57 protein-coding genes and 1 tRNA gene (1 of these 58 cut by a window edge) are annotated in these 56029 nt (G+C 56.9%); 24 read left to right on the top strand and 34 right to left on the bottom strand.

The window, feature by feature from the left end:
- A protein-coding gene (rlmKL, locus tag AC13DD_RS07725; RefSeq protein WP_273073072.1) for a bifunctional 23S rRNA (guanine(2069)-N(7))-methyltransferase RlmK/23S rRNA (guanine(2445)-N(2))-methyltransferase RlmL crosses the window boundary here: on the top strand, positions 1-1922 show its 3' portion. Its footprint begins 253 nt before the window's first position; 1922 of the gene's 2175 nt are visible here — the last part of the coding sequence; the start codon falls outside the window, past its left edge; the stop codon is at positions 1920-1922.
- Positions 1923-1972: 50 nt separating this feature from the next.
- On the opposite strand, the gene AC13DD_RS07720 is transcribed toward rlmKL, so the two are convergent.
- The gene (locus AC13DD_RS07720; RefSeq protein ID WP_482931042.1) at positions 1973-2581 is read right to left on the bottom strand and encodes an outer membrane beta-barrel protein; all 609 of its coding nucleotides are present in this window, start codon (positions 2579-2581) and stop codon (positions 1973-1975) included.
- Between the two features lie 107 nt (positions 2582-2688).
- On the bottom strand, positions 2689-3174 hold the full coding sequence (locus AC13DD_RS07715; protein ID WP_273017899.1) for a hypothetical protein: 486 nt from the start codon (positions 3172-3174) through the stop codon (positions 2689-2691).
- Positions 3175-3295: 121 nt separating this feature from the next.
- Between AC13DD_RS07715 and AC13DD_RS07710 the strand changes: the two genes are divergently transcribed.
- Positions 3296-4585: a M18 family aminopeptidase gene (locus tag AC13DD_RS07710; protein ID WP_273017898.1), complete on the top strand. Its 1290-nt coding sequence runs from the start codon at positions 3296-3298 to the stop codon at positions 4583-4585.
- Between the two features lie 56 nt (positions 4586-4641).
- Here AC13DD_RS07710 and AC13DD_RS07705 read toward each other — a convergent pair.
- Positions 4642-4717: transfer RNA gene (locus tag AC13DD_RS07705), tRNA-Asn, on the bottom strand.
- A 189-nt stretch (positions 4718-4906) separates the two neighbouring features.
- On the opposite strand from AC13DD_RS07705, the gene AC13DD_RS07700 reads away from it, so the two are divergent.
- Positions 4907-5755, top strand: a complete 849-nt coding sequence (locus AC13DD_RS07700) for a YheT family hydrolase (RefSeq protein ID WP_273017897.1) — start codon at positions 4907-4909, stop codon at positions 5753-5755.
- Positions 5756-5762: 7 nt separating this feature from the next.
- Here the strand turns inward: AC13DD_RS07700 and AC13DD_RS07695 are convergent, their stop codons facing one another.
- Positions 5763-6392: an arylesterase gene (locus AC13DD_RS07695; RefSeq protein WP_008172029.1), complete on the bottom strand. Its 630-nt coding sequence runs from the start codon at positions 6390-6392 to the stop codon at positions 5763-5765.
- Positions 6393-6454: 62 nt separating this feature from the next.
- On the opposite strand from AC13DD_RS07695, the gene AC13DD_RS07690 reads away from it, so the two are divergent.
- Positions 6455-7174: an ABC transporter ATP-binding protein gene (locus AC13DD_RS07690; protein WP_041645164.1), complete on the top strand. Its 720-nt coding sequence runs from the start codon at positions 6455-6457 to the stop codon at positions 7172-7174.
- Positions 7174-9660, top strand: coding sequence for an ABC transporter permease (locus tag AC13DD_RS07685; RefSeq protein WP_482931040.1), 2487 nt, complete (start codon positions 7174-7176; stop codon positions 9658-9660). Before AC13DD_RS07690 ends, AC13DD_RS07685 begins: the two co-directional genes overlap by 1 nt.
- Before the next feature lie 12 nt (positions 9661-9672).
- Here AC13DD_RS07685 and AC13DD_RS07680 read toward each other — a convergent pair whose 3' ends face one another.
- From AC13DD_RS07680 to AC13DD_RS07665, 4 genes are all read right to left on the bottom strand, one after another.
- The gene (locus AC13DD_RS07680; RefSeq protein WP_430417522.1) at positions 9673-10455 is read right to left on the bottom strand and encodes a substrate-binding periplasmic protein; all 783 of its coding nucleotides are present in this window, start codon (positions 10453-10455) and stop codon (positions 9673-9675) included.
- 168 nt (positions 10456-10623) lie between these two features.
- Positions 10624-11811, bottom strand: a complete 1188-nt coding sequence (locus tag AC13DD_RS07675; RefSeq protein ID WP_014576813.1) for an iron-containing alcohol dehydrogenase — start codon at positions 11809-11811, stop codon at positions 10624-10626.
- Positions 11811-12356: a hypothetical protein gene (locus AC13DD_RS07670; RefSeq protein ID WP_008172020.1), complete on the bottom strand. Its 546-nt coding sequence runs from the start codon at positions 12354-12356 to the stop codon at positions 11811-11813. The genes AC13DD_RS07675 and AC13DD_RS07670 overlap by 1 nt, the downstream gene beginning before the upstream one ends.
- 173 nt (positions 12357-12529) lie before the next feature.
- Positions 12530-13807, bottom strand: coding sequence for a M48 family metalloprotease (locus AC13DD_RS07665; protein WP_482931039.1), 1278 nt, complete (start codon positions 13805-13807; stop codon positions 12530-12532).
- Positions 13808-13832: 25 nt separating this feature from the next.
- On the opposite strand from AC13DD_RS07665, the gene AC13DD_RS07660 reads away from it, so the two are divergent.
- The 9 genes from AC13DD_RS07660 to AC13DD_RS07620 all read left to right on the top strand — a co-directional run bounded on the left by AC13DD_RS07660 (position 13833) and on the right by AC13DD_RS07620 (position 22795).
- Positions 13833-13958: a hypothetical protein gene (locus AC13DD_RS07660; RefSeq protein ID WP_008172013.1), complete on the top strand. Its 126-nt coding sequence runs from the start codon at positions 13833-13835 to the stop codon at positions 13956-13958.
- Between the two features lie 47 nt (positions 13959-14005).
- Positions 14006-14746, top strand: coding sequence for a DUF599 domain-containing protein (locus AC13DD_RS07655; RefSeq protein WP_053114965.1), 741 nt, complete (start codon positions 14006-14008; stop codon positions 14744-14746).
- A gap of 18 nt (positions 14747-14764) precedes the next feature.
- Entirely contained in the window at positions 14765-15235 is a 471-nt protein-coding gene (locus AC13DD_RS07650) for a PaaI family thioesterase (protein WP_014576817.1), read from the top strand.
- On the top strand, positions 15232-15666 hold the full coding sequence (locus AC13DD_RS07645) for a PaaI family thioesterase (protein ID WP_008172009.1): 435 nt from the start codon (positions 15232-15234) through the stop codon (positions 15664-15666). Before AC13DD_RS07650 ends, AC13DD_RS07645 begins: the two co-directional genes overlap by 4 nt.
- A gap of 248 nt (positions 15667-15914) precedes the next feature.
- Positions 15915-17807 (top strand): molecular chaperone HtpG, encoded by a 1893-nt coding sequence (gene htpG, locus AC13DD_RS07640; RefSeq protein ID WP_482931038.1) that lies wholly within the window; start codon positions 15915-15917, stop codon positions 17805-17807.
- Positions 17808-17813: 6 nt separating this feature from the next.
- Complete coding sequence (locus AC13DD_RS07635; protein WP_008172004.1) at positions 17814-18032, top strand: DUF2835 domain-containing protein; 219 nt, start codon at positions 17814-17816, stop codon at positions 18030-18032.
- Positions 18033-18395: 363 nt separating this feature from the next.
- A complete protein-coding gene (gene katG / locus AC13DD_RS07630) occupies positions 18396-20567 on the top strand; it encodes a catalase/peroxidase HPI (RefSeq protein WP_053114967.1) in 2172 nt (723 codons plus the stop codon).
- A gap of 137 nt (positions 20568-20704) precedes the next feature.
- The gene (locus AC13DD_RS07625; RefSeq protein ID WP_053114968.1) at positions 20705-21676 is read left to right on the top strand and encodes a tRNA dihydrouridine synthase; all 972 of its coding nucleotides are present in this window, start codon (positions 20705-20707) and stop codon (positions 21674-21676) included.
- Between the two features lie 126 nt (positions 21677-21802).
- Entirely contained in the window at positions 21803-22795 is a 993-nt protein-coding gene (locus AC13DD_RS07620; protein WP_141201835.1) for an MBL fold metallo-hydrolase, read from the top strand.
- Positions 22796-22825: 30 nt separating this feature from the next.
- Here the strand turns inward: AC13DD_RS07620 and AC13DD_RS07615 are convergent, their stop codons facing one another.
- Positions 22826-23839, bottom strand: coding sequence for a class I fructose-bisphosphate aldolase (locus tag AC13DD_RS07615; RefSeq protein ID WP_008171996.1), 1014 nt, complete (start codon positions 23837-23839; stop codon positions 22826-22828).
- Positions 23840-24001: 162 nt separating this feature from the next.
- Between AC13DD_RS07615 and AC13DD_RS07610 the strand changes: the two genes are divergently transcribed.
- Positions 24002-26080, top strand: coding sequence for a dehydrogenase (locus tag AC13DD_RS07610; protein WP_041645166.1), 2079 nt, complete (start codon positions 24002-24004; stop codon positions 26078-26080).
- Here the strand turns inward: AC13DD_RS07610 and AC13DD_RS07605 are convergent.
- The 4 genes from AC13DD_RS07605 to AC13DD_RS07590 all read right to left on the bottom strand — a co-directional run bounded on the left by AC13DD_RS07605 (position 26050) and on the right by AC13DD_RS07590 (position 31764).
- A complete protein-coding gene (locus AC13DD_RS07605; RefSeq protein ID WP_273073073.1) occupies positions 26050-27609 on the bottom strand; it encodes a glutamate synthase-related protein in 1560 nt (519 codons plus the stop codon). The two genes, AC13DD_RS07610 and AC13DD_RS07605, sit on opposite strands and share 31 nt — an antisense overlap.
- 139 nt (positions 27610-27748) lie before the next feature.
- Entirely contained in the window at positions 27749-29941 is a 2193-nt protein-coding gene (locus AC13DD_RS07600) for an OsmC domain/YcaO domain-containing protein (RefSeq protein ID WP_273073074.1), read from the bottom strand.
- A gap of 93 nt (positions 29942-30034) precedes the next feature.
- The gene (locus AC13DD_RS07595; RefSeq protein ID WP_273073075.1) at positions 30035-30730 is read right to left on the bottom strand and encodes an aspartate/glutamate racemase family protein; all 696 of its coding nucleotides are present in this window, start codon (positions 30728-30730) and stop codon (positions 30035-30037) included.
- A gap of 14 nt (positions 30731-30744) precedes the next feature.
- Positions 30745-31764, bottom strand: a complete 1020-nt coding sequence (locus AC13DD_RS07590) for a sodium:calcium antiporter (RefSeq protein WP_008171986.1) — start codon at positions 31762-31764, stop codon at positions 30745-30747.
- Between the two features lie 289 nt (positions 31765-32053).
- On the opposite strand from AC13DD_RS07590, the gene AC13DD_RS07585 reads away from it, so the two are divergent.
- Entirely contained in the window at positions 32054-32290 is a 237-nt protein-coding gene (locus tag AC13DD_RS07585; RefSeq protein ID WP_482931037.1) for a DUF1289 domain-containing protein, read from the top strand.
- A gap of 51 nt (positions 32291-32341) precedes the next feature.
- On the opposite strand, the gene AC13DD_RS07580 is transcribed toward AC13DD_RS07585, so the two are convergent.
- The 3 genes from AC13DD_RS07580 to AC13DD_RS07570 all read right to left on the bottom strand — a co-directional run bounded on the left by AC13DD_RS07580 (position 32342) and on the right by AC13DD_RS07570 (position 36333).
- On the bottom strand, positions 32342-34441 hold the full coding sequence (locus AC13DD_RS07580; protein ID WP_482931036.1) for a TonB-dependent siderophore receptor: 2100 nt from the start codon (positions 34439-34441) through the stop codon (positions 32342-32344).
- 88 nt (positions 34442-34529) lie between these two features.
- Entirely contained in the window at positions 34530-35195 is a 666-nt protein-coding gene (locus AC13DD_RS07575; protein WP_273044883.1) for a DNA-3-methyladenine glycosylase I, read from the bottom strand.
- Between the two features lie 13 nt (positions 35196-35208).
- Positions 35209-36333, bottom strand: coding sequence for a hypothetical protein (locus tag AC13DD_RS07570; protein ID WP_273083687.1), 1125 nt, complete (start codon positions 36331-36333; stop codon positions 35209-35211).
- 177 nt (positions 36334-36510) lie between these two features.
- On the opposite strand from AC13DD_RS07570, the gene AC13DD_RS07565 reads away from it, so the two are divergent.
- Entirely contained in the window at positions 36511-37053 is a 543-nt protein-coding gene (locus AC13DD_RS07565; protein WP_482931035.1) for a GNAT family N-acetyltransferase, read from the top strand.
- A 16-nt stretch (positions 37054-37069) separates the two neighbouring features.
- On the top strand, positions 37070-38173 hold the full coding sequence (locus tag AC13DD_RS07560; RefSeq protein ID WP_008169546.1) for a histone deacetylase family protein: 1104 nt from the start codon (positions 37070-37072) through the stop codon (positions 38171-38173).
- A 26-nt stretch (positions 38174-38199) separates the two neighbouring features.
- Here AC13DD_RS07560 and AC13DD_RS07555 read toward each other — a convergent pair whose 3' ends face one another.
- Both AC13DD_RS07555 and AC13DD_RS07550 read right to left on the bottom strand, forming a co-directional pair.
- Complete coding sequence (locus tag AC13DD_RS07555) at positions 38200-39111, bottom strand: histone deacetylase family protein (RefSeq protein ID WP_039881763.1); 912 nt, start codon at positions 39109-39111, stop codon at positions 38200-38202.
- Positions 39112-39150: 39 nt separating this feature from the next.
- Entirely contained in the window at positions 39151-40347 is a 1197-nt protein-coding gene (locus AC13DD_RS07550; RefSeq protein ID WP_273017885.1) for a CaiB/BaiF CoA transferase family protein, read from the bottom strand.
- A 165-nt stretch (positions 40348-40512) separates the two neighbouring features.
- Here AC13DD_RS07550 and AC13DD_RS07545 point away from each other — a divergent pair, with 165 nt between their 5' ends.
- The 6 genes from AC13DD_RS07545 to AC13DD_RS07520 all read left to right on the top strand — a co-directional run bounded on the left by AC13DD_RS07545 (position 40513) and on the right by AC13DD_RS07520 (position 47042).
- Positions 40513-41166 carry an ABC transporter ATP-binding protein gene (locus AC13DD_RS07545; RefSeq protein WP_206076561.1) on the top strand — a complete coding sequence of 218 codons (654 nt, stop codon included), beginning with the start codon at positions 40513-40515 and terminating at the stop codon, positions 41164-41166.
- Positions 41156-43723, top strand: coding sequence for an FtsX-like permease family protein (locus AC13DD_RS07540; protein ID WP_273017884.1), 2568 nt, complete (start codon positions 41156-41158; stop codon positions 43721-43723). The genes AC13DD_RS07545 and AC13DD_RS07540 overlap by 11 nt, the downstream gene beginning before the upstream one ends.
- Before the next feature lie 309 nt (positions 43724-44032).
- Positions 44033-44851 carry a transporter substrate-binding domain-containing protein gene (locus AC13DD_RS07535; RefSeq protein ID WP_053114982.1) on the top strand — a complete coding sequence of 273 codons (819 nt, stop codon included), beginning with the start codon at positions 44033-44035 and terminating at the stop codon, positions 44849-44851.
- Positions 44852-45004: 153 nt separating this feature from the next.
- A complete protein-coding gene (locus tag AC13DD_RS07530) occupies positions 45005-45670 on the top strand; it encodes an amino acid ABC transporter permease (RefSeq protein WP_008169533.1) in 666 nt (221 codons plus the stop codon).
- Complete coding sequence (locus AC13DD_RS07525) at positions 45670-46323, top strand: amino acid ABC transporter permease (protein ID WP_008169529.1); 654 nt, start codon at positions 45670-45672, stop codon at positions 46321-46323. The genes AC13DD_RS07530 and AC13DD_RS07525 overlap by 1 nt, the downstream gene beginning before the upstream one ends.
- Positions 46320-47042, top strand: a complete 723-nt coding sequence (locus AC13DD_RS07520) for an amino acid ABC transporter ATP-binding protein (protein ID WP_014576841.1) — start codon at positions 46320-46322, stop codon at positions 47040-47042. The genes AC13DD_RS07525 and AC13DD_RS07520 overlap by 4 nt, the downstream gene beginning before the upstream one ends.
- Before the next feature lie 88 nt (positions 47043-47130).
- On the opposite strand, the gene AC13DD_RS07515 is transcribed toward AC13DD_RS07520, so the two are convergent.
- The 16 genes from AC13DD_RS07515 to AC13DD_RS07440 form a co-directional block, all read right to left on the bottom strand.
- Positions 47131-47523: a hypothetical protein gene (locus tag AC13DD_RS07515; RefSeq protein ID WP_273017883.1), complete on the bottom strand. Its 393-nt coding sequence runs from the start codon at positions 47521-47523 to the stop codon at positions 47131-47133.
- A gap of 19 nt (positions 47524-47542) precedes the next feature.
- A complete protein-coding gene (locus AC13DD_RS07510; protein WP_482931034.1) occupies positions 47543-48289 on the bottom strand; it encodes an SDR family oxidoreductase in 747 nt (248 codons plus the stop codon).
- Between the two features lie 113 nt (positions 48290-48402).
- Complete coding sequence (locus AC13DD_RS07505) at positions 48403-48822, bottom strand: DUF4399 domain-containing protein (RefSeq protein WP_405420962.1); 420 nt, start codon at positions 48820-48822, stop codon at positions 48403-48405.
- Positions 48823-48897: 75 nt separating this feature from the next.
- On the bottom strand, positions 48898-49896 hold the full coding sequence (locus tag AC13DD_RS07500) for a serine hydrolase domain-containing protein (RefSeq protein WP_482931033.1): 999 nt from the start codon (positions 49894-49896) through the stop codon (positions 48898-48900).
- 132 nt (positions 49897-50028) lie between these two features.
- Positions 50029-50361, bottom strand: a complete 333-nt coding sequence (locus tag AC13DD_RS07495; RefSeq protein WP_008169514.1) for a YnfA family protein — start codon at positions 50359-50361, stop codon at positions 50029-50031.
- A 100-nt stretch (positions 50362-50461) separates the two neighbouring features.
- Positions 50462-51058 carry a glutathione S-transferase family protein gene (locus AC13DD_RS07490; protein ID WP_339620786.1) on the bottom strand — a complete coding sequence of 199 codons (597 nt, stop codon included), beginning with the start codon at positions 51056-51058 and terminating at the stop codon, positions 50462-50464.
- Positions 51059-51103: 45 nt separating this feature from the next.
- On the bottom strand, positions 51104-51556 hold the full coding sequence (locus AC13DD_RS07485; RefSeq protein ID WP_273073092.1) for a GNAT family N-acetyltransferase: 453 nt from the start codon (positions 51554-51556) through the stop codon (positions 51104-51106).
- Positions 51557-51593: 37 nt separating this feature from the next.
- A complete protein-coding gene (locus AC13DD_RS07480; protein ID WP_075267801.1) occupies positions 51594-51686 on the bottom strand; it encodes a ChaB family protein in 93 nt (30 codons plus the stop codon).
- Positions 51683-51949 (bottom strand): DksA/TraR family C4-type zinc finger protein, encoded by a 267-nt coding sequence (locus AC13DD_RS07475; protein WP_008169508.1) that lies wholly within the window; start codon positions 51947-51949, stop codon positions 51683-51685. Before AC13DD_RS07475 ends, AC13DD_RS07480 begins: the two co-directional genes overlap by 4 nt.
- 98 nt (positions 51950-52047) lie before the next feature.
- Positions 52048-52368: a DUF2834 domain-containing protein gene (locus tag AC13DD_RS07470; RefSeq protein WP_008169507.1), complete on the bottom strand. Its 321-nt coding sequence runs from the start codon at positions 52366-52368 to the stop codon at positions 52048-52050.
- A 29-nt stretch (positions 52369-52397) separates the two neighbouring features.
- Entirely contained in the window at positions 52398-52895 is a 498-nt protein-coding gene (locus AC13DD_RS07465) for a hypothetical protein (RefSeq protein ID WP_273073086.1), read from the bottom strand.
- Position 52896: 1 nt separating this feature from the next.
- Entirely contained in the window at positions 52897-53217 is a 321-nt protein-coding gene (locus AC13DD_RS07460; protein WP_014576852.1) for a hypothetical protein, read from the bottom strand.
- Between the two features lie 150 nt (positions 53218-53367).
- Positions 53368-53847, bottom strand: coding sequence for an acyl-CoA thioesterase (locus AC13DD_RS07455; RefSeq protein ID WP_008169502.1), 480 nt, complete (start codon positions 53845-53847; stop codon positions 53368-53370).
- 63 nt (positions 53848-53910) lie between these two features.
- The gene (locus AC13DD_RS07450; RefSeq protein ID WP_273073087.1) at positions 53911-54198 is read right to left on the bottom strand and encodes a DUF1330 domain-containing protein; all 288 of its coding nucleotides are present in this window, start codon (positions 54196-54198) and stop codon (positions 53911-53913) included.
- A gap of 649 nt (positions 54199-54847) precedes the next feature.
- Positions 54848-55618, bottom strand: a complete 771-nt coding sequence (locus AC13DD_RS07445; protein WP_273073088.1) for a hypothetical protein — start codon at positions 55616-55618, stop codon at positions 54848-54850.
- A 100-nt stretch (positions 55619-55718) separates the two neighbouring features.
- A partial coding sequence (locus tag AC13DD_RS07440) for a hypothetical protein (RefSeq protein WP_482931032.1) occupies positions 55719-56029 on the bottom strand: 311 nt, incomplete at its 5' end.

Below are 56029 nucleotides of genomic sequence, written 5' to 3'. Positions count from 1 at the left end.
AGCACATTCCTGTGCATGGCAGTTTCCGCGTTACGTTCCTCGGTCAGAACGAGGCCATCCGCAATACGCAATATGGCGCTCAAAGGGTCAAGGACGGCATTGTGGACCGGTTTCAGGCCAATGGCGGACCGCGGCCTTCAGTGGATGCCAAGAACCCGGATGTCATTGTCTCCGCGCGACTCAATCGTGGCCGCTTGTCCCTGGGCATTGATCTGAGCGGGCACAGTCTGCACATGCGCGGCTATCGTACGGATCAGGGCCTGGCACCCCTGAAGGAAAACCTGGCCGCGGCATTGCTGATGCGAGCGGGCTGGCCGGAGATTGCCGCCGCCGGCGGCGATTTCGTGGACCCGATGTGCGGTTCAGGCACCCTTGTGGTTGAAGCTGCCATGATGGCGCTGGATATGGCGCCCGGCCGCAAGCAGGAACGGTTCGGTTTCGAGAAGTGGCCGGGCCATCAGCCGGAGCTCTGGTTATCGCTGCGCCAGGAGGCGGAGCGTCGCGCCCACGAGGGCAAGCAAGGGCGGATCCCGAGAATGGCGGGCTTTGACCAGGATAGCCGGGTCATCGGGACCGCCTGGAAAAACATCCAGAGGGCAGGTCTGGAGAATGTTGTGCACGTTGAGGCTCGCGCAGTCGATGCCCTGGAACTGGAAGGCGACTGGTCTGATCAGGGGCTGGTCCTAACCAATCCCCCGTACGGTGAGCGGTTGAGTGAGCGCAGGGAGTTGGGCGGCTTGTACCAGGCACTGGGCGACGCGGTTAAACGCTGCGTTCCAGGCTGGCGCCTCGGTGTATTTACCGGAGCCCCGGAATTCGGCAAGTCCATCGGATTGAGAAGTTACAAGCAATACCGGCTTTTCAACGGCAAGCTGCCCGCCCAGTTGCTGCTGTTCGAGGTAAATGAAGTGAGCGCAATGACACCGAGGACCCCGGATATTCCCGGTGAGGTCACCCCTCGGATTGCCAATGAGGAACGCGCGGCCATGTTGCGCAATCGCCTCAAGAAGAACGTGAAGACCATTGGGCAGTGGGCAAGAAAGCAGGGCATTGGTTGCTACCGCCTCTACGATGCCGATATGCCGGAGTTTGCGTTGGCGATCGATATCTATGAGGGGCGGGTGCACGTGCAGGAGTATGCGGCCCCGAAATCGGTGGATGAGCGTGCTGCTCGAGAACGCCTGGCGGAGGCCCTTTCAGTCATTCCCGAAGCACTGGGAGTGGAGCCGGAGGATATGGTGTGCAAGCAGCGCCAGCGGCAAACCGGCACCAATCAGTACGAGAAGCAGGCAGTCAGTGGCGAGTTTTTCAGGGTTCACGAACACGGCTGCGTTTTGAAGGTGAACCTCAAGGATTATCTGGACACGGGTCTGTTTCTGGATCATCGGCCGGTGCGGCACTGGATTCAGCAGCACTCGGCAAACCAGCGATTCCTGAACCTGTTCTGTTATACCGGCGCGGCCACTGTTCACGCTGTTGTTGGAGGCGCCAGCCGCTCGCTCAGTCTGGATATGTCAAAGACGTATGTCGGCTGGGCCGAGGAGAACCTTGCGCTGAACGGAGCCGACCTCAAGAAGCATCGGGTAGAGCAGGCAGACTGCCTGGCCTGGCTGGCAGACCGGAAAACGGCGGACCAACGGTTTGACCTGATTTTCATGGATCCGCCGACCTTTTCCAACTCTGCCCGTATGGCCGGCGTTCTGGATATCCAGAAGGATCATCCCACGCTGGTCAGGCAGGCCATGGCAAGGTTGAGTTCCGACGGGTTGCTGATCTTTTCCAACAATTTCCGACGCTTCAAGCTGGACGAGACACTGGAAAGCGAGTTCGAGGTTGCTGAAGTGACGCGGGATACCCTGGACAAGGATTTTCAACGCAACGCCCGGATTCACCGGTGCTGGCATATTCGCCACAAGGCTTAATGGCGATCTGGTAGCGGGTCGGATCAGCAACACGAGATCCGGCCGGCCGTTCAGAACTCGTAGCGCAGTCCGCCGGAAAACTGGAAGGTGTTCACATCCGTTCCTGTGTCTTCGAAAAGCTTTCCGCCTTCGAAGACCAGAAACGTATCGTCCATCACTTCGAAATCAAGCCCTGCAATCCAGCTGATGGAGAAACCGCTGTCCGGAAATTCGCCGTCGAGATCAAGGTAGGCGTTGTTGCGGTCATTTGCGGGATCGCTGATCTCGCCCTCACCGTGGATATAGGAAAAACCGAACTGGCCGTAAACGTTGGCGTAGTCGGTGATCGGGTAGTGCAGGCCCATGTACCAGCTGGCGTAATAGTCAACGCTCAGCGTGAGGTCGCTGTTCGGGACCTTGGCGTCTTTGAAACCGCCGCCGGCTCGCAGCTCGGCGTGGAACAGATCGGTGATATGGCCACCCAACACCAGGGTTCCGCCAGTGCCCCAGGCGGTTTCCTTGGTGTTTTCACCGATGGTGCGGTGGTTGTAGGTGGTTGCCAGCAGCCCGATGTAGTGTTTGTCGGCCCTTGGCGTTTCCTGGGCCAGGGCGGCCTGGGATGCGAGGAGCAGGGCAGGGACAAGCGGACAGACGAGGGGCGTTCGCACAACCTTGTTCATTGTTATCGGGCTTCCTGACATGGGCGAATACGGGCTGATTCTGCCTCGTGTAACCGTTTGTTACGTCGACCCGTGTCACACTTCCCCCTGTCAATTCCTGCTGTTTCTCAATCCTCGTCGAACAGGCCCTCTTCCCGCGCCATCAGCAGCAGTGCGTAGACGCCATTTTCAGGCAACTGGGGTTCCAGGCTTTCCTCGAACAGGAGCTGGCGGCGGCGGTCTTCCAGGGTTTCGCTGTTCAGGCCTGTGATCAGCTCACTGATGGGTGCGATTTCGAACGGGGCCTCCTGTGCCACGGCCGTGAAAATGAGGTCTACCAGAATCTCGTCCGGATCGAGGCCGTCCACGAAGACGGTCTGGTCGGGCAGATCCTGGTGCAGTTCCCGGGCCAGCTCGATCAGGGGCACGCCCTGTTCTTCAAGGTAGAGGAGGTCGACATCGCCCAGGTCACCGTCTTCCGGGAGCCAGTCGTCGGAAGGGGCTATAACCACGGTTTTCATTCGGCCGTCTTCCAGCGACCAGGCCATGGCGGTGGGAAAAAGCGCGTCGTCGGTCTGGCAGTATTCAATGTCGAGAAATCTCGGTGCTGGCACGTTGGGCTCCCGGTGATGGTTGATTTGTGACCCGGTTATAGGGAATGTCCGTTGACGCAGTATGAGGCTTTACGGCTTCATGCCATACTGTTGGCGCAATTATCTTTTAATCAGGGACATCATGGAACACGCTGAATTTAACAAAGATTTATTGAAGTTTCTGAACACTTCCCCCACACCCTGGCATGCGGTCGACACCATGAAACAACGGCTGAGTGCGGCCGGATTTCAGGAGCTGGATGAGCGGGAAGACTGGTCGCTGGTGAGCAACCAGGGCTATTACGTTGTCCGCAACGGCTCCTCAATTGTCGCCTTCCGAACTGGCAGCAAAGATGTCAGCACCTCGGGAATCCGCATGGTGGGTGCTCATACAGACAGCCCCTGCCTGAAGGTCAAGCCGAACCCTGAGCTCCGCCGCAAGGGCTTCTTCCAGTTGGGTGTCGAAGTTTACGGTGGTGTGCTGCTGAATCCCTGGTTTGACCGGGATCTTTCCCTGGCCGGTCGGGTGACGGTGCTGGACGAAGACGGCAAGGTACGGGACACCCTGGTGGATTTCCGTAAGCCTGTGGCATTCATTCCGAGCCTGGCAATCCATCTTGATAGAGAAGCCAACAGCAATCGCACGGTTAACCCACAGACCGATCTGCCACCGGTTCTGATGCAGGTTCCTGAGAGCGATACCACCAGCTTCGTGGATCTGCTGTCCCAGCAGGTCAAGTCGGAGACCGGGCTCACTGTCCGCAAGGTCCTGGGGTACGAGCTCAGTTTCTACGATGCCCGTGAAGCCTCGTTTGTCGGATTGCGTGATGATTTCATCGCCTCGGCTCGCCTGGACAACCTTCTGAGTTGTTATATTGGCCTCCAGTCGCTGCTGAAAACCTCCGGCGACGAAGCCGCGTTGCTGGTCTGCAACGATCACGAGGAAGTTGGCAGTATGTCTGCCGAAGGTGCACAAGGGCCGTTCCTGACAGCGGTTCTGGACCGCTGGGTCGGCGCTGGCAAGGCTCGTGCTATTGCCAACTCGATGATGGTGTCGGCGGACAATGCCCATGGCATTCATCCGAATTACATGGATAAACATGATGAGAATCATGGCCCGATTCTCAATCAGGGGCCGGTGATCAAGGTCAACCATAACCAGCGGTACGCCACCAACAGTCGATCGGCAGCAGTTTACCGGCACATCAGTGACGAGCTGGGGTTGCCTCACCAGACCTTTGTGGTTCGGAGCGATATGGGCTGTGGCAGCACCATTGGGCCCCTGACGGCGGGGAACCTGGGTGTAACCACGCTGGATATTGGCGTGCCCCAGTTCGGTATGCATTCCATTCGGGAGCTGATTGGCACCGAGGATGGGTTCACGTTGTTCCGGGTGCTGACCGAATTCATGCAGCGCGAGCAGATTTTCTGAGGCCGTAAACGAAAAATGCCGCTGGTTCAGAAGAATCAGCGGCATTTCGGAATAAGTGGCTCCCCGAGCTGGGCTCGAACCAGCGACAAACGGATTAACAGTCCGTTGCTCTACCAACTGAGCTATCGGGGAACAGCATCAAGTGGCGCGCATATTAAGCGCTTTGGTTTACGGGGTCAACCCCCTGATATGAAAGGCTAAAAATTGTACGAAAGCAGGACTCTTCACTACCGGCCCCCGCCGTGGTTGCGCAACGGTCACGTTCAGTCTGTCTGGCCCACACTGTTTCGCAAAGTCCCGATGGTGGAACCGGAGCCGGAAGTGATCGCCACACCGGATGACGACGAACTGCACCTGGACTGGTACCGGCAGGGTAGCGATCGACTGGCCATCGTGTCTCACGGTCTGGAAGGTCACAGCAGGCGGCCCTACGTGCTCGGTTTAACTCGCGCCCTGCTTCGGGAAGGCTGGGATGTTCTTGCCTGGAACTTCCGCTCTTGCGGCGGGGTTATGAATCGGCAACCGAGGTTCTATCACAGCGGCGCCACCGAGGATCTCGGCCTGGTGGTCAACCACGGGTTGTCAGGTGCTTACGACACCCTGTTTCTTTCCGGGTTCAGCATGGGGGGCAATTTGACGCTGCTTTATCTGGGCGAACAGGGCGAGCGTGTTGATAGCCGGATCTGCGGAGCCGTTGCCTATTCGGTTCCCTGCGACCTGGCCGGCAGCGCAGATATGCTGGCGTTGCCCAGCAGGAAGATCTACATGCAGCGCTTTCTCCGGGATCTGAAGGTAAAAATGGAGGAAAAGGCGGAGAGGTTTCCGGACCTGATTGATATTTCGGGGTTTGATGCCATTCGCAGCTTTCATGAGTTTGATGACCGCTACACCGCGCCTCTGCACGGTTTCCGCAATGCCCGGGATTACTGGGCCCAGTGTTCAGCATTGGGGCGAATGCGAGATATCCGCGTGCCGGCGCTGATGGTGAATGCCGCTGACGACCCATTTCTGTCGGCGCGCTGTTTTCCGGAATCCCGGCGGGAGCTGGGCGCTCATGTGCGCCTCGAAGCTCCTCGTTGGGGCGGCCACGTCGGGTTTGTCGAGCATTCGAAAGATGGCTTTTATTGGTCAGAGCGCCGTGCGCTGGCATTCCTCCAGGGATTGACCTGAACCATCTTTATTGCAGGATCGGTTTGAGCACCGGCCAGACATTCTCCAGCAGTTTGCCCTGGGCTTCCTCGGTCGGGTGAATCCCGTCGTCCTGCATCAACCCGGCCTGGTTGTAGATGCCGTCGAGGAAAAAGGGAACCAACGCGGTGTCGTATCGGTCAGACAGCTTCGGATAGATTTCGGCAAACATCTCTGTGTAGCGCTGTCCGTAGTTGGGCGGTATCTGCATGCCCACCAGTACGGCGCGAGCACCCGAGGTCTGCACCTTTTCGATCATGGAGGCGAGATTGGATTCGATTACGTTGGGGGGGAAGCCGCGAAGGCCATCATTGCCACCCAATTCAATGACCACGACGTCGGGCTCGTTCTCCTCAAGGAGATCAGGCAGCCGGCGGGCACCGCCATCCGTGGTTTCTCCGCTGATGCTGGCATTGACCACTTCCCAGTCGCTCAACCCTTTGCTCTCGAGCCGGTTTCTCAGCAACTGCACCCAGGCAGTTTCGGAGGGCACTCCATAGGCCGCACTGAGGCTGTCACCTACGATGAGCAGCGTGTTTTGACTGGCCACTGCCGGCAGCGCCAGCACGGCAAACACGAGAAAAAGAATTGATCTGACGTACACCAATGCCGTATGCATAGACAACCAATACACCTTTAAGCCGTTTTCGAGACCCAGGATCGGGAGATTCCGTGAATCAGATGACCAATGTTAACCCGGATAGCCAGAGCCCAATGTTACGGGTAGATAACCTCACCCACCGCGTCAGTGTTGAAACCGATACGCTCACGATCTTGCAAGGGGTCACTCTCGAAATCAATCGGGGAGAATCCGTAGCCATTGTCGGGCGCTCCGGTTCTGGTAAAACCACTCTGTTGGGTTTGCTGGCGGGTCTTGATACGCCCAGCGAGGGGACGGTGGAGCTGGACGGCTCGGTGATCAGCAAGCTCAGCGAGGATGAGCGGGCAAAACTCCGCGCACACCGGGTTGGCTTTGTATTCCAGTCTTTCCAGCTTTTGCCGGCGCTAACCGCGCTCGAGAACGTTATGTTGCCGCTGGAACTTGCCGGCATGGCGTCGCCGGAGAAGAGGGCCCGTGAGCTACTGGAACGGGTTGGGCTTGGCGAACGGCTGACCCACACGCCCAGACAGCTCTCCGGTGGTGAGCAGCAGCGGGTTGCCATCGCGCGGGCATTTGCGTCTGAGCCGCTGATCCTGTTCGCTGACGAGCCGACGGGCAACCTGGATAACCGCACCGGTCAGGCAGTGTCTGATCTCTTGATGGCGTTGAACCGGGAGCAGGGCACAACGTTGGTGATGGTAACCCACGATGAACACCTCGCGGCGCGCTGCAATCGGCAGTTCCATATTGAAGCCGGCGTTCTGACCGAACCGGAAGCAGCGCAGGAGATGGCGCACTGATGGCTGCTGCAAAAAAACTCATGTCGGTTCGCCGGGACTGGCGTGAACGAGACGTTCGCGTCGTTCTGGCCGCTCTCATCATCGCCGTTGCCACTGTTGCCACCATTGCCCTGTTTGCCAGTCAGCTTCAACGCACCCTGGTTTCTTCAGCCAGCTCGTTCCTGGCAGCGGATCGCCAGCTTGAGGCAGAGAATGGCCGACCGATTCCGGACACCTGGCTTCAGGAAGCCGCCGATCAGGGCCTGAAAACCGGTCGAATGGTGGAATTCTCCACCATGGTGTTCGGTGACGAGAATTTCCAGCTGGTGTCAGTCAAGGCCGTGAGCAATGAATATCCGCTTCGCGGCGATATCGAAATCCAGCGGAACCCGACAGGTACCCGGGCGCTCGTAAATCAGGGGCCCGGGCCGGGAGAGGTCTGGATCAACCCGCGCTTGCTCAGGCTGCTGGATCTCGAAGTCGGCGAGTCGCTTGAAGTTGGTAATCTGAATCTTACCGTGTCCGGCCTGCTCATCCGGGAGCCGGACGGCGGTTTCCGGCTGTCGGCACTGGCCCCCCGCGTGATGATGCATGTGGATGATGTGGCCGCCACCGGGGTCATCCAGGAGGGCAGCCGGGTTGAATACGTCTACCTGTTTGCCGGTGATGAAGCTGCGCTGGAATCTTACTACCAATGGCTGGAACCCAGACTCGAACCCAGTCATGAATGGGCGGGTGTCCGGGATGGCGAGACCTTCTCGCGCTCACTCGAGCGAGCCGAGAGATTCCTGCTGTTGGGTGGCAGCCTTGCAGTCCTGCTTGCCGCCGTGGCCGTGGCTGTGGCGAGTCGTCAGTATGCCCTTTCCCAGCGCGATACCGTGGCACTTCTGAAAACGCTGGGGCTCAGCGGTGCAGGTATTGGCGGTCTGTACCTCAAGCGCCTCGCGCTCTGGGGTGTTACCGGGATCGTGGGCGGACTGCTGGTCGCGATGCCGCTGTACTGGTTGCTGATTCACATGCTCAGCCAGGTGCTTGAGCGCCCGGTGGAATTTCAGCTCGATCCGTCTGCATTGGTGCCCGCCTTGCTGACGGCACTGGTCTCTCTGTTTGCGTTTGCCTATCCTCCCGTTCGCAGGCTTCGCAATGTTCCGGCGATGCGTGTACTGCGCAGCCAGCCCGGTGAAACCGGGCGCGAGGCCCTGCCGGATATGATAATTGCCATTGTGGCGGTTTTCGGGCTTGTGTGGATGTATGCGGGCGAACTTGCCCTGGTGGTTTCCCTTCTGGGGGGGCTTGCGTTGCTGCTCGGGGCACTTGGTCTGGTGGGTTGGCTGTTGGTGGCAACACTGCGCAAGGTTCGCGGCGGTGGTAACGCCTGGCGTTTGGCCCTTGTGGGGCTGTACCGGCATCGCCGGGCCAGTCTTTCCCAGATTGCTGTATTTGCGATGACGTTGATGCTGGCGGCCACGCTGATATTGGTGCGTACCTCTTTGTTGACAGACTGGCAGGCCCAGTTGCCGGATGACGCGCCCAATCATTTCCTGATCAATATTGCGCCGGAAGCGGTCGAGGACGTCGATGCGTTCTGGCAGGAGCGTGGCCAGCCACTGGACAAACTTTACCCGATGGTTCGAGGACGCTTGACCGAACTCAATGGTCAGCCAGTCAAGGAAACGGTCAGCAAGGATGAGAATGTTAACGCTCTCAACCGTGAACTGAACCTGACCTGGATGTCGGCCTTGCCGGACGACAACGAGATAGTCGAGGGCGCCTGGTTTGGTGAAAACCAGAAGGAAGGTGTCTCGGTGGAAGCGGAGCTGGCCGGAAAGCTGGGACTGTCACTGGGCGACGAACTGACGTTCACCATTGGCTCGGAAAAGGTGACAGAAGCCGTCACCAGTATTCGGACGGTCCAGTGGGACAGCATGAAGCCCAATTTCTACATGGCGTTCCCGCCGGAGGGCGGGCTCACCGAGATGCCCGCGACCTGGATTACCAGTTTTTACCTGCCCAAGGACAAGAAAGATGCCCTGAACGAATTTTCCCGGCAGTTCCCGACGGTTTCCGTTCTGGAAATTGATCATGTGATTGAGCGGATCCAGGAGATTGTCCGTCAGGTCACCCAGGCGATTGAAGCCATTCTGGCGTTGATCCTTGCCGCCGCGCTGGTGGTGATGGCTGCAGTCGTCAGTGCGACGCTTCAGGATCGACAGCGGGAAGGTGCGCTGCTGCGAACCCTGGGCGGACGCCAGAGGTTGCTGGTTCGCAGTACCATGCTCGAATTTGCGTTGCTGGGTGGTTTCGCAGGTGTGCTTGGAGTGGTCGCCGCCGAGGCGGCAGTCTGGGCGCTTCAATTCAGGATGTTCGAGGGCACGTTCCAGTGGCACTGGCACGTGGTGCTGCCGATTCCAATCGTAAGCGCCGTTGTTCTTGCCCTGTTCGGCCGCTGGCAGCTACGGCCGGTGTTGAGTGTATCGCCGATGCTGTTGTTGCGACGCCTTGAGTAGCACCGGGCGGCTTCAGCGGTAGTTGGCGAGAATGGCATCCAGCTCGCCATTCGCCTTCATCTTCGCCAGTTCTTCGTTGAACTGGCTGGCAAAGGGCTGCCAGTCTTTCCGCAGCATTAGCCGGAACCCGTAATTGCTGATGCCTTCGCTGCTGATGTCGAAATGCTGCCGCAGACCCTCGTTTCTGAGAATCCACTTTCCGACGAGCCGGTCGGCGACCGCGGCGTCGAAACGGTCACCGTGCAGTACAAAGGTGAACATGTCCTTGTCTCTGGAAACATCAAAGCGGCGAATCCGACCTTCCTCGAAGTAGGGCTCAAGCAGCGGATAACGGTAGCCGAGGTGGGTGACAATGGTTTTGGAGATCAGATCGTCCGGGCTCTCGTAGTAAAAGCTGGATTGTGCTGGTACAAAAAACACTTCCTCTATGTCGACTATCGCATCGGTAAACAGGAATTTCTCCGGGTCGTCCGCCCACTCGCGAGCCCTTGGTGTGGCATCGATGTATCCATCAAGCAGCATCTGATCTACACGTTTACGGGGGATTTGCTCAGCGATTACCCGGTATCCAAGCCTCTGGGCTACCTCGGACACCACATCCCACATGATTCCTGATGGTTGGCTCTGGTCACCGATGAGATAGGGTGGGTAACCATTGGGGGAAATATTGAAGCGGAAAACCTTTTGTTCGCCAGAGGCATCCTGTGAGGCAAAAACTGGCGAGGAAAGTGCAGTCAGTACAAGAAGAAGGACGCCAAGAGTGGCATTAACAGGGCGGGGATATCGGTTTTGCATGTGGTGGGGCTCTCTACGGAACAGTACTGTAGGTGGATAATGAACCCGGCTATCATCCCTGCCAGAATTGGCTAATTTTCCTCTCTTGCTTGATCACTTTCAATGATGTGAATTCTATCTTCACACAAGGCAAACGCCGGGGGCCAGGCAGGGCCCCCGGCGAAACAGTCACGCCCAGGCGCGGCGCAGAACCGAGCGGGCATCCTCCAGCGTTACTTCCTTCGGATTAAACATGATGGAACCATCATCCAACGCCATTTCAGCGATGTGGTCCAGCTGTGCCTCGGTTACCTTACCGGTTTCCTTGAGTGTCCGGGGCAGCTGGCAGCGCTTGTACAAAGCATCCCGCAACTTCCGGATCGCGGAAATACTGGCCTCTGCCCGGCGGCTTGCCGGAGTTGCTGCAAAGACTTCGGGGCCCTCGAGGTACAGCAAAAGTTCACCCAGGGGTTCCCGGATGGTTTCAAGGTTGTACTCCAGGGCGTAGGGCAGGTAAAGACTCATGCAAAGGCCGTGGGGAAGGTGGCAGACGGCGCCGGTGGCGTGCCCCAGGGCGTGCACCAGACCCACCATGGAGTTGGAGAAGGCGATGCCGGCCATGGTCGAGGCTTGCGCCAGCTCCAGTCGTCCGTCGCTGTCTTTCGGGTTGTCCATGACCTGAAGGAGCGACTGGCTGATTTTCTTGATGGCCGCAGTCGCGTAGGCGTCACTCAATGGGTTTTTCGCCATGCAGGTGAACGCTTCGGTTGCGTGGGTCATGGCGTCCATGGCTGTCGCGGCAGTAATGTGCGGCGGCAGGGTGAGGGTCATGCGCGGGTCAATGATGGCCGCGTTTGGCAGCAGGAACGACGACGTGAAGGGCAGCTTGACGCCCTTGGCTTCATCGGTGATGACCGCAACCGACGTAACTTCCGAACCGGTCCCGGCTGTTGTCGGCACCACGAAGAAGGGCTTGAGCGGATGCTTGAGCACACCGGCACCGCTGTACTTGGCGATATCGTCACCACCCTCGGAAACCAGAATGTTGACGGCCTTGCCGGTATCGATCGCCGAACCGCCGCCCACGGCGATGATGGAGTCGCACTTTTCCTGACGATAGATGCCGGCGATATCGCGTACCACCGTGGTCGAGGAGTCAGGCGGAACGTCATCATAGATGGTGGTTATTTCCAGCCCGCTTTCCTCGCAAGCTGCGATCACGGGTTCCAGAAGGCCCGCAGCCCGCACGCCCTTGTCGGTTACGATCATTGGCCGCTTGGCAGCCATTCCGGTCAGCTCGTAAGGGATGTGTTCAAGGGCGGCCTTGCCGGCAATGACTTTTACCGGGCAGAAGAACTCATAGTATTTATTGGTCATCACGCTCTCACTGTCTCAACGAAATTGGTGGCTACTTTCAGGTAAATGCGCGCGGCGCTGATCAGCTTTTCCGGCAGGTGGAGGTCGGCCGGGTATTCCTTCACGGCGCGCTCGGCGACCATTTTCGGCAGGATGAAGGACTCAAGCCGGTTCAGTACCCGCGTCATCCGCACGGCATAGCTGATGTCGCCATCCACCAGCATGCGGTCATTGGCGAAAGCCACTGATGTTTTTTCCTGGAAAGACAGCACCAGGAAAGCGTGGGCGATGTGCTTGAACTGAATCGACAGGTCGATCGGCCGTGGGGCCTTGTCACCGTGGTAACGGAAACGCCCCTGGCCGGTATGCTCGACGATCAGCTTTGAGCCATCCGGCATCACCATCATCTCGAACAGGAAACCGTCAGGCAGTGCCCGGGCTTCGTTCTGAACCTTCTCGTCCACCTCGCTCACAGCCTGCAGGGCTCGCCCCATCACCTGGAACATCAGTTCCACGTACAGTCGGCGCGCCTGGAAGACCATGGGCTGGATACGTTTCGCTAGCATGTCCGTCATCCAATCGTTGTTGATGTCATCTGATTTTTAGAGTTATTGCTCTAAAAGTCAATGGAGGCGATGACAGAAGATGTGCGTCAGACCGGCAATCTTGATCCCGGGCAATAAAAAGGCCGGAACCCCTCGGGACTCCGGCCTTCTAAAGTCAACGATTCCGGCGGCAATTATTGCGTGAGTGCCGCCAGTTTACGTTTGGCCTCTTCAGCTACGTCTCCACCGGCTTCGGCGGCCTTGCTGTAATAGGCAATGGCTTCATTCCGGTTATTCTGTTTTACCGCAACATCGCCCAGTCGAAGGAAGGCAATGGAAGTGGGGACGGTTTCATTGGCTTTGGTCAGATTCTCCCTGGCCTTGTCCAGATTGTTGAGCCTCAGAGCATTCAGGCCATTGTAAAGGCGATACTTGAACATCTCGGGGTAGAGCTCCACCGCCTTTTCAAAGTCGGCCGCAGCCTTCTCTGTTTCCTTCTGGTCCTGATAAATGCGGCCGCGAAGGGCATAGAACATGGCTTCCCGTGGCAGCAGACGGATGGCTTCGTTGATCTTGTCCAGCGCAGGCTTCATCTCGCCTTTGGAGGCCAGCTCCATGGCTTTGTCATGGGCATCGTAAGCCGGTTGCAGCGAGCGGAGTTTGGCCATCTTGCGTTCATAGACGTCCTCACCGCGGTAGCCGCCCGCGCCAACCTTCTGCACCAGTTCGCGGTTCTCCTGCACGCGGTTCGCTGAGGGAGGATGGGTCGCGAACAGGCCATCAATGAAACTGGACTGACGCCCTTCGGATAGTTTCAGGAACAGCTCCTGGAGCTCCACCGCCGCCTGTGGGTCATAGCCGGCTTCTTTCATGTAGAGAATCCCGTAGTGGTCGGATTCGAGTTCATCGCCCTGGCTGTATTGCGCCAGCGCAAGTTGCGCCCCAAGGGCAGCACCACCCATGATCAGACCGGCCCATTCGTTGTCCGACAGGGCAAAACCAAGTCCGGCAACGCCGGCGCTGATCAACATTCCCTGCTGCATGCGCTGAACACTGTGCCGGGCTGCCGCATGAACAATCTCGTGCCCCAGAACCGAGGCAAGCTGAGCCTCGTCGTCAAGCTCTGTCAGCAGGCCACGGTTAATGGCGATCTTGCCTCCGGGAAGGGCCCAGGCATTGGGTACACTGCTGTTCAGAACCACGAATTCGTAGGGCAGGTCCGGTCTGTCGCTGACCCTGGCCATTTTCTGGCCAACCTCGCTCACATAGAGCGTCAGCTCCGGGTCCACATAAAACCGACCGCCCTGGGTTTGCTGGGTGGGCACGTACTGCTCGGCGCCCATGGCGAGCTCCTGGCTTTCACCGATCAGCGAAAGCTGATTTTCCCCGGTAACCGGATTGACCGAGCAGCCGCTGAGTGTCAGTGCCAGCGCAATGGCTACCAGGCTGTTTTTGATGGCAGACAGGTTCACAGTAAGCTCCCTTTTGGATGATGCGATGTCGGGTTCGTTCAAAACAGTTGCCCGCTTCCTGAATGGGCAGTTTATAGCACATGATCGGCCATCAGTGGATTACCGCAACCTGCCCGGCGGTGGTGACGAGCAGGCCCTTGGCGTATCATAAGCGTCTGTTCCCGCTCTGTTTCACCAACTTCGCACCCAAGGCAACCCATGAGTAATTTACTCGAACTGATCGCTTTGCTCTGGTTCCTCGTCTGCTGGCTGGGTTATACCGAATACTCGAAACGCCGTGCCGCGGACCGTCCCTGCCTGTCCAACACCCTCGACCTTTACCGGGAGGACTGGATGCGCGTCATGTTGCGGCGGGAAAACCGGATTGCCGATGCGTCTGTGGTCGGAAACCTGGAGCGCAACGGTGCGTTTTTCGCCTCCAGCTGCCTGCTGATTCTCGCGGGTATTATCACCGCTCTCGGCTACACCCAGGAAGTCATGGAAGTATTCAGTACCATGCCCTTCGCCACATTGCCGACCCGGGAAATCTGGGAACTTCGCATGGTGGTGCTGTTGGTGGTCTTTATCTACGCCTTTTTCAAATTCACCTGGTCCATGCGGATGTACAACTTTGTGTCGGTGATGGTGGGCAGTGCCCCTCCGCCAGACGACACCAAAACCAGCCCCGCTGGCAGGGAGGCGTTTGCACGAAGTGCCGGCAACATCTGCAATCTTGCCGGCGATGCCTTTAACCTTGGGCTGCGGTCCTACTATTACGCACTTGCCGTGGTAGGCTGGTTTATTCACCCGATTGTCTTCATGGCGGCGTCCACTCTGGTTGTTGTCGTTCTCTATCGACGCGAGTTCTGTTCGACGGCACTGGAAGCATTGAGGGCGGGGAAGGTCTTCGAGGAGCCGCTGCCCGGCAAGGCGGAAAACAGCCCAAAACCTAAAAGCTGATCCACAGGTTGAATCTGAATGAACGATGATATCCGACGGAAACGGGTTAGCCGTTTTATAGCCACCCTCAACCAGGCCAACGAGCTTGGTCTGTCGGTTACCGAGGCCACAAAAGGCAGCCTGACACTGTGCCTGCCCTACAGTGACCGCATTATCGGTAACCCGGACACCGGGGTGATTCACGGTGGGGCCATCACCACACTGATGGATACCACATCAGGGTGCGTGATCCTCTGTGCCCTGGAAGATTTTGAGCTCTGCCCGACGCTGGACCTGCGCGTGGACTACATGCGCCCGGCCCAGCCCCGCAAGCCGGTTTATGCCCGGGCTGAAACCTACCGGGTAACCCGGAACATCATTTTTACCCGCTGTGAGGCGTACCAGGAAGGCGGTGAAACCATTGCCAACTGCGTGGCCACCTTCATGCGTATCGGGAAGGATGCCAGCCCGAAACATTACCGGGACCTGATTACCGGAGGTGAAGAATGACCGATCCTGAAATCCTGCGTTACACCCAGGAGACCGGTGACTTCAGCCGCATGCTCAGCAGCATTCCCTATGCCACCTGGATTGGTCTTCAGTGTGAGCAGTTTGGAGACGACCTGATTTTCCGTCTGCCCTGCAAAGACTCCAACCTGGGTAATCCCATCCTGCCGGCCATCCACGGTGGCGTGATCGGTGGCTTCATGGAGATGTCTGCCAACATCTACCTGATCATGTCCCAGGAAAGTCTGCGCATGCCCCGTATCGTCGACTTTTCCCTGGATTACCTCAGGGCCGGTCTCAATCGCGAGACCTACGCCGAATGCCGCCTGACCCGCCAGGGCAACCGCGTTGCCAACGTGATGGTCAGCGCCTGGCAGAAATCCCGCTCGCAACCCATTGCGACTGCCAGGGCGCACTTCCTCCTCGAAGACTGATCTTGCCTATACTCCGGGGCTTGAAATGCCCCGGTGTGCCCCCACTTTTTGCTCAGACTGAGATTTTTGTGCAGGAGCGAGCACGGAGGCCGTTCCGAAACACGCTGTGAATACGTCCATGTACGCTCGGCTCCGCCATCCATGGCTCCGCACGGTTTCGGAACGGCCTCCGCGCTCACTCTCAAAACTATGAGGTAACTCGGGCACAACGCCGTGCCTGTTTATTCGTTTCAGGAGACTAAAACGCCATGACGGTTGAAGCCAATAAAGAAACGCTTGGATTCCAGACCGAGGTGAAGCAACTGCTTCACCTGATGATTCACTCGTTGTATTCCAACAAGGAAATCTTCCTTCGTGAGCTGATTTCCAACGCTTCAGATGCCGAAGACAAACTGCGTTTCGCAGCGCTGAAGGACGACAGCCTGTATGAAAGCGATCCTGAGCTGAAGATTCGCCTGGATTTTGACGAAGAGGCGAATACCGTCACGCTCACCGACAACGGTATCGGTATGACCCGTGACGATGTTATCCAGAATCTTGGCACCATTGCCCGTTCCGGTACGGCTGAATTCCTCCAGCAGTTGTCCGGCGATGAGAAGAAGGACAGCAAGCTGATCGGTCAGTTCGGTGTTGGGTTCTATTCGGCGTTTATTGTTGCCGACAAGGTTGATGTATTTACCCGCCGCGCGGGTGCGCCTGCAGAAGAAGGTGTGCATTGGGAGTCCAAGGGTGACGGCGAGTTTTCCATCGAGCAGGTCAATCTGGATAACCGCGGCACCCAGATCGTCCTGCATCTGAAGCCAGACGCCAAGGAATTCGCCGACGGCTGGAAGCTGCGCAGTCTGGTGAAGAAGTACTCGGATCATATTTCCTTCCCGGTTGTCATGAAGGCCGAATCCGACGAAGGTGAGAAGAAGGACGAGTACGAAACCGTTAACGATGCGACAGCGCTATGGACACTCCCCCGTACCGAGATCAAGGACGAGGAGTACAAGGAGTTCTACAAGCACATCGCCCACGATTTTGAAGACCCGCTCACCTGGTCCCACAACAAGGTGGAAGGCAAGCTGGATTACACCAGCCTGCTGTATATCCCGGCCCGTGCACCGTTTGATCTGTACAACCGTGAAGCGCCCCGTGGCCTGAAACTTTACGTGCAGCGCGTGTTCATCATGGACGACGCCGAACAGTTCCTGCCGCTGTACCTGCGTTTTGCCAAGGGTGTGATTGATTCCAACGATCTGTCCCTCAATGTGTCACGTGAGATCCTGCAGAACGACAGCACCGTGGAAAGCATCCGCACCGCGCTCACCAAGCGGGTCCTGGATATGCTGTCCAAGCTGGCCAAGAAGGATCCCGAGCAGTATCAGAAGTTCTGGGGCGAGTTTGGCACGGTATTGAAAGAAGGCCCGGCGGAAGATTTCAGCAACCGCGAGAAAATTGCCGGCCTGCTGCGCTTCGCCTCTACCCACACCGGTGAAAGCACACAGAACGTGTCGCTGGATGACTACATCAGCCGGATGAAGGAAGGGCAGAAGAAGCTTTATTACATCACTGCCGACAACTTCACTGCGGCCAAGAGCAGCCCGCATCTGGAAGTCTTCCGCAAAAAGGGCATTGAGGTGCTGATCCTTACAGATCGCATCGACGAGTGGATGATGGGTTACCTCAGCGAATACGACGGCAAGCAGTTGCAGGATGTTGCCCGTGGCGACCTGGACCTGGGCGAGGTCGAGACCGAGGAAGACAAGAAACACAAGGAAGAGGCGGCTGAAGAGCACAAGGACCTGCTGGAGCGCATCAAGAATGCCCTGAGCGACCGGGTGCAGGAGGTGCGTGTAACCAACCGCCTGACCGATTCACCGGCCTGTCTGGTGGTGGGCGATTTCGATATGGGCGCCCAGATGAAGAAGATCATGGAAGCTGCCGGCCAGAAAGTACCGGACAGCAAACCGATCTTCGAGATCAATGTTGATCATCCGCTGGTCCAGCGACTCGAAAGCGAGAAGGGCGAAGAGCGGTTCAATGAGCTCTCAGCGGTTATCCTGGACCAGGCCACCCTGGCCAGCGGAGAGCAACTCCCGGACCCCGGTGCCTATGTCACCCGTCTGAACCGCCTGCTGCTTGAACTGGCGAACTGATCGCCGATGCAGCAGATTATTGTGGATATCAGCATCAGCCCTGATGAGTGGATCAAGCTCTATCAGGGCGTTGCCACGGATGTTCACACCACGGCCCGGGACGGACGCTCTGTCCGATTCCCGGCCCGTATCCTCTCCCGTTTTTATCTTCGCGATGGCATTCGCGGCAGTTTCCGCATCGTCTTTGACGACGCCGGCAAGTTTTCATCCATTGAACGGCTCTGACATCAGAGCTCCATTCATAAATAAAAACTCTCACAAATTTATTTTTAATTAATTGTATTTCGCCATCGGTCCCGCGCTACGGTGGAGTTGTTCTCGTTAGGCAGGAGCAGATCCATGTCCAATGTAATGTCACTCAGTCGTTCAATCGCATGGCCGGACTTTTTAGACATTCTGGCGAGATATTCAAGTGATTACGCTTGTGCCCAGTAAGGCAGAGAACCCGCAAATATTGCGGGAAATCCTATAGGCGCACGCTATCCGGGACATAAGAAATACTCAGAGCAGATTATTGGGTGTGTCCTATAGTTAGAAGTGCCTGAATCAAAGCAGTGTCGTTTTGCCAACCCCAATGAGGAGAGAAAAATGACAGACAACAACAGTGCGGGCGGAAAGTGTCCCGTAATGCACGGTTCAAACACTCAGGAAAAAGCCGACGTAGCTGGCTGGTGGCCTGAGAACCTCAATCTCGACATCCTTCATCAGCACGACCGCAAAACCAATCCTCTCGGTGAAGACTTCGACTACCGGGAAGAAGTGAAAAAGCTTGATCACGAAGCCCTCGAAAAAGACATGCACGAGCTGATGACCAACAGTCAGGAATGGTGGCCTGCCGATTGGGGGCATTACGGCGGCCTGATGATTCGACTGGCGTGGCACGCCGCTGGAACCTATCGCCTGGCCGACGGTCGTGGTGGTGCCGGCACCGGTAACCAGCGGTTCGCTCCGCTGAACTCCTGGCCCGACAACGGCAACCTCGACAAGGCACGCCGCCTTCTGTGGCCGCTTAAGAAAAAATACGGCAACAAGGTGAGCTGGGCCGACCTGTTTATCCTGGCCGGTAATGTTGCCTATGAGTCGTTTGGCCTGAAGACCTTCGGTTTCTCTTATGGCCGCGAGGACATCTGGCATCCGGAAAAAGACATCTACTGGGGTGCGGAAAAAGAGTGGTTGGCGCCGTCTGACAGCCGGTATGAAGACGTCGACAAGCCCGACACCATGGAGAACCCGCTCGCTGCAGTGCAGATGGGCCTGATTTATGTGAATCCTGAGGGCGTGAACGGTGTGCCGGATCCGCAGAAGACCGCGGAGCAGGTGAGAACGACCTTCGCCCGCATGGCGATGAACGATGAAGAAACCGCAGCGCTGACCGCTGGCGGCCATACGGTGGGCAAGGCTCACGGTAATGGCGACGCCGATGCCCTCGGCCCGGAGCCGGAAGGGGCTGACGTTGAAACCCAGGGCTTTGGCTGGATGAACCCGAACCTCGACGGCAAGGCGACCAACGCGGTTACCTCTGGCATCGAAGGTGCCTGGACCTCGAATCCGACCAAGTTCGACATGGGCTACTTTGATCTGCTGTTTGGCTACGAGTGGCAGCTGACCAAGAGCCCGGCTGGTGCGAACCAGTGGGAGCCGATCGACATCAAAGAAGAGCACATGCCGGTTGATCCGACTGATCCGTCCGTCCGTCGCAAGCCGATGATGACCGATGCCGACATGGCAATGAAGGTAGATCCGAAGTACCGCGCAATCTGCGAGAAGTTCATGGCAGATCCCGAGTACTTCAAAGACTGCTTCGCCCGTGCCTGGTTCAAGCTGACCCACCGCGACATGGGGCCCAAGTCCCGCTACATCGGACCGGGTGTACCTGATGAAGATCTGATTTGGCAGGATCCTGTTCCCCAGGGCGAGACCAATTATATTGAGGAAGTGGTCAAGCAGAAGATTGCCGGGGCCGGTTTGAGCCTGAACGAGCTGATCTGCACCGCGTGGGACAGTGCCCGTACTTTCCGCGGCTCAGACATGCGTGGTGGTGCAAACGGTGCGCGGATTCGCCTGGCGCCCCAGAAGGACTGGGAGGGTAACGAGCCCGATCGTCTGGATAAGGTGCTGAAGGTTTACGAGCAGATTTCGACTGACACTGGCGCCAGCGTTGCTGACGTGATCGTGCTTGGCGGTAACCTTGGCATCGAGATGGCAGCCAAAGCAGCCGGCCACGAGGTTCACGTTCCCTTCCTGAAGGGTCGTGGTGACGCTACCGACGAGATGACGGATGCCGAATCCTTCGATCCGATGGAGCCGCTGGCTGATGGCTTCCGCAACTGGCAGAAGAAGGACTACGTGGTCAAGCCGGAAGAAATGCTTCTGGATCGTGCCCAGCTGATGGGACTGACAGCGCCTGAAATGACCGTCCTGCTGGGTGGCATGCGGGTGCTCGGTACCAACTACGGCGGCACCAAGCACGGTGTATTCACCGATCGCGTTGGCCAGTTGACCAATGATTTCTTCGTCAATCTGACCGATATGTCGAATCGTTGGGAGCCGACTGGCAAGAACTCGTACAACATCGTGGATCGCAACAGTGGCAATACCAAGTTCACTGCGACCCGTGTTGATCTCGTGTTCGGTTCCAACTCGATCCTGCGTGCCTACGCAGAAGTGTATGCCCAGGACGACAACGAAGAGAAGTTCGTGAAAGACTTCGTTGCAGCCTGGACCAAGGTCATGAACGCCGACCGGTTCGACGTCGAATAAGACCTGTAAGCAAGCGATTGGACACCCCGGTTTCGGGGTGTCCGTCTATCAACTTCCCGCCAAATTCCTTACAATCCGCTCCGTCTGATTTTTGATCAGTCTCACCTCGAACAGACCCTGTAATTGCTGGAGCACTCATGCGCATCATTCTCGCCCCAATGGAAGGGCTGGTTGACGCACCCATCCGTGAAACCCTGACCGGGGTAGGCGGCATCGACCGTTGCGTAACGGAATTCGTTCGTGTCACCCATGGCATGCTGCCACCGAGAGTGTTCTACAAATACGCCCCCGAATTGTACAACCGGTCGCTCACTCAAGTGGGCACCCCCGTTGCCGTTCAGCTGCTGGGTTCAGACCCTCACCAGATGGCGCGCCACGGCGTGCGTGCGGCAGAACTCGGTGCCACCCAGGTGGATATCAACTTTGGTTGCCCGGCCAAAACGGTCAACAAGCACAAGGGTGGCTGTGTGTTGATGCGCGAGCCGGAGCTCATGCATGACATCGTCGCCGCTGTCCGTCAGGCTGTACCAGCGCATGTGCCGGTCACAGCCAAGATGCGGCTGGGGTATGACGACCGATCCATGGGTGTGGCTTGTGCCCAGGCGTTGGAAGCGGCGGGCGCGGCGGAGATTGTCATTCATGCCCGGAGTAAAGTAGACGGATATAAGCCGCCGGCCTATTGGGAGGAAATCGCCCGGGCCCGGGAGGCTGTCAAAACCCACATAATTGCCAATGGCGAAATCTGGAGTGTCGCGGACTACTGGCGTTGCCGTGAGGTGTCCGGCTGCGATGACGTGATGATTGGGCGTGGCCTGATCGCCCGGCCAGACCTAGCCCGGCAGATCAAGGCCAGCCAGCAGGGCGAAACGGTGCCGGATATGACCTGGCCGGAAGCTGTCGCCCTGGTTCGTGAGTACGCTACGGTTCTGCAGGGCTGGCTTGAGGACCGCTATGTGACCGGTCGTATCAAACAATGGCTTAACTTTCTCCGCCAGGGTTTCGCCGAGGCAGAGACGCTCTGGCCCGAGGCCCGGAAAATCCGTCAGGTGGCGCCCATGATGGCATGCCTGGAACAGCGGGTTATCCTGACGGGCTCCCGCGCTGCCTGATTCTCATTCAAGCGCACCCATTCAATCCCCACGCGTTGACCTTCCCGCCGCCTAAACTGGTATCAAAGGGCTTGTCGTTCGTATCAATACCGGTACCAATAAAAAACGAGTGGGAGGACGAACAACATGTTCAGAGCAGGTTTGCGCAACACGATGGCCTTTGCCGGAGTGTCTGTCTGTATGCTATTCGGCGCCGCTATGCCGGCTGCCGCCGACGACCACGTGGTGAAAGTCACACCCCTGGGTAGCCACGATGGAGAGTTCTGTGGCCGGGACCGGGCGCTGGTCTTTGAAGATCCTAATGGCACCCGAATTCTCTATGACGCCGGCAGAACGGTCGCCGGTCCGGATGATCCCCGACTGGGCAAAATTGATGTTGTTCTGGTTTCCCACATGCATGGGGACCATGTGGGTGATCAGCGTATCAGCAAGACCAATCAGGGCACGTGCGGATCTCCAGACACCGGCGTTTCAACATTGCCACAATCCAATACTGTTGATATTGCGGTAAAACACGGTTCAAAAATTGTTACGGGTAGCGAAATGCCCGCCTTCTTTGCTGCCAAGCTGAAAGATGCCGGCGGTGATCCTGCAAACTCGCTGTTGGTTCGGTTCGGTGGCGAGCGTGAGGTTGGCGGCGTGGCAATTACGACCGTGCCGGCTGTGCACAGCAATGGCGTATCGCCTTCGTTCCTCACCGGGCCACTGGCAGAGTATCTGGCTGCCGCGGGTGTTGGCGCCAGTGTCGGACCACCCACGGGCTACGTGCTCAGGTTCTCCAACGGCCTGGTGGTCTACCTGTCCGGTGACACTGGCATTACTGCCGAGCAAAGGCTGGTCGTGAAGGATCACTACGGTGCGGGGCTTGTGGTGATGAACATCGGTGATACGTTCACCACCGGACCGAAACAGGCCGCCTACGTAATCAATGACCTCGTGCAACCGAAGGCGGTTATCGCCTCCCACGCCAACGAACCTGCGACCTCCGGTGGCATGGTGCAGGAAGGAACGCGCACGGCTCTGTTCCGGGATTCAGTGACAGTGCCGGTTCATGTGCCCCTCAGTGGCCGCACCATGGCGTTCAATGGCATGGCGAGCTGCGTCTCCGGCTGCAACTAAGGGAACTCGGGCACGCAGGGCTGTTGCCGGTCAGTCTTCCATCTCCGGTCGGTAATGGCCCGCGCGAGCGGCACCGTTCAGGCGGGCCCGCTTCAGCATTGCTGCCTGAGCCTCCGGACCATTGTCCAGATTGCCGGCCCAGGCCTTCTGTGCCGGTTCCTGCAAAGCCCGTCCGTAAGAGAAGCTCAACTCCCAGGGCTGCGCGCCCATGCTGTTCATGGCGTTCAGATTGAGAGTGGCTTCTTCCGGTGTCTGGCCGCCCGAGAGGAAGAAAATGCCGGGTACCGCAGCCGGTACCGCCCTGCGAAAAACATCGAGAGTCGCTGTCGCCACGGCTTCCGGGGATGCCTTCGGGCTTTCCTTGCCCGGCGTCACCATGCTGGGTTTGAGGATCATGTATTCCAGTGCCACCTTGTGTCGGTAAAGGGCGTGGAACACCTCCCGAATCACCGCCTCGCTGACTTCCGCGCAGCGCTCGATGGAATGGTTGCCATCAATCAGTACTTCCGGCTCAACGATCGGCACGATACCCAGGGACTGGCAGATCGCCGCATAGCGGGCGAGAACCTCGGCATTCGCCTCGATCGCCTGCCGTGAGGGCAGGGTGTCCGATATATGGAACACATCCCGCCACTTGGCGAACCGGGCCCCCTGGTTTTTGTAGATTTCCAGGCGGTCCTCCAGACCATCCAGGCCAAAGGTGATTTCATCACCGGGGGCATTCACAAGAGGGCCTTTGCCCTTGTCTACCTTGATGCCCGGCACAATTCCTTTGCTGGCCAGCAGCTTTGGCATGGGAACATTATCCAGGCTCTGCTGGCCGAGAGTCTCTTCAAACAGAATGACCCCGCTGATGAATTCTCCGAGCCCGGAAGCCGAGAAAATAAGGCTTCGGTACTCCCGGCGCATATCTTCGCTCGACTCCACGCCAACGGCCTTGAAACGCTTGGCAATGGTCGGGTGGCTTTCATCAGCGGCGAGAATTCCCTTGCCGGGCTGAACCAGTTCCCGGACGGTAGAGTTGAGTTCTTCCTGAATGGTCATGGTGAGCTCCTGGTTGATCCTTGAAAGTCTGATGGTCGTTCGGCCCGCCACTCTATTGTAGACGTTGAATAGCGGTCTGGAATTTGATCTGCGCTAAGGCAGAAACCGATCTCCTGAATTAGGCTGTAAATGATAACAACAGGAAAACGGGAAGACCTGAATATGAAAACCGTTGTCAGTGTCAGCCAGGGATCTGGTGAGTACGATTATGATATCGAGACGTCGTTTCTTGGGCAGCCTTTCCGGATTATCCGGATCGGTACGGACGGCGATCTTTCCCGGGCCGAGGCGGTTCTGGAGTCCGTGCATCCGCAGGCAGATGCCATCGGTCTGAGCATGGTACACGATCATTACGAGGTGGGCCGGGAGCAGCTTGAACACCCGGATACTGCCCGCCTTGAGGCCTGTGTGCCGGATAAGCCGGTAACCACCGGTGCCGGGTTGCGGGCTATCCTGCAGGAATGGGCTGTGCGTCATACCCAGTCTGAGCTCGGGCATTTCTTCGACAATGCCCGGGTGCTCTTCTTGAATGGGCAGGCCGGTTACCGGATTGCCAGGGCCCTTTCCGAACATACCGAGAATCTCTTCTTTGCCGATCCTTACACGGATTTCGGAGTGCCCAGGCTGCTGACTTCCCTGAAACAGCTGGAAACCTATACCTCGCTTACTGCACCCATCATGTTCAGGCCTGCGGCGGTGAAAGCGGTTGAAACCATTCTCCGAACACCGCTGTATCGCTTGGGTGAGAACCTGGTGAAAGGTTCGCTCCATCACGCGGTCTCCGAGGCTCATGTCATCGTGGCTTCGATAGGCGACCTGGAGAACTTCACGGCGAAAGAGCTGGATGGAAAAACCGTGATTACCTCGCGGGTAACGGACGCGGCCATGGACTGGATGCGTTCGCGCAAGGTTGCCATGGTAGTGGATTACAGTCCCTGGTTGGAGGGCCGCCCCGTTGGCGTGAATGTGATGGAGGCGATGATCAGTGCGGCGCTTTCCAGGACGCCGGACCAGTTGGGCCCCGATGACTATCTGGATGTTATTCAGAGCCTGGAGATTGAGCCGCGAATCCTTTACCCGAACGGTTATCGCCGGGTTAACCGGTTTGCGTTTGTCATTCATCCCCTGTCGCAGCAATACCTCACCAAAACACCGCCCCTGGACTGGGTTGCCAACGTATCGCCGCCTGTGGTGATGAATCTGGTGGAAAAGGCCATCGCGTATTCGCCACCGTTCATCTACTCCAAGGTATCCGGAATCCGGTCACCCAATGGCGATGAGGTGGAGGGCTGGCTCATTACCGTTGGTGGCACCCCTCGGGAAATCATGGCCCACGGGCCGGAATTTACCTACGCCCGGTTGCTGCAGGCGGCCAAACTGGCCAAGAAACTCGGCGCCCAGATCATGGGCCTGGGTGCGTTTACCAAGGTCGTGGGTGATGCCGGTATAACGGTGGCCAAGCGGGCGCCGCTGCCGATCACGACCGGCAACAGCTACAGCGCATCCGGTGCCCTGTGGGCGGCCCATGACGCCATGAAGAAAATAGGGCGGGTGAGTATTGGGCCCAGTGGCAAAGCGGCCGGCAAGGCCATGGTGGTGGGCGCTACGGGTGCTATCGGGTCTGTCTGCGCCAGATTGCTGGCCAAGGCAGTGGACGAGATTTATCTGGCGGCACCGGAGCCGGCCAAACTGCTGGCTCTCAAGGAAAGCATCGAACAGGAAACGCCGGGTGCCATCGTACATGTTGCCGGCTCTGCCGAACGCGATCTGGCCGACATGGACATGATCGTGACCGCCACCTCCGGGGCCGGCAAACGTATCCTGGATATCATGAAAGTGAAGCCGGGCTGCGTCATAACCGACGTCGCCCGCCCACTGGATATCCCGGCGGAGGATGTCGCCAAGCGGCCGGATGTGCTGGTGATCGAATCTGGCGAGATTCAGCTACCGGGTGAAGTGCATATGAAAGACATCGGGCTTCCGAAAGGCATTGCCTATGCCTGCCTGGCGGAAACCATCGTGCTTGCTCTGGAAGCGCGTTTCGAGAACTTCACTCTCGGGCGGAATATCGAGTGGGAAAAAGTGCGGGAGATTTACAAGCTGGGGCTGAAGCATGGCATGAAGCTGGCCGCCATTTCCGGGGTGAACGGTGTGTTCACCGAGGAGGACTTCGAACGGGTTCGAGTCCTGGCGGCCAGCGAAGAAGCACCTCAGGCAGAAGGATCAAGCACACCGGCGTAGCGAACGCCGCTGAGCAGGGCCATCTCCCGATGCCAGGTGGACAGGTCATCTATGTTCAGTTTGCTCAGGCTGTCGTGGCCACAGGCTCGTGCGATCACCTGCATCAGTGAGACAGAGGCCTCAAGGAAGTTCCGCAGCTGTTTGGCAGACTGGTCGACGTTCAACCGTTGGCGCAGGTCCTTGTTCTGGGTCGCAATGCCTGCCGGGCAATTGTTGGTGTTACAGATACGGGCTGCAACACAGCCGATGGACTGCATGGCACTGTTGGCAACGGCAATACCGTCAGCGCCCAGCGCCATGGCCTTCACAAAATCGATAGGGACCCGCAGGCCACCGGTAACGATCAATGTGACCCGTCCGCTTGCGCCGCGGTCATCCAGATAGCGCCGCGCACGCGCCAGGGCAGGAATGGTGGGCACACTGATGTGATCACGGAAGATCTCGGGTGCAGCGCCGGTGCCGCCGCCACGGCCGTCGAGAATGATGTAGTCGGCGCCGGCATCCAGGGCGAATTGCACATCCCGCTCGATGTGATTGGCGCTCAGCTTGAAGCCGACGGGAATACCTCCGGTCACTTCCCGAACATGGCTGGCGAAGCGCTGGAAATCCTCAACTGAGCGCAAATCGTCGAAAGTGGGTGGGGAGTTGGCCGGTTCGCCCTCAGGAATATTGCGCACCTCTGAGATCTTGCCGGTGTTCTTGTTGCCCGGCAAATGGCCACCGGTGCCGGTCTTGGCGCCCTGGCCACCCTTGAAGTGAAACGCCTGCACTTTCTTGAGCAATTCTTCCTTGTAACCGAACTTGGCGCTGGCCAGCTCGTAGAAGTATCGGGAATTTTCCTGTTGCTCCTCGGGCAGCATGCCGCCCTCGCCAGAGCAGATGCCGGTGCCGGCTAGCTCGGCGCCACGAGCGAGGGCAATCTTGGCCTCCTCCGACAACGCGCCGAAGCTCATGTCGGAAACGAATAGCGGCATGCTCAGTGTCAGTGGCTTGCGGGCTTCAGGCCCGATTACCAGTTCGGTCGAGACGTCGGCGTCGTCTGCCAGCGGCTTACTGGCCATCTGCGCCACCATCAGTTGGAGGTCGTCCCAGTGGGGCAGGGTGTGGCGGGGCACGCCCATGGCAGTTGTCGGACCATGGTGGCCCATACTGCTCAGCCCCTCACGGGCCAACTGATGAATAAATTCAACGGTGGGTTCTTCTTTGGTGGATTTGGCCTTCGGCGCATCACCGGATTCCTCGTCGCCATCATCGTCTGACTCCGGCGCCTCCTTGCCAACCTGGTCATCGCTGAACTGCTGGTGAGTGCCGTCACAATAAGGCGCGCTTCCGGTCTGTTTACACTGGCACAGAACCGCCTCTTCGTCTTTTTCGGCCTTGAAGACCTTGGGCTTGAACCCCGTATCTCCGTGGGAACCGTCGCAGAACGGCTGGTTGTTGGAACGGCCACAAACGCAGAAGGCGTATTCCTCGCCTTTTTTCAGGCTGACTTTCTTGGGCTTGTTATCAGCGATCACCGGATTGCTCATTGCAAGGCTCCTTGTTTGGCGCATGCCACAAATGTACAAGGGTGTACGGGCATTAAACGCAAATAGGCTACTTGTAATGATCAAGTGTGGATCAGGACTGACCGCGCCGCCAATGCGGCGCGGCTCGCTCGGCGTCCGATTACGGCTGCAGGCCCGCCCTGGCTGCACGCGCCGCGTGCAGCTTCCGGAAGCTCTCGATCAACCGCTGATGCTTCTCCAGCCCATCCAGTTGCATGTTCGTGGCTTCCAGGCCGTGGAAACGAACGCTGCCATCCACTGAGCCAACAACAGCTTCCATGGTTTCCTCGCCGAACATGCGGGTGAAGTTGGTGATGTAGTCGTCCAGCTCCATTTCGTCGTCAAGGGTGACTTCGAGAACCGCATACATGGCTCGGTAGAACAGGCCGCGCTCAACGGTGTTGTCGTTGAACTGAAGGAACATGTCGACGAATTCCAGGGCTTCTTCATGCCACTGCAGGGCTAGGCAGATCAGGATCTTCAGCTCAAGGATCGTGAGTTGGCCCCAGATGGTGTTTTCATCGAACTCCACGCCGATCAGGGTGATGATCGTCATGTAGTTGTCCAGCTGGCTGGCTTCCAGGCGCTCCACCAGATCGGCCAGTTGCTCATCGTCCAGGCGGTGCAGGTTGAGGATGTCTTCCCGATAGTCCAAAGCCATGTTGGTATTATCCATGATCAGGTCTTCCACCGGATACACCTCGGAATAGCCTGGAACCAGGATTCGGCAGACCGGCGCGCCCAGTTCCTCGTAAACGGCGACATACACTTGCTTGCCCAGTTCCTCAAGGATACCGAACAGACACTCGGCTTCCTCGGCGTTGGTGCCGGAAAAATCCCATTCAACGAAATCATAATCGGACCTGGCGCTGAAGAACCGCCAGGACACCACGCCTGTGGAATCGATAAAGTGCTCCACAAAGTTGTTTGGCTCGGTCACTGCCAGGCTGTTGAAGGTGGGCGCCGGCACATCGTTGAGGCCCTCGAAGCTGCGGCCCTGCAGGAGTTCCGTCAGGCTTCGCTCAAGGGCCACTTCAAAGCTCGGGTGAGCGCCGAAAGAGGCGAACACGCCGCCCGTTCGCGGGTTCATCAGGGTAACGCACATTACCGGGAACTGGCCGCCGAGGGAGGCGTCCTTTACCAGAGTCGGGAAACCCTGGGCTTCCAGGGCTTCAATGCCTTCCAGGATGTCCGGGTATTTTTCCAGTACCTCCCGGGGCACGTCCGGAAGGGCAATTTCCTCTTCGATAATCTGCTTCTTTACCGCCCGTTCGAAAATCTCCGACAGACACTGAACCTGTGCTTCGTTCAGGGTATTGCCCGCACTCATGCCGTTGCTGAGAAACAGGTTCTCAATCAGGTTGGAGGGGAAATACACCACCTCGCCATCCGATTTTCGCACGTAGGGCAGGGAGACAATGCCCCGGTCGGCTCTGCCGGAGTTGGTATCAATCAGATTGGAGCCGCCAAGCTCGCCGTCCGGGTTGTAGATGGCGAGGCAGTGGTCATCCAGAATACCTTCCGGCAGCTCGTCGTTGGGGCCCGGCTTGAACCACTTTTCGTTCGGGTAGTGGACGAAGTCGCTGTTGGCGATGTCCTCACCAAAGAACTGATCGTTGTAGAAAAAGTTGCAGCTGAGCCGCTCGATAAATTCGCCCAGGGCAGAGCACAGGGCGCTTTCCTTGGTAGCTCCCTTGCCATTGGTGAAGCACATGGGTGAGGCAGCATCGCGAATGTGCAGGGACCACACGTGAGGCACAATGTTGCGCCAGGAGGCAATCTCGATCTTCATGCCCAGCTCTTCGAGAATGCCAGTCATGTTGGCAATGGTCTGTTCAAGGGGCAGGTCCTTGCCTTCGATAAAGGTCTGGGTGCCGCCTTCCGGCTGGGTCATCAGCAGTGCCTGGGCGTCCGCGTCCAGGTTTTCGACGGTTTCAATCTCGAAGGTCGGGCCGGTCTGGACCACTTTTTTCACGGTGCAGCGGTCGATCGAGCGCAGGATGCCCTGGCGGTCTTTCTCCGAAATGTCCTCGGGCAGTTCCACGGAGATCTTGAAGATCTGGTTGTAGCGGTTTTCCGGGTCCACGATGTTGTTCTGGGACAGGCGGATATTCTCGGTGGGAATGTCCCGGGCCAGGCAGTAGACCCGGACAAAGTAGGCTGCACACAGGGCAGAGGAGGCCAGGAAGTAGTCGAACGGGCTGGGCGCCGAGCCGTCGCCCTTATAGCGAATCGGCTGGTCCGTTACGACGGTGAAATCGTCAAACTTGGCTTCAAGTCTGAGGTTCTCGAGAAAGTTGACGTTGATTTCCATTGCAGAGAGTCCTGGATCGGAGAATTTGGCGCGCCATGGTTTTTAATGGCGGCCATTATCCAGTTTTTGCAGGCGTTCGTCTTGGTCGGTCTTCTACGGATGATGTAACGCCAGCTCGACGGCCTGAGCTGCGTGAATCTCCGTGGTGTCGTAGAGGGGAACCCCGGTATCCGCCTGCTTGATCAGCAAGCCGATCTCGGTGCAGCCCAGGATCACCGCCTGCGCGCCGCGCTCGGAAAGCGAGCTGACAATATCGAGGTAGATGTCGCGCGAGTCCGGCTTGATCTCTCCCAGGCAAAGCTCCTCGTAGATAACACGATGCACCTCGTCCCGCTGGATTTCATCCGGCGTGAGAACGTCGATACCGGCGGCCTCCAGTCGGTCCCTGTAGAACGCCTGTTCCATGGTAAATCGCGTGCCCAGCAGGCCTACCCGGTTGATTCCATCATTCTTCAGCACCTGAGCTGTGGCATCTGCTATGTGTAGCAACGGGATCTCGATCGCCTGTTCAATTTCAGGAGCAACCTTGTGCATAGTGTTGGTGCCGATCACCAGGAAATCCGCGCCGGCCCTCTGCAATGACAAGGCGGCGTCGGAAAGAATGTCGGCAGTAGCGGGCCAATCACCTTTGTGTTGCAGCGCTTCGATCTCGGCGAAATCCACGCTGAAGAGCACCAGCTTCGCCGAATTCAGCCCGCCCAGTCGGCCTTTGACCCCCTCGTTGAGGAGTCGGTAGTAGGTTTGGGTGGATTCCCAGCTCATGCCGCCGAGAAGGCCAATCGTTTTCATGGGTAATCTCCTTATTATCCGCTAATTGTCACGATAATCAGCGCCACTGCATAGACCGAGAGCATCAGGGCGCTTTCAAACCCGATCTTGCCAATTCCATAGCGTTGGCGCCGGACCATTCCCATTAACAACGTGGCTGTCATCAGTATGCTGACAAGCCCCCAGGTCATCTGTATCGGGGTAATGTCGTGATAGATGGAACCGCCAGGGTAGCCCACATCGGCTGAAGCGATCACCAGCATATTAAAACAGTTGGTGCCGAATATATTGCTTACCGCCAGGGTCAGCGCGTTCCTGCGGATGGCAGCAATGGTGGTGACCAGCTCGGGTGAGGAGGTAGCGAGCGCGGTAAACAGGCCGCCAATCAGGGTATCGGACAGGCCCGTTTCGTCACTGATCACTTTGGCCCCTTCCATCAGTACCCATCCAGCTATGCCTGTAATTGCAGCCAGAATAATGAAAGTGACCCAGGCCTGGGCAAGACCGCCGCGAAGATAATGACCAGGCTTGTCGGGAACGGTCTGGCGGGTCAGTCGGGGAAACCACATGGGTTTACTGTCTGTTGTGCGAACCAGGTGAAGCCCGAACAAATACGCTGCGGTAATCACGGGTGTGATTGGGTGTATTCCCCAGAGGGAAACTGGTGGACTCGCAATTGCCAGTAGCGGCAAAGCCAGCAGAACGATCAACAACGCGGCCAGCATCAGGTTGGTGGAAGATGCAGCTGCGTGCTCCAGGTTGGCCTTCCGGTACATGATGTCTGCAATGCCCAGAAACACCAGGTTCGCAGCCATGCTGCCCATGACATTGCTCATGGCCAGATCCGGCCTTGAATCCATGGCCGCGCTCAGCGTGGCGGCGAAGTCGGGCAGTGAGGTTACCCCGGCCAGCAGAAAGATGCCGAACAACGCCTCTCCAAGGCCCGTTCGATCGGCCAGCTCATCCGCCACCCGGGCAAGCCGGCTGCCAGCTGTCACAATAACGACGGATGCGATGGCAAAAGCGATGATCCCGGTAGTCAGTGATGGAAACACTCAAGGCCCCAGACTGTTGTGATTGCATGAATTTCTTACGGTAACTATAGCGGCCCGGGAATGGCCAGGGCGGATATCGATGCCCGCAGAAGTATTCTGGCTTCTATATTGGCTGCAGGAAGCACCGGTAACAGGTTCAGAGCAAATCGGAAAATGGTCGGTCCCTGGATTTTCTTCGGTGAGATGGGCCTGTTTCGGTTTTCCACTGATGCCACGCCTTGTATCCAGGTGTCGATGTCTACAGTGTTAAGTAGAGCCACTTCTCAAAGAAGGAGGGGAGCCAGTATCCATGGAGCCCGTCACCAAGAAACCCTGTATCGACGTCTGCGAGTTCAACAAGAAGGCCATCTGCAAAGCCTGCGGCCGAACCCGTCAGGAGAAGAAAGAGTGGAAACAGCTGTCACCGGAACAGAAGCAGGCGATCTGGACACGTATTTTGGAGTCTCACGGCTCGGGTAAAGGAAAGAATCCCAGGGCATTGCGCGAGTTGTACGAGAAGGCCAAAAAGAAGAAAAAGAAGAGCTGATCGCCGCGGAAATGTTCGGGTTGCGGCGATCAGAGACCTCAGGGTGAAGTGTTAGAAACGATACTTGGCGTTTGCGTTCACAGTGCGCCGCTCGCCGTATCCGCAGTCTGCACCCTCGGAGCGACACCAGGTGATGTATTCTTCATCGGCCAGGTTCTTGGCATCGACGGTGAAGTCCCAGTTTTGCCAGGTGTAGCCAATCATGGCGTCGTACAGGGTAACGGAAGGTACGACGGGCCCGCCGCCTGAACCAACGTTATCGCCCACATATCGAACTCCGGCACCGAACCGCCAGTTGCTGGCGATATAGAGCTGGTTCCACCAGGAAGCCTGACGCTCGGCCACATAGGGAAGACGGTTGCCCGTGCCATCGTCTTTGGCACTGATATCGGTATAGGCAAACTGGGTTTCGAAACGCTGCCAGCGTTTGTTCACCTGCAGCTCCCAGCCGTCGATCACGGCGCCGGTCTGCTCGACACCTCCTGGCGTATTGCCATCACTGACGCGGTTCTCCTGGGTAATATCGAAATACGCGGCGCTGATGCCCAGGGACTGGTCCGGTGAAACATACTTCACGCCAGCTTCCTGCTGGTCGCCGGTTGTCGGTTTCAGGGTATTGGCCTCGGGAGTGCCGTCGGTACCGAGGTTCATGCTGAAGGCTTCAGCGTAGCTGATGTACGGAGAAATCCCGTTTTCGAATCGGTACATCAAGCCCGCCCGACCAGTGGTGGCCTCCTCGTCGCTGACGGTATCTGATCCGGAGACGGCCAGGCGGCGGTTCTCGGCCCAGTCGTGGCGAAGGCCGGCCGACACGACGACGTTGCCGATCTCGATGTGATCGGCAATGTAGAGGCCGATTTGCTCAATCTCGTTGTCCGGCCGGTCGGTCGGATTGATGGCACCGTCGTTCAGGTTGCCGTACTGTGGATCATATACATCGAAGGTGCCACCCAGGCCATAACCGTAAAAGTAATTGTCCTGTTTCCAGAGCGCGTCCTGGCGGTCGGCGCCGATAATCAGACGATGGCGGGTCATGCCCAGCTCAACATCACCCTCAAGGCGAGCGTCCATGTTGAAAATGCGGGTTTCAGCATCTGCCGTGTAAATGGTACGCGGCACTTCGCCATTGGCGTCGGGAACGCTTGGAATGGTTATCCAGTGTTCGCGGTTTTCGGTACTGGAGCGGCTGTAGCGAGCAGTGGCGGAAAGCGCCCAGTTGGTATTCAGTTGATGATCAACAAACAGGGTAGCTTCGGTCTTCTCCCGATCATAACGATCCCATCCTGGCTCCCCAACGAATCGCTCAGAGCCGATAAACCCTTGCGATCCTGGCTCCAGGGTGCCGGCCTGTGGCAGGAACTGAGCGGATACCTGGCCTTTGTTCTCCTGGCGGTTGAGGAGCAGGGTAACGCTTGTGTCATCGGTTGCGCGCCAGGTCAGGGAAGGGGCGAGCACGTAGCCATCGTCTTCCACATAATCCACCTGGGTGTCACTATCGCGTCCCAGTGCGATAAAACGGTACAGCAAATCACCGCTCTCGTTGACGGGGCCGGTTACATCCACGGCCAGCTGCTTACGATTAAACGTGCCGTACTGGGCCCAGATCTCGCCGCCCTGTTCCTCTTCCGGGAGCTTGGATACCCCATTGATGATGCCGCCCAGGTCACTCTGTCCATAAAGCATGGACGAGGGGCCTTTGAGCACTTCGATGCTCTCGAGTGCGTACACATTGGTGCGCACGGTGTTGTAGGAACCGTAGATCTGACGCAGACCATCCAGATAGCGCCCGGCATCAACACCACGAACTTTTGCAGAATCGATTCGGGTGTCAAAACCAAAGTTGCCTGCGTAGACCCCCGGTGTGTAGAGCAGGGCATCCTGTATGTTCTTGGCTCCGAAATCTTCGATGAAGCTGCGATCGACGATTGAGACCGAATAGGGTTGCTCTTCAACCGGAACGTTCAGTTTTCCAACGGCCGGCGTTTTTTCCAGAGGCATATAGTCCGGAGCGGTAATCGCATCAGAAACCACATCGAGAGCTTCGAGTGTGGTCGCGTCGTTGGTTTGCGATTGCGCCATGGCCAGAGAGCTTGCGCCGAGGAGTGAAACCAGTGCTGCAGAGCTGCAGCGTCGGGAGCGAATGACTATCATACAAAAATACGCCTTCGTTGTTAATGCGGAGGCGAACGATAACAATTATCATTAAATAAACAAGAGGTAATGAAATCGCGTGACAAGATCAGTCGATAGTAAACGAGAGGATTCTCGAGAGGTGGCTGTAGGGCAGGCCACTCTCCTCATGCCAGAGATTAAACGCTTCCTGCGCCTGCATCAGCCCTTTCTTGCTGGTGGGTGAGGCATCCAAAACCTCTTCCCTATGCAGCGCGGCAATAACATCCCGTGAAAGGATAAAGCCGTCCCAACCCACTCGCCGCAAAAAGTACTGGGCGCTGTTGCCACCGAGCCTCGCTCCGTTGCGTTTAAGCCACATCAGCAGGCCGGCCTGGTCACTGCTGGGCCAATCGGCGAGGAACTTGCCAAAGCTGCCGTGTTCCCGGGAGGCATCGACAATCATCCGCGCATTTTCGGGAACGGTCTGAATTTTCTGAGCGTTCCTGACGATGCGTTCGTCGCCCGCCAAACGCTCAAGCACTTCGGGAGGAACCTGCTGCCAGTAAAGCGGTACAAAACCTTCGAACGCCTCTTCAAACTTCGGCCATTTGTTTTCGATCACCCGCCAGACGAAACCGGCCTTGAAGATGCACCGGGTGATTTCCGAAAGGTATCGATCATCACCAAGAGCCTCAAGCTCGCCGGGTGCCGCCACTCTCGGCAGCCGTGCGCGAACCTCGCTCTCGCCGCCTTTCTGAAGAACGGCCTGTTCGTAGATGCGGGAAAAGGACATAGCGGTCTCTGAATCAGTCCAGTGTGTTAAGTGATTTTTTCCGGCCAATGTGCGACAGGCCAATAATCAGGGTTCCGAGCAACCCGAGGGCAGGGCGCACAATCAACCGGAATACCCAACTGCCGATGTACAACACCGGCAGTAGTATCAGCATCCACCCGAGAAACTGCACCAGCTTTACCGGGTAGCCCATTACTTCCGCTACCTCTGCCAGGACGTCATTGATGATACCGGGGTGTGTGACCACCAGATACCCCACGCCAATCACAGCGGGCCATTTTGCGTAGCGGGCGGTCGTCATCAGCATGCGCCCGCTAGTCGTGAGACGAGCGGCCAGTGCTGCGGACCGGGTACCCCTGGCAGCGCCTCTGGATGAAACAGCGACAGCCCGTCCTACCCGAAGTACCTTCAACGCGCTGGCAAAAACCAGAACATCCACCGACGCCCAGCCGATATCAGAGGCGGTCACGTCGTCACCGGTGCGGTGCTGAATCTCAAGGTTGCGTATACCACTTGCGAAGAACTGGTTGATGTTCTCCAGCACCCGTTCGGTTCGAACCCAGATGACGTCGCCCTGCTCGTTAAATACGAACTGGCCCAGGAAATCGTGCCCTTCTTCCTGAATAAAGCGCACGGCGTACCACCCGCGCTCTTCCGGAGTCAGCTTTTCCTTTCGGGAGGTATTTTGTTGGCCGCCGGTACTGTTATCGGTTTCTTCGCCTCCGGTAAAGAACTCAAGAGCCGCCTGATATTTGCTCGCCAGATCGTTCATCAGCTCGATAGAGCCAACAGGTTTGCTCAGGAAATAGTGAATCGGCGGAAGAATGTTTTCGCCATAGAGCCGAAGAATTTCCCGGAATTCCGGTTCGGGACCATATAGGGGAAATACTTCGCGTGTCATCGCCGGGTATCGCAAATACGCTGCCCGGGCCTTCAGTAGCAGCAGTTCGTCGTCTGCCATATCCAGCAAGGCTGCCTGAACTTCCAGTGGCTCTTTCTCGATCCGGGGGAATTCCCGGAGAGTATTTTCCGCCTGAATCTGGATCAGCCGCTCTTCAATCAGCATGGGCCGGGATGTGACCGTCGACAACAATGCAACGATCACCGAAATCCCCAGAATCAACAGGAGTTTTCTCATCGAAACTTACCCCGGGCAGGAATGAGTAAAAGAACCGTGTAGGGGTTGCCGCTTTTGTAGCTCGATCAACCAGCGACTACGCTTTGGAGAGTAGCGCAAATGTATACGCCCCGAAAATGCAGATCATTCCGGGATTGGGCTGGCATGCTTTTGGCGAAGGTCGAACGGGAGTTGCAAGTGGCGGTAAATCAAGCGAAGCGTGGATTTGTGATCAGAGAGGCCTGGGAAGAGGATCTGCCCGAGATGGTGGGCTTCCTCGCCAAACTGGCGCTGCATGTTTCGGGTGCGCCTCCCCATGATTTGAAGGAAAGCGAGTACAAACGGCTTCTGCGAACCCTGCACTCCGCCCTGGACGATCCCAACAGACGACTCGTTGTGGCTGAAAGCAAAAGCGCCGGGCTCGTGGGTATGGGTTATGTTTATATCTGGAGAAGCCAGGGCATCTGGGAGCAGTCGGAAGCGGCAGAATTCAAGTCTGGCGTTATTGATGATATCTGGGTAGAGCCGGACTTCCGGGGGCTTGGTATCCTGAAGGCACTGTTGCGGGATCTTGTCAATTTCGCGGAGGAGCATCACGCCTCGGAGCTGATCCTCGAATACTCTGCTTCAAACAAGGAAGCCAAGGCTGCCTGGACCAAGCTGGGTTTCAAACCGACTGGGGTTCGCGCGGCGGCATTCACCTCGGTGGTTAAGCAGGCGCTGGCGGAATCACAAGGATAAGAAAAGGAAACAGGCCATGATCGGCGATCGCAGTGTGAATGTGTTTTACGATGAGATCATGCTCGGGCATAACCCCGAGGTGGATCTTCCGTTCATGCCCAGCCGGGTGGAAAAGCGAGTGCGATCCATTCTTCAGGGCTTGGATTTCAAATGGAGCTATCCGGAGCACCCCGGGCGGATCAGCGCCATCAAGGAGTATCTGGATGAAAACCCGGTGGCAGGTACTCAATTCAAATCGGGTGCGGCTGCCGCAACCTACGATCAGCTGGCACGGGTACACACCACCTCCTACCTTGACCACATCTTCTCACTGGACGGCAAACGGGCGTGGCTTGATAAAGACACGACGGCGGTGTCACCCGACAGCATCAAAGCCGCCACGGCTGCGGCCGGCAACGCCATTGCCGCCGTTGAAAGCGTTGTGAAAGGGGAGTGTGACAGCGCGTTTGCCCTGATCCGCCCGCCCGGCCATCATGCGGAACCGGTTCGGGCACGGGGATTCTGCCTGCTCAATAATGTGGCCATTGCTGCGGCCCATGCCCAGGCCAAACTCGGCTGTGAGAAGATTCTGATCATCGATTGGGATGCCCATCATGGCAACGGTACCCAGGACATTTTCTGGGCAGACCCCGATGTCCTGTTTTTCGATACCCACTGCGCGGCGCCATTCTATCCCGGATCCGGTCACCTGGAAGAGATCGGTGATGGGCTGGGGGAGGGCTACACCATCAACGTGCCACTGCCGGAAACGGCTGGCGACGTTGCCTTTGAGAAAGTGTTCCGGGAGATCCTGATGCCGGCGGCGGATTACTTCCAGCCGGATTTGGTGCTGGTCTCTGCCGGCTTTGATCCGCACAGAAACGACATGGCCCTGAACCTCACCTACGATGGCTTCAAAGTAATCACAGGCATTGTTCAGGCGATTGCCGACAAACACTGTGAGGGACGGTTAGCGCTGGTTCTGGAGGGTGGCTACAGCCTGAGTTCGCTGTCCAAGGGGGTGCACGCCGTGCTCGAAGTGCTGGCCGGAGGAGAGGTGCCGGAAGTTCATGAGATCGGCGTGCCGGAGGCCGAAGAGGCAGCTGAGTTCCATCGGTCTGCCTTCAGTGATGAGGACTAATTCTGCTTTGAGCAATAAAAACTAGGTCAGTCGGCTGAAAACACCCGGCTGGCGGCTTCTACAACAATCCCGTGCCGCTTGGCCAGTTTCACCCGGTCATCATCGTAGCCGCCGCCAATCACCGTCGCTACTGGAATGTCCCGACGTTTCAATTCACTGAGCACCTGAAAGTCCCGCTCAAAAATTCCCTGCTCGGAAATGTTCAGCCGGCCGAGGGGATCATTCCTGAATACGTCCACGCCTGCGTCATAGAGCACGATATCCGGCCGGGATAACGCCAGTGATTTGTGCAGCGTTTCGCTGACAACCTCAAGATAGGCCCCGTCTTCGAGGCCATCCGGTAAGGCGACATCGAGATCGCCAATCTTTTTCTCGAACGGGTAGTTGCGCTCACAGTGAATCGAGCAGGTAAAGGCATTCGGCTCGTTCGCCAACAATGCAGCGGTACCGTCACCCTGATGCACATCCACATCGAAGATAAGCACACGTTCAATGCCCTCCTGTTGCAACAGCACATTGGCGGCGATCGCCAGATCGTTGAGGATGCAGAAGCCGGCAGCGTAATCGTAATGGGCGTGATGGGTGCCACCGGCCAGGTGACAGGCAATGCCATGCTGGAGGGCCAACTGCGCCGTCAGAACCGTGCCTGAAGGAGCCAGGAAAGTGCGTCGGACGAGGCCCTTGCTCCAGGGCAGATTCATCTGCCGTTTCTCCCGCGCCGAGAGTTGATCGCCGGCGAAACGGGCGAGGTAATCCGGGCAGTGGGTACGGGTCAGCCACGCCTGCCGGCATGGGGCAGGGCGAAAGCTATTGGCTTGAGTGAGAAGCCCTCTCGAGCGGGCGTAATCGGCAAGGAGCCCGAATTTTTCCATGGGAAATCGGTGCTTTGCCGGGAATGGGAAGCTGTAGTCTGGATGGTGAACTACGGGTACGGGCATTTGATCGTCCGGCTGCAGTGGATTTGCGACGTCAGAATGTTATTTGGCAGGCACGGCTGCGATGCCAGAATCACACATCGCCTGGATTTCTTCGGCGGAATACCCGCACTCTGCCAGCAGTTCGCCGGTTTGCTCGCCAAGGCGCGGAGCTCCCTGCCAGTGCTGCTCTGGTGCGGCCGAGAATCGCGACGGCGCCCTGGCCTGGCGGAGTCGGCCGGCCTGGGGGTGGTCGTAGTGGGAGAGCAAATCGTTGGCCAGTACCTGGGCATGGTCGAGTACCTGAGTGCGGGTCAACACCGGGGCGCAGGGCACTTGCTCGGCCTCAAGCCTTGCCAGCCAGTGTTCGGCCGTATCGGTTTTGATGACCGACTGGATCAGCTCCAGCCTCGCATCAATATTCTCCTGGCGCAGCCGGGCAGTCAGGAACCTTGGATCCTCCGCCCACTCCGGGCGGTCCACAGCACGAATAAGGGCTTGCCACTCTCGATCGCTCTGAACCGCAATGGTGATGTAGCCGGTTGTGGTCTCATAGATGAGATCCTGAAGGCTCGCAGCCTCCTGCTGTGGCACCTCACTGTGAACAAAGGTCTGGCTGCCCATGTCGGAGCTCCAGAGAAACGCGATGATCGCGTCCAGCATGGACAGCCGGACATGCTGGCTTTCCCCGGTGCGTTCCCGGGCGAACAGAGCCGCGGTAATCGCCTGGGCTGCGGTTACACCGGTGAGCTTGTCGGGCAGGATGGTCCTAACCAGTTGCGGACGCAATTCATCGGCGCCGGCCTGCACGGTGGCTAATCCGGAGAGGCCCTGGATCAGCGGATCGTAAACCGGTCGCTGGGAATACGGTCCGGTATCACCGAAGCCACTGATTGATACCATCACGAGATTCGGGGCCACCTTGCGCAGCTTCTCCTCGCCAAGTCCCATCCGCTCAATGACGCCCGGCCGGAAGTTCTGCACAAAGACATCGGCCGACGCCACCAGTCGAAGCAGCGCGTCGCGTCCTGCCTTTTCTTTCAGGTTCAGTGCCACTGATTTCTTGTTGCGGTTGTTGTTGAGGTACAGCGCCGACATATCGCCCTGCCGATTGGCCGCGGAGCGAGTAAAGTCTCCACCCGCCGGATTCTCGATCTTGATAACCTCGGCACCCTGATCCGCCAGTATCATGGTCGCGAGAGGCCCGGAAATCATGGCTGTCAGATCGATAATGCGGATGCCATCGAGCGGTCCGGTCATGGTCAGGACTCCTGTTTTTCCTTGGAGGCGCCAAAAAACGTGAGTGCGCCACTCTTAAAAACGGTTCGTACTCTAAACTTTATGCGGATGCCGATCATTTACTAGTACGCAATAGAGCAGGAAATTCATCAAACCAGAGGAGCGCCAGTGTCCACCAGTGTTGAAATGACCGACATTTTTCTCGAGTACCCCACAGAGTCCGGCAAGGTTGCTGTACTCAAAAATGCCTCCCTCATGGTGCCCCCGGGAGAAACACTGGCAATCACAGGCCCCTCTGGTAGCGGGAAAACGTCCCTGCTTTTGTTGCTCTCCGGCCTGCAGCGACCGACCAGTGGTGAAATTCTGGTCGGCGATCAACGCCTGGGCGACATGGACGCCAATGCTCTGGCCGACTGGCGAAGTGAGCACCTTGGCATTATTTTCCAGTCCTTTCACCTGCTGCCTGGCCTCACGGCCCTGGGAAACGTGAGTCTGCCGCTTGAGATTGCCGGCGAGGCCAGGCCGCGGGAACGAGCTCTCGCCATGTTGGAGGCAGTTGGTCTCAGCCATCGGCTGCAGCACTACCCGGGGCAGCTCTCTGGCGGCGAGCAGCAACGGGTAGCGATCGCGCGGGCTCTGGTTCATCAGCCAAGCCTGTTGTTGGGGGATGAGCCCACAGGCAATCTGGACCACGAAACCGGTGAGAAAGTGCTCTCTCTGCTGTTCGACTTGCACAAGGACAGCAAATCCACGCTGGTACTGGTGACTCACGACGAGCGCGTTGCCGAGCGTTGTCAGCACAGGGTCCGGATGGACGGTGGGCGTCTTTATGCCTCCTGAACGCTCCGCAAACCCGCTCTGGATGCTCCGATTCGCGATCACCGATCTGCGGTCACGTATCTCTGCACTGAAGATTTTCCTGGCCTGCCTGATTCTTGGCGTCACGCTTGTCGCGGCCACAGCCAGCCTGTACCGGGTGATTGAGCAAAGTTTGCTGGCAGATACCCGGGCGCTGCTCGGTGGCGATGTGGAGCTGGATACCAGCGAGCCTCTGCCCGATGAGGCGCTCGAATGGATTCGCGCTACCGGCAACATTTCGCTGGTGCGGGAATTCGATACCATCGTAAGCGGAAGCGGCGGTGACGGCTTCTTCCGGGCCGAGATACTGGTTCTGGATGCCCTCTATCCCCTTTACGGCGAGTTGGAGCTGACACCGGATGAACCCCTGGGTGTTCTTACAGCCCAGAAAGAAGGGCAGTGGGGCGCCATTATTGATCCATTGCTGGCAGAACGCCTGGGCCAGTCGGTTGGCGACCAGATTGAGATTGGCGCCGCCACCTTTCGAATCAGCGGTCTTATCCAGAAGCAGCCGGATCGGAGCCTGAACGCCAATTGGCGCGGCCTGCCGATCATGATATCTGAGCAGGCCGTGGAGGCAACCGGGTTGATTCGCCCGGGTAGCCGCGTGGATTACGAATACCGGGTACAAACAGAGCAGAATCTCGATACCTGGCTTGAGGAATTCGAGCAGGCATTCCCGGATGCGCGATGGGAAATCACTACGTTTGCCGAGCGCAGCGAACGGATTTCCGAGCGGCTGGACCAGATTGCCACAGCACTCATCCTTATCGCTTTCACGACATTGTTCATCGGTGGCCTCGGCGTTGCCAACAGCATCCACGCCTACCTCGATGAAAAGCTGGGCACAATTGCCACCCTGCAAACACTTGGCCTGCGTCGCAAACCGCTTGTCGGCATATACCTCCTGCAGATTGGTGTATTGGGCAGCCTTGCGGGGCTAGTTGGCGGTGGTATCGGGCTGGGGCTTTCCGCCCTGGCGATCAGCCTGGCGGGCGATGCCTTTGCTTTGGCGGGGCCCGATGGGGCCGGCGGCTGGTTCTCCTTGTGGTTGGTTCCCTTGCTTCTGAGCTGGCTGTTCGGTGTTCTGACTGCTTACGTGTTTGCACTGCCGGCACTCGCTCGAGCCCTCGCTGCTGCGCCGGCCGGGCTTTTCCGGGGGCAGGTCGAGGCGGCTCCCAACGAGCCTCGCAGCTGGCGGATTGCCAGCTATCTACTGCTGGCTGTCTACATCGGCGCTACCCTGTTCTGGCTCCCATCGCCTCATCTGGGCTTTCTTTTCCTGCTGGCGGTTACGCTGCTCTGGGGCCTCCTGGAAGGTTTGATCAAGGGGTTACGCCGCGGTGCCAAGGCTCTGGAAAACGGCGGTTTTGCCGACCGCAGGTTTGCCCGGCGGTTGGCCCTGGCCAATCTGCACCGGCCGGATTCGCCGCTCCGGGCAACCCTGCTGTCACTGGGCACCGCACTGACGCTTGTGGTGGCCTGCACGTTGATGGTTACCACGCTCCTGAGGGCGCTTGAAACCACCATACCGGAACAGTCGCCGGCGCTAATCCTCTATGAAGTGTTCCCGGACCAGATGGAACCGCTGCAAAACGGCCTGGAAGCGTTGGATGCTTCTAGCCGCGTCGAGTTGCTCCCGATGGTCCGGTCCCGCCTGGACACTATTAACCAGAAGCCGATTGCGGAGGTTCTCGCCGATAACGCCGAAGCCCGGCGAGAAGCCATGGGAGATGAATACAAACTGAGTTATCTCTCGGGAAACCCCGAAGCACTGGAACTGGTGGAGGGCAACTGGTGGGAATCGCCGGCCCCCGAGGGGGAGCCCGCTTACATGGCCATGGAGGATCGGGAGGCTTACCAGCTTGGACTGGGGGTGGGCGACCAGCTCACCTTTACTGCACAGGATAAGAGCATCGACGTCGAAATCCGTGCAATTTACCGGCAAAAAGGGCTGCAGACCCGATTCTGGTTCGAGGGCATATTGCAGCAAGGCGCACTGGACGACTTGATCAGCCTTTACGTTGGTGCGGTCTACCAAAGCGATGAGGCGGCCAGGGAATCCCAGCAATGGCTGGCACAGAACATCCCCAATGTAATCACGCTGCGCACCGCTGACTGGCTGGAAACCGCAGGCGATCTGCTGAACAAGGCAGCCGCGGGCCTGGCGGCTGTGGCATCGGTCAGTCTTCTCGCCAGCCTGCTTGTGCTTTCCAGCGTAGTCAGTGTCAGCCGCAGGCGGCAGCTTTACGAGGCCAACCTGTTGCACTGCCTTGGCGCCCGTCACGGAGCGATCCGCCAATCCATGCTGCTGGAAACCGGTTTGCTGACCTTTCTGGCAACGGTTTTCGCGACGGCGCTTGGTGCGCTAATTGCTTTACCTGTAGCTGACCTGGCCTTGAAGCTGCCGGCCGGCGATTTATGGTGGATTGGGGCGCTGGTTGCCGGAGGTGTCAGTTCGCTGGCGCTGCTGGGTGGATTACTGCCCACGCTCAGGGCAATGCGGTTAAACCCCGCTGTGTTGCTCAGAGACCGTTAAAATGGCCTGCTATAGTAATAAATTCGTCTTTTTGATTAAGGAGGTGTAAACATCAGTTAAATCATAGACCTAAGAACATGAAAAATGACTGTTTGTTCGTTTTTTGGCCGCTATCACGAGCTGCAGGCTCAAAAAATCCGGTTATATTGAGGAAATTAAGGAAAATTGCCTACCAAATGGCAAATTTCAAAAATTTTCACTAAATAATCTACGGTAGTATTTTTACGTATGCTTTTTGCACATAACTCGTGTTGTGTAGGCATAACGGACACACACTTTTCGCCCACGAAAGAAAAAGAGAGAATAACTATGATTCGCAAACTAGCACCGCTTGTATTCGCTTGTGCTGCGGTAACCTCCGTAAGCGCGACAGCCGATCAGCTGGACACCGTGATTCAACGTGGCACTCTGAACTGTGGCGTGGTTCTGGATTTCCCACCAATGGGATATTTTGACGAGAACAACGAGCCTGCAGGCTTCGACGTCGATTACTGTAACGACCTGGGCGAGGCGCTCGGCGTGGACGTTAACGTTCTCAACCTGACCTGGGGCGAGCGGATTCCCTCCCTGGTTTCCGGCAAAACTGATGTGGTTATCGGTTCTACCTCCGATACACTGGAGCGCGCCAAGACCGTTGGCTTCACCTACCCGTACTTCGTGTTCAAATTCCAGGTTATCGCCAACGAGGACAAGAACATTGAATCCTTCGACGACCTTAAGGATCTGAAAGTCGGTGCGGCACTCGGCACCACCTACGAAACCGAATACCTCGCGTATGCCGAGCAGCAGGGCTGGGGCAAGGACAACTACACCTCCTTCAAATCCGAGAACGATGCCTACCTGGGTCTTTACCAGGGCAAGGTCGACGCAATCATCTCTACCAACACCAACATTGCGACCAAACTGCGTAGCGAAGAGTTCGCAGACTTTGAAGCGGGCCCCTACGTTCCCAACTACGACGACGTTGTGGGCATCATCGCCAAGCGTGATGAGGTTGCCTGGATCAACTACCTGAACCTGTTCCTGGTACGCCAGATTCGCGACGGCAACATGAACGAAGCTTACAACAAGCACTTCGGCACCGATGCGCCGGCCGATCTGATCAAGTCCCTCCGGGACAACAAGTAAGCGCCGAACCGACGGCCGCCAAACAGGCGGCCGTCATTGCATTGGTTCCCGGGTCGGGCACTCACCCTCGGGTGTCCTGACCTAAAATTCTGATCAAGGCCCCTCTTACCGGGCTCTGGTCGAGTTTCCTACCATTCATAAAATGGCCAAGGTATGGACTACGAATTTCACTGGAACGTTGTGTTCCAGAACATGCCCCAGCTGCTGAACGGTGCCTTCGTTACCCTGCACGTATCCGTTCTGGCGATGCTTCTGGGCGTTGTGATCGCAATACTGTTGGCGATCGCCAAAATGAATAACACGAAGTTCTTCAGCCAGGTTGCTACGGTCTGGGTCGAGATTGCCCGGAATACGCCGGCCCTGTTCCAGATCTACATGGCCTATTTTGGCCTTGGAGCATTTGGTATCCACCTCAGCCCCTACGTGGCGGTACTGAGCGCACTGGTCTTTATCAACGCGGGCTACCTGACGGAGACGTTCCGGGGTGGTTTCCAGTCGATTCCGAGCACGCAGTACAGCGCCTCCAAGTCGCTGGGCATGACCAGTATCCAGACGTATCGATACATCATCCTCCCGCAGATGCTGAGACGCATCTACCACCCGATGACCAACCAGTTTGTCTGGTCCATCCTGATGAGCTCTCTGGGCATTCTGGTCGGTATGAGCGAGCTTTCTGGCACGACTCAGCGTTTGCAGTCGCTGTCGTTCCGAACACTGGAGTTCTTCATTGTGGCGGCCGTGATGTACTTCGTGATCACCAAACTCGTGTTGTTCGGGTCATCATTGCTTGCGCGTAGACTCTTCAAGGGGGAAATCTGATGAATTCCTTATTCACACCCCTGTCCTGGAGCGATAGCGGTCTGATTCTGACCGGTGTCTGGAATACCATCATCATCTCCGTTGTCGCCATCGTGGTGGGCACGATTCTGGGATTGATCGTTGGTTTTCTCCGTGCCGAGAGCAACAAGGCCGTCAACGTCCTTTTCGGTAGCGTGCTCGACGTGCTGAGAAGTGTTCCCCTGATCATCCAGCTTATTCTGTTCTCCACCTTTGTCGGTGCGATGGGGAATCCACTGGCGCCGTTTGTTGCGGGCTCCATTGTGCTTTCGCTGTATACCATGGCCTTCATGAGCGAGGTGTTCCGCAGTGGCTTTGAGAGCGTCAGTCCCTCAATGCAGACGGCAGCGCGCTCACTGGGCATGACCAAATGGCAAACCATCTACCACATTCGGTTGCCGATTGGTTTGCGTGCTGTGTTCCCCTCGTGGCTGGGTGTTGCACTCAGTGTCATCAAGGACTCGGCCCTGGTCTCGGTCATCGGTTACATGGAATTGCTGCGCACGTCGGAGCAACTGATTTCAAGAACCCAGCAACCGCTCGAGATTCTGATCGGTGTTGGTATCTTTTACTTCATTATTTCGTACCCGCTGTCCCACTACGGCCGGTATGTTGAGAGGAAAATGGCAATATGATCAGCGTACAGAATGTCCATAAATCCTTCGGCGATCTTGAAGTACTGAAAGGCGTCAGCCTGGATGTAAAGAAAGGCGAGGTCGTGAGCGTTATCGGGGGCTCCGGCAGTGGCAAGTCGACTCTCCTGTATTGCATCAATGCCATTGAGCCCATCAACAAGGGCAAGATCCTCGTTGATGATGTGGATGTCCATGCCAAAGAGACCAACAAGGACAAGCTGCGCCAGAAACTGGGCATGGTCTTTCAGCAATGGAATTCCTTTCCTCATATGACTGTGCTGGAGAACGCCGCACTGGCGCCCAGAATCGTCAAGAAAATGAGCAAGGAAGAGGCAATCGAAATTGCCAAGAAAGAGTTGGAGCACGTCGGCCTGGGCGACAAGTTCGACGTCTATCCCACGAAAATGTCGGGCGGTCAGCAGCAACGCCTGGCGATTGCCCGTGCTCTGGCCATGAAGCCTGACTACATGCTGCTTGACGAGGTGACCTCCGCGCTCGACCCGGAGCTGGTCGGCGAGGTTCTGGATACCCTGCGCTTGCTGGCAGAAGAGGGGATGACCATGATCTGTGTGACCCACGAAATGGGGTTCGCACGGGATGTCTCTGATCGGGTGGCTTACTTCCACGAGGGTGTGATCGCAGAGATCGGTGAAGCACGCCAGGTGATTACCGATCCGCAAAACCCGCTCACCCAGAAGTTCCTTTCAAAAGTGCGCTAGAAAGTCGCCACAACCGTGGCGCTGGCTGGGGGAGTTCTTGGACCCGCTTTCCCAGCCATTTTTCCAGCCCGCCCAGAATCCGGTGGCTTCAGTTCCGGTTCTTCAGCACCTCATAAATCTTCCTGACCGCTTCCTCCTGCTTTTGTTTTTCAACCATATCTTCCAGCAGCTCCAGTACCCGTTTTTCGTCGTTGCTCCGAAGACCCGGCCAGTACACATAGGGCACCAGATCTGGATTGCTGATAAAGAACAAGGCGGTTTGTTCCGGATCGTTGGCGATGTCTCCGCGCAGGCCTACGGTAAACTGGCGGCCCTCGCCACCCCGTAGCGTTAACAGGAGGGATTGGTCCTGCTCGATGAATCGGGATTCCTCCACGGTAATGGGCTCTGCCAGATCGGGTACCGAGGTGATGTAGTATTGAAAGCCAAGGAACCCCAGCAGAACAGCAATCAACGCTGCCAGGGCAAAGGATTTGATCATTCTGAAGATTCCAAGCTGCTTACATTGCTCTGGCAAATAACCCAAAGGGGAGGGATTTGATTACGTAACTAATCGGCGTCCATGGCCACCAGGGCACGTAGGCCCGGCGCTTCTCCGATTCGATGGCTTTCACCAGGGCCTTTACACCGGTTTCCAGATCCACACGGAAGGGCGCGCTTTTAGTGTCCCGGTTAATATCCGTGAGAATGTAGCCGGGCATAATGTTGCTGACGTTGATCGGCTTACCCTTGGTATCGAGCTGCAGACCTTCCGCCAAAGAGGCTACGGCGGCCTTGGTGGCAGCGTATACGTTCAGTGGACCACGGAAGCCGCGAACACCACTGACAGACGACATTAACACCAGGTGACCGCTGTTCTGCTCGCGGAAGATCTCCATGGCTGCCTCACTCTGGGCAATAGCAGCGATGAAGTTGGTCTCGGCGGTGTGGCGGTTGGCAGCGAAATGCCCACGGCCGATGGGCTGTGAGCTGCCAATACCTGCATTAACCACCACCCGATCAAGACTACCGAGCTCATCCCGGAAGCCCCGGAACACTTTGAACACCTGATCGTAATCGCAGACATCAAGGCCTCGGACGAGTACCCGGATATCCGGATGAGCCTGCTGCAATTCCCGCTGGAGAGCTTCCAGCTTGTCTGCCCGGCGCGCACAGAGCGCCAGATTACAGCCTTTGGCCGCCCATTCGCGAGCCATGCCTTCCCCGAGACCGGTGCTGGCACCGGTAATCAGAATGTTCTTTCGCATCAGCTATCCCCTGGATTCGTTCGGATTATTTGCGCTCACAGTACCATGATCGAACGCCCAGGGGATTGACTGAAATGCAACTCTGCACTGGCCATTCCGTTCAGGGTAGAACGTTACTCCACCATTACTGTGATCTTCTCGGAAACCACTGGCGGGTTGTGCGGCACATGCATGTGATCACCGACCAAAAGCTGCAGCGTGTGTTTACCCGGTGATAGCGTGATCTCGGTTTCGGTTTGCCCGCCACCAAAGTGTCTGATTTGATCCGTTGCCGGGAGGGATTTGCTCAGATCGGACGGTACGTCGGTATCGATCAGCAGGTGGTGGTGTCCGGTGCCTGCTTTTTCCACGCCAGCAGGTGCTACGCCCATGTTCCGCAGACCAAAGACGACTTTGAAGGTTTCGTTTACGGTTGCGCCGTCAGTTGGTTGCACGAAATACACGCCAGCGTTGGCCGGCGCCTCAGACTTCATGCTCTCTGCAATCGCTGCTACTGGCGCGATCAACAGAGCTGAAAACAGTGTAATTGCGATCCTGTTCATTTCGTTTCCTCCTTGGTGTTCGCCACCAGTGAGTATAGTTGAGGAAACGTATGCGTGACGGCCGCTTCAGTTTTCCACGGCAGGAATTATGTGCTCCTCAATTAACTGGAACTGGCGGCGCAAAAAGGCTGAACCCGGCGAGGGAGGGGTAGGGTCAGAGGTCATCACCACGGTCAGTTTGCGAGCGGGCATCACATACAGTACCTGGCCTCCGTACCCACGCCCGTAATACCCCATTTCGCCGGCGAGCGGCTGCTGGAACCAGCCATAGCCATAGGGATCATCTGTGTAGGCGGACCTTCCGCGTTCAATCCAGGACTCCCGCACCCAGTTTTCCGGAAACAGGCGCCGATCACCAAGGCGGCCTTCATTGCGATAAAGCTCGCCGATTTTGGCCAGGTCCCTTGGCGAAAGAGCCATATTATTGCCACCAAAATAGATCCCCTGGGGATCCCGGCCCCAGGCCGGAATGGTTATATTCAGTGGCTCGCCCAACCATTCCCGCGCCAGGTCGAGCGTGCTGCGCCCGGCGCTTTCAGTGAGCGCCGCCGAGAGCAGGTGGCTGCTGCCGGTGGAGTAGAGCATGCGACCGCCCGGCTCATCCACGAACGGCCGGGTGAGCACATGGTGAACCCAGTTATCGCTGTTCACCCAGGTGCCATAGTAACGGCCAGATGTCCGCTGCAACCCGGCCTGCAAAGACAGCAGGTGCCCCAGAGTTATCCGGTCCACGCCCTTGGTGGCGGAGGCGGGTACGCGGTCACCGAGCGTTTCAATAACCGGTTGATTGGTTCCCTCGAACACACCTTTTTCGATGCCGATACCCACCAGCGCGGCGAGTACTGTCCTGGAGAGAGATTTGATGTTGGTTGGCGTGTCGAGCCCGGCACTTTTCAAATCCAATGCCAGAACTTCCTGGCCCTCATGGACAACAATCAAGGAGTGAAGGCGCTTAAGGTTTGCAGCCTCTCTGGACACCTCTGCTTGCCAGTCTGCCGTCTCCGAGTGGCTTGGCGGGGTCACCAGGAGCAGCAGTGCGAAAAGCCAATATGAAAAGCGTTGCATAGTGTAAGGAGGCGCTAGCGTCTTCGTTTTGGTAAGTGGAACGTCGATCATATGACTACTGTACGTCAGCGCGCCGAGAGGAGGTCACGGCTTAATCAGATCTGTGGTGATTATCGGGTACGCGATGCAGATTTATGCGCCTCTAGGCGCAAACATGATGATCGCCATGCCGAGCAGGGCTACGCCGGATCCCACCAGATCCCAAACGGTTGGCCGGATACCATCAATAGCCCAAAGCCAGAGAATGGCCATGAAGATATACACACCGCCGTAGGCCGCATAAACCCGACCGGCGGCAGTAGGATGCAGGGAAAGTAACCAGGCAAATGCCGCCAGGCTCAGGGCCCCGGGTACGAGAAGCCAGATGCTCTTTCCCTCGCGAAGCCAGAGATAGGGTAGGTAGCAGCCAACGATTTCAGCCAGCGCGGTAACGAGAAACAGACCGATGGTTTTCAGTTCAGGCACGGGGATTTTCCTTTGTACCGATAAAAAGCCGTATTTATGACGCTTTGTGAACCAGTCTTTACGATTTACATGGGGATAGGAGAGTAATTACCGCGCACTTCTAAACCATAGGCCTGAAATTCGGTAATGCCGCAACCCGATCCAGCCATGCGCGAATCGCAGGGTAGGCTTCCAGCTCAAAACCACCCTCATCCGCGACGTGGGTGTATGCATAGAGTGAGATATCTGCAGTAGTGACCTTCTCACCCGCCAGGAATGGCGTCTCTGCCAGTTGTTGCTCCATCACCTGCAAGGCCTTGTGCCCGCCGGTTTGCTTGGCGGCATACTCGTCGGCTTTGTCTGCCGGCAGTCCCAGGTACTTGTTGATAAAGCGCGCGACGGCGATAAACGGCTCATGGCTGTATTGCTCGAAGAATTGCCATTGCAGAACGCGGGCCTGGGCGAGGCGGTCATTCGGGTACAGATCAGAGCCGAACGCGAGGAAGTTGATGATGGCGTTGGACTCTGACAACGCCTCGCCACTATCCAGCTCCAGCAGAGGAATCTTGCCATTCGGGTTCTTTTTCAAAAAATCATCGGATTTTGTGTCGCCAGCCAGAATGTCGACATCAATCCACTGATGGTCGATGTTCAGCAGTTGGCAAACGAGCTGAACCTTGTAGCAGTTCCCGGATTGGGTATCGCCATAGATTTTCATGCAGTTTCCTTTGCTGGGAGAGCGCCGTTTTTCAGGCCGGGGCGTTCAGGGCTCCGATCCGGGCTGCTTGAGGTCTTTGGTGTAGACATGCGTTGTTTTGGATTGCGTATAACCAACCGCCGGATAAAAGCCATGAGACTCAAGGCGCGTTACATTAGAGCGTACCACCACCCGCGGGAGTCCCATAGAGCTGGACCAGTCTTCAGCAGACTGGACCAATAGCTGGCCGATACCAGCCCTCCGTGCGCGGGAGCCTACAACCAGGCCTGTAATTTCCGCGACAAACAGCTCGCTGAGGAACAGGCGCTTTTCCACTGCTATCCATCCAACGACCGAACCCCCGGAAAGGGCGACGAAAATCTGATGGCTAGGAGAGTTAGCGATTGCCTCGAGCCATGCTTTCGTTCGGAGCCTGCTGGCTGTGTAACCCCATTCGAGGACCAGAGCGTGAATGCCATCAAGATGATCAGCCCGCCCCGGTTCGATTGAAATGTCCATATTCAAACGCTAGTCCGGGAGGGTGTGCTATGGCGATTCATTCTTGGGATTTGCCTTTGACCCACCTGTCGCCCTCCTTGCGATATTCCTCTTTAACCGCCGCCCAGGCTACTTTGTGGGCCGTCTCTATCGCAGCTGGCTGTCCTTGCTGCCTCTGCGATTGATGCCGCCAGACTGGCTGCGCTCCTTTTCATGGGCCGACTGGCAGTCAATGCACAAACGAACACCGGGAATGGCCTTGCGCCGGGCCTCTGGAATTGGTGCTCCGCACTCATCACATTCCTCGGCACTTTCGCCTTTGGCCAACTGGCTGCGTGCGCGCTGGATTTCATCCTCAACGCTTGCGTCGATCTGTTCCTGAACCGCACCATCACGAGACCATCCGCCTGCCATGGGGCCCTCCGAAGTCTGGCTGACTGAAACCACTCAACGTTAGCATTGTAGCTCGGGTGCTCAAAGATGGCCGACGCTGATTTGGCTGATGCGAACGGTTAAAGCCTACCGGCTTCAGTCTCGCGCCCACCTCGAAGAACCAGATACAGCAAGGGCCCTGCGGAGACAAACACTGCTGTCAGAACGAAAAACGGAACCAGGTAACCCAATCCTTTGCCTCGACGTTTGGCATCCTGGTACATCCAGATGCAAGCCAATACCGCGAGAATGTAGAGATCGATAACAACCTGTGCGGTATCGGGGCTCGACATCAACTGGGCGCCGAATGCGAGGAGCGATTGCTCGGCGCCGGCCATCACCCAGAAGGTGAAGCCCATAAACAGGCAGAGAACGACGAGGGGGAGGGGGGATAGTCTCATAATCTTCCTTGATTTATTTGTTGCTGGAATTAAAGGTCTTCAGCGATGCGCTTGAGGGATTCGCCATCAAGAAAATCGGAGTCAATCTTTAGCAGCTTTGCATCTTTGCCGATCACAAAGAGGAAGGCTTTGTTCCCGTGGTCGGAGTAGGCGAGTGAATAGGAATCCTGCGTCCAGGTGGCGACATCTCTGCCGCTGACAAAATTCTCGTGCACGGCCCCGATCAACGTCTGGTCACAATCGGCTGCAGCTGTCTCAAAGAAAACAGCCTCGAAGAAAGTGGCCGCTGGGCAGCCGTATTCCAACGTTTCATCGTGGGTCATGTCTGCGAATGCCAGGAATCGTTTACCTAGCTCGTCGCCGTATCGGAAGATCAACATGTTCTGGCTGTCGCCAATATCGCCAACAGCGGCGAAACCTGCCGGAATGCTGAATCTCAAGTCCGAGTACAAAAGCTCGATTCGGTTACCGGCATGAACAGCAACGGACAAACTTAAAGCAACAGCGATCAATCCAATCTTGAACATCTCAAATTCCCTTTAGTGCCATGTGGATTTCAGAGCGGAAATTCTGGCTGACTTGCAGCTTGCAAATGTAATAAGTCTGACTGTTACCGGAAGCGATGTTTTTACCGATGCCAGCCACTTGTTTCACGATATAGGAGATTCCTGGCTTGCCGCCGCTCGGTCTGGGAACCAGGTCCATGGAAGCTGAGCACGATTGCGACTCGGTTACTGCGGTATAGACGACCTCAGCGGATCGTTCATTGACGGATTCAGGTGAGGCCGTGCCATCGCCCCAGAAAAAGTTGATGGCAGCGGAGACATACTCACGGTCACTGTGATCCATGATCCAATTCCTTTTGTTTACTGAGAGATAACGTCCTCCTGGACGCTTTGCACGTTAGCAAATGATCATTGCGAGAGCGAGTAAATCTACTGCGACCAAGTCACGTTCAAATTCGAAAAAATAGATCTGCTTCAGTTATTTGCGCCGGACTCATTTTTTATGCAGCTCCCTGTAGCGTTCCTCCAGTTCGGCACGAATGGCGCGGCGCTCCTTACCGTTGGCAAATCGCCGGATCTGATCATCGGTACGTGGAACCAGCTGCGGCACGGCGACGGCTTTACCGTTGTCATCAACCGCCACCATGGTAAAAAAGCAGCTGTTGCTATGGCGAACCAACTTGTCGCGGATGTTCTCGGTAACCACCTTGATGCCGATCTCCATGGAGGTACGGCCGGTGTAGTTCACGCTGGCCAGAAAGGTGACCAGCTCGCCAATTTGGATGGGTTGGAGGAACATCACCTGGTCGACGGACAGAGTAACGACATACGTCCCGGCGTAACGGCTGGCGCAGGCATAGGCGACTTCATCCAGGTACTTCAGCAGGGTGCCGCCGTGCACATTGCCAGAGAAATTGGCTTTGTCCGGCGTCATCAGGACGGTCATGCTCAGGCTTGTTGAATTGTTTTCCATGGCGCTTCTCTGTTGGTTTGCTGTCCAGTATAGGCGCCAGGGTGCTGGTGGTGGCAGTAGTTATTAATCGGCCTCGAAAGTCACCAGATCCACATCCGCTGCCTGGGTGCGTAACGGCACCAATGCCTGATAGGCAGGGGAATTGTGCCAATCGGTGGCGGAATCCGCATCCGGAAAGCGGATAACCACGGTATCGGTGTGCCGGTATTGCCCGCTCAGTGCCTTCGCCTGTTTACCCCGAAGCACCAGTTCTGCACCCCAGGGAACCAGCGTTTCCGGAACAAGGCTGCGGTATTCAGCCCATTTGTCCGGGTCTTTCACGGTGATGTTGCCGATCACGTAGGCTGTCATTAGCGGGCTCCGGTTATCGAGTGGGTGGTTCAGTCGGGTTGAGTCGGATGGTCACGAAAAATAGATCTGTCCCGGTTTCGCTTACCGCCCTAAGTCCAAAAATTTGCGAAAGCGCTTATTCAACTCCTCTTCGTCAAGCTGATGGTAAAGCCACTTTCTGGCCTCGGATGACTTCCGCTGAATTTCGATCTTTCCGGACCGGCATCCATTCCCTCGGCTTCCTGTGAGAAGGTCTGCGCGCCAGGGCCTGAGAACGTATCTCTGCTATGTAATCGGCAGCCTCGTCGTTGAACAAAAACCTGACAGGCAACGTCTTTTCCTCAAAGACTGCCAAGCACTTATCCGAAACCTGACCTCCACCCCGTATGGACAAAATGAAGTCGATCGTCGCCTAATAGATTTCAAACCGTTTGTCGAAAAGGTCCATCCTGTGGCGATATGCCGCTGTTTTCCAATGTTTCCAAGCTATATACACACCCAAGAAACCTATTACAGGTACAGCAAGCGCACTGAATAATTCGGTAACAGGCATTAGGTCCTCAAGAAACATTCAGGCAACCTTCCGTATAACGCCCGGCTCACGCGCCGTTTTGGAGCCGCGAAGCGGTGGAAAAGCGGTCGCTGTGCAGCCGATTGTTTTGTGACGGTATTAGTCAGATGACTGGAGACGCATTGGTTCATTCTCGATCGGAACTTTTTTCCTTGAGGAAAAAATATGGTAGCCACCAACATTCCAACTGATCGTGCACAGGACGTCTTCACAATTGTCGGCTTCATACTGAAAAACGCGCTTGACTTCACTATCCACGCCTCTAAAGCTGACAACTATCTGGCTATACATACCAGACAAGCCATTTTTTTCTAAATATTTATTGAAATTTTCTGCAATCGCTTTGGCTCCATGCTCATAGACTGAAAATTTTTGAGAATTTCCCTTTAGTCTTAATTGCTCTGCCATTTCTAATCTAAGCTCTTGTACTAAGATATCCTCCCTTGGGCCGAAACCCGTTCTATCACTAGTCTCGGACAGAGATCGAATATCGAAGGCAACAGGCACTGACAGTTCTAAATCCGGAACTTCAATGCGGAGAGTACCATCAACAAGTCGATGAACAATGTCACTAAGGCGTACAAAATATTTATAATTCGCGACAACAGATATACTCGCGTCTGTATCGCCAATTGGCAAGTCGAATAGCGTTGTACGGAATTTTTGTTTTTTTAAAGTCTCGCCGCTTTTGAGGGTAGCAATCACGTACTCATCTGAACCTTCGATGGAGATGAAGGAAGAAATGCTGCTATTAAACTCTTCAGAATTTATCAATTTTAGATCGCTTAGCTTTATGAAAAACACCAGACCGAGCACGAGCAAAAATAATGGAATCCACCTGTTAAATTTTCGAAAATAAGAAAATGCCATGCTTACTCCAGTAGAGTAAGAGGCAGGGCGTAGTCGGACTATTTCCCTGCCTCTCCTCTCCGAACCGGACGTGCACCTTTCAGCGCATCCGGCTCTCCGTTTAAACGCTGGACAGTGCCATAGCGACCTCAGGAAAGCGCGAGGTCCAAGTGTTTCTGGGTTCTGTCCTCAGGTAGGGATTACCCTCCGGAAGACGCCAACGGAATCGCTTTTTCCCGTGACCGACGAGTCGGTACAGAATGGCTCCACTGAACAGTCCCTGATTGGTTCTGCCATACAGCACCCAAGTCTTACTTTGACCTGAAGCCGGGGCTTTGAACCAATGACGCATCAGCGGTTTGAGCCGGGAGCGATATTTGCGGCCCAGCCAATGGGCCAGTTTCCAGAACACGACACCATCGATGTAGCTGA

The organism is Marinobacter sp. L-13 (genome assembly GCF_056857715.1).
This window is presented reverse-complemented; position numbering and strand designations above follow the sequence as displayed.

What these genes read in the sequence shown, in the direction of transcription:
- AC13DD_RS07460 (WP_014576852.1), bottom strand. Translation starts at nt 53,217, where the DNA reads ATGGATCACAGTGACCGTGAGTATGTCTCCGCTGCCATCAACTTTTTC.
- AC13DD_RS07575 (WP_273044883.1), bottom strand. Translation starts at nt 35,195, where the DNA reads ATGTCCTTTTCCCGCATCTACGAACAGGCCGTTCTTCAGAAAGGCGGC.
- AC13DD_RS07470 (WP_008169507.1), bottom strand. Translation starts at nt 52,368, where the DNA reads ATGAGACTATCCCCCCTCCCCCTCGTCGTTCTCTGCCTGTTTATGGGC.
- AC13DD_RS07600 (WP_273073074.1), bottom strand. Translation starts at nt 29,941, where the DNA reads ATGGAAATCAACGTCAACTTTCTCGAGAACCTCAGACTTGAAGCCAAG.
- htpG (WP_482931038.1), top strand. Translation starts at nt 15,915, where the DNA reads ATGACGGTTGAAGCCAATAAAGAAACGCTTGGATTCCAGACCGAGGTG.
- AC13DD_RS07615 (WP_008171996.1), bottom strand. Translation starts at nt 23,839, where the DNA reads ATGACCATTCAGGAAGAACTCAACTCTACCGTCCGGGAACTGGTTCAG.
- AC13DD_RS07645 (WP_008172009.1), top strand. Translation starts at nt 15,232, where the DNA reads ATGACCGATCCTGAAATCCTGCGTTACACCCAGGAGACCGGTGACTTC.
- AC13DD_RS07595 (WP_273073075.1), bottom strand. Translation starts at nt 30,730, where the DNA reads ATGAAAACGATTGGCCTTCTCGGCGGCATGAGCTGGGAATCCACCCAA.
- AC13DD_RS07490 (WP_339620786.1), bottom strand. Translation starts at nt 51,058, where the DNA reads ATGAAAATCTATGGCGATACCCAATCCGGGAACTGCTACAAGGTTCAG.
- AC13DD_RS07585 (WP_482931037.1), top strand. Translation starts at nt 32,054, where the DNA reads ATGGAGCCCGTCACCAAGAAACCCTGTATCGACGTCTGCGAGTTCAAC.
- AC13DD_RS07520 (WP_014576841.1), top strand. Translation starts at nt 46,320, where the DNA reads ATGATCAGCGTACAGAATGTCCATAAATCCTTCGGCGATCTTGAAGTA.
- AC13DD_RS07530 (WP_008169533.1), top strand. Translation starts at nt 45,005, where the DNA reads ATGGACTACGAATTTCACTGGAACGTTGTGTTCCAGAACATGCCCCAG.
- katG (WP_053114967.1), top strand. Translation starts at nt 18,396, where the DNA reads ATGACAGACAACAACAGTGCGGGCGGAAAGTGTCCCGTAATGCACGGT.
- AC13DD_RS07560 (WP_008169546.1), top strand. Translation starts at nt 37,070, where the DNA reads ATGATCGGCGATCGCAGTGTGAATGTGTTTTACGATGAGATCATGCTC.
- AC13DD_RS07475 (WP_008169508.1), bottom strand. Translation starts at nt 51,949, where the DNA reads ATGGCAGGCGGATGGTCTCGTGATGGTGCGGTTCAGGAACAGATCGAC.
- AC13DD_RS07455 (WP_008169502.1), bottom strand. Translation starts at nt 53,847, where the DNA reads ATGGAAAACAATTCAACAAGCCTGAGCATGACCGTCCTGATGACGCCG.
- AC13DD_RS07670 (WP_008172020.1), bottom strand. Translation starts at nt 12,356, where the DNA reads ATGCTAGCGAAACGTATCCAGCCCATGGTCTTCCAGGCGCGCCGACTG.
- AC13DD_RS07625 (WP_053114968.1), top strand. Translation starts at nt 20,705, where the DNA reads ATGCGCATCATTCTCGCCCCAATGGAAGGGCTGGTTGACGCACCCATC.
- AC13DD_RS07555 (WP_039881763.1), bottom strand. Translation starts at nt 39,111, where the DNA reads ATGCCCGTACCCGTAGTTCACCATCCAGACTACAGCTTCCCATTCCCG.
- AC13DD_RS07680 (WP_430417522.1), bottom strand. Translation starts at nt 10,455, where the DNA reads ATGCAAAACCGATATCCCCGCCCTGTTAATGCCACTCTTGGCGTCCTT.
- AC13DD_RS07465 (WP_273073086.1), bottom strand. Translation starts at nt 52,895, where the DNA reads ATGTTCAAGATTGGATTGATCGCTGTTGCTTTAAGTTTGTCCGTTGCT.
- AC13DD_RS07510 (WP_482931034.1), bottom strand. Translation starts at nt 48,289, where the DNA reads ATGCGAAAGAACATTCTGATTACCGGTGCCAGCACCGGTCTCGGGGAA.
- AC13DD_RS07550 (WP_273017885.1), bottom strand. Translation starts at nt 40,347, where the DNA reads ATGACCGGACCGCTCGATGGCATCCGCATTATCGATCTGACAGCCATG.
- AC13DD_RS07720 (WP_482931042.1), bottom strand. Translation starts at nt 2,581, where the DNA reads ATGAACAAGGTTGTGCGAACGCCCCTCGTCTGTCCGCTTGTCCCTGCC.
- AC13DD_RS07485 (WP_273073092.1), bottom strand. Translation starts at nt 51,556, where the DNA reads ATGGACATTTCAATCGAACCGGGGCGGGCTGATCATCTTGATGGCATT.
- AC13DD_RS07450 (WP_273073087.1), bottom strand. Translation starts at nt 54,198, where the DNA reads ATGACAGCCTACGTGATCGGCAACATCACCGTGAAAGACCCGGACAAA.
- AC13DD_RS07570 (WP_273083687.1), bottom strand. Translation starts at nt 36,333, where the DNA reads ATGAGAAAACTCCTGTTGATTCTGGGGATTTCGGTGATCGTTGCATTG.
- AC13DD_RS07710 (WP_273017898.1), top strand. Translation starts at nt 3,296, where the DNA reads ATGGAACACGCTGAATTTAACAAAGATTTATTGAAGTTTCTGAACACT.
- AC13DD_RS07655 (WP_053114965.1), top strand. Translation starts at nt 14,006, where the DNA reads ATGAGTAATTTACTCGAACTGATCGCTTTGCTCTGGTTCCTCGTCTGC.
- AC13DD_RS07515 (WP_273017883.1), bottom strand. Translation starts at nt 47,523, where the DNA reads ATGATCAAATCCTTTGCCCTGGCAGCGTTGATTGCTGTTCTGCTGGGG.
- AC13DD_RS07685 (WP_482931040.1), top strand. Translation starts at nt 7,174, where the DNA reads ATGGCTGCTGCAAAAAAACTCATGTCGGTTCGCCGGGACTGGCGTGAA.
- AC13DD_RS07540 (WP_273017884.1), top strand. Translation starts at nt 41,156, where the DNA reads ATGCCTCCTGAACGCTCCGCAAACCCGCTCTGGATGCTCCGATTCGCG.
- AC13DD_RS07650 (WP_014576817.1), top strand. Translation starts at nt 14,765, where the DNA reads ATGAACGATGATATCCGACGGAAACGGGTTAGCCGTTTTATAGCCACC.
- AC13DD_RS07675 (WP_014576813.1), bottom strand. Translation starts at nt 11,811, where the DNA reads ATGACCAATAAATACTATGAGTTCTTCTGCCCGGTAAAAGTCATTGCC.
- AC13DD_RS07695 (WP_008172029.1), bottom strand. Translation starts at nt 6,392, where the DNA reads ATGCATACGGCATTGGTGTACGTCAGATCAATTCTTTTTCTCGTGTTT.
- AC13DD_RS07610 (WP_041645166.1), top strand. Translation starts at nt 24,002, where the DNA reads ATGAAAACCGTTGTCAGTGTCAGCCAGGGATCTGGTGAGTACGATTAT.
- AC13DD_RS07445 (WP_273073088.1), bottom strand. Translation starts at nt 55,618, where the DNA reads ATGGCATTTTCTTATTTTCGAAAATTTAACAGGTGGATTCCATTATTT.
- AC13DD_RS07580 (WP_482931036.1), bottom strand. Translation starts at nt 34,441, where the DNA reads ATGATAGTCATTCGCTCCCGACGCTGCAGCTCTGCAGCACTGGTTTCA.
- AC13DD_RS07635 (WP_008172004.1), top strand. Translation starts at nt 17,814, where the DNA reads ATGCAGCAGATTATTGTGGATATCAGCATCAGCCCTGATGAGTGGATC.
- AC13DD_RS07690 (WP_041645164.1), top strand. Translation starts at nt 6,455, where the DNA reads ATGACCAATGTTAACCCGGATAGCCAGAGCCCAATGTTACGGGTAGAT.
- AC13DD_RS07525 (WP_008169529.1), top strand. Translation starts at nt 45,670, where the DNA reads ATGAATTCCTTATTCACACCCCTGTCCTGGAGCGATAGCGGTCTGATT.
- AC13DD_RS07605 (WP_273073073.1), bottom strand. Translation starts at nt 27,609, where the DNA reads ATGAGCAATCCGGTGATCGCTGATAACAAGCCCAAGAAAGTCAGCCTG.
- AC13DD_RS07660 (WP_008172013.1), top strand. Translation starts at nt 13,833, where the DNA reads ATGTCGGGTTCGTTCAAAACAGTTGCCCGCTTCCTGAATGGGCAGTTT.
- AC13DD_RS07535 (WP_053114982.1), top strand. Translation starts at nt 44,033, where the DNA reads ATGATTCGCAAACTAGCACCGCTTGTATTCGCTTGTGCTGCGGTAACC.
- AC13DD_RS07545 (WP_206076561.1), top strand. Translation starts at nt 40,513, where the DNA reads ATGACCGACATTTTTCTCGAGTACCCCACAGAGTCCGGCAAGGTTGCT.
- AC13DD_RS07620 (WP_141201835.1), top strand. Translation starts at nt 21,803, where the DNA reads ATGTTCAGAGCAGGTTTGCGCAACACGATGGCCTTTGCCGGAGTGTCT.
- AC13DD_RS07500 (WP_482931033.1), bottom strand. Translation starts at nt 49,896, where the DNA reads ATGCAACGCTTTTCATATTGGCTTTTCGCACTGCTGCTCCTGGTGACC.